64 protein-coding genes (2 of these 64 cut by a window edge) are annotated in these 57671 nt (G+C 46.6%); 9 read left to right on the top strand and 55 right to left on the bottom strand.

Features of this window, described 5'->3' with window-relative positions; translation table 11 throughout:
* From spoIIAB to AC6CIF_RS04860, 10 genes are all read right to left on the bottom strand, one after another.
* A protein-coding gene (gene spoIIAB / locus AC6CIF_RS04815) for an anti-sigma F factor (RefSeq protein ID WP_036672324.1) crosses the window boundary here: on the bottom strand, nucleotides 1–398 show its 5' portion. Its footprint begins 58 nt before the window's first position; only the first 398 of its 456 coding nucleotides appear in the window; it begins with the start codon at nucleotides 396–398; the stop codon falls past the left edge of the window.
* The gene (gene spoIIAA, locus AC6CIF_RS04820) at nucleotides 395–748 is read right to left on the bottom strand and encodes an anti-sigma F factor antagonist (protein ID WP_017687636.1); all 354 of its coding nucleotides are present in this window, start codon (nucleotides 746–748) and stop codon (nucleotides 395–397) included. The genes spoIIAB and spoIIAA overlap by 4 nt, the downstream gene beginning before the upstream one ends.
* A gap of 144 nt (nucleotides 749–892) precedes the next feature.
* Nucleotides 893–2068, bottom strand: a complete 1176-nt coding sequence (locus AC6CIF_RS04825; RefSeq protein ID WP_498198285.1) for a D-alanyl-D-alanine carboxypeptidase family protein — start codon at nucleotides 2066–2068, stop codon at nucleotides 893–895.
* A 250-nt stretch (nucleotides 2069–2318) separates the two neighbouring features.
* Complete coding sequence (locus AC6CIF_RS04830) at nucleotides 2319–3143, bottom strand: purine-nucleoside phosphorylase (RefSeq protein WP_036607861.1); 825 nt, start codon at nucleotides 3141–3143, stop codon at nucleotides 2319–2321.
* A 129-nt stretch (nucleotides 3144–3272) separates the two neighbouring features.
* Entirely contained in the window at nucleotides 3273–4163 is an 891-nt protein-coding gene (locus tag AC6CIF_RS04835; RefSeq protein WP_105599514.1) for a tyrosine recombinase, read from the bottom strand.
* 75 nt (nucleotides 4164–4238) lie between these two features.
* Nucleotides 4239–4481 (bottom strand): DUF4227 family protein, encoded by a 243-nt coding sequence (locus AC6CIF_RS04840; protein ID WP_076215836.1) that lies wholly within the window; start codon nucleotides 4479–4481, stop codon nucleotides 4239–4241.
* 158 nt (nucleotides 4482–4639) lie between these two features.
* Nucleotides 4640–5107 carry a ferric iron uptake transcriptional regulator gene (gene fur, locus AC6CIF_RS04845; RefSeq protein WP_036607866.1) on the bottom strand — a complete coding sequence of 156 codons (468 nt, stop codon included), beginning with the start codon at nucleotides 5105–5107 and terminating at the stop codon, nucleotides 4640–4642.
* 107 nt (nucleotides 5108–5214) lie between these two features.
* Nucleotides 5215–5844, bottom strand: a complete 630-nt coding sequence (gene spoIIM / locus AC6CIF_RS04850) for a stage II sporulation protein M (protein ID WP_498198288.1) — start codon at nucleotides 5842–5844, stop codon at nucleotides 5215–5217.
* Nucleotides 5845–6176: 332 nt separating this feature from the next.
* Nucleotides 6177–7379 carry an endonuclease Q family protein gene (locus tag AC6CIF_RS04855; RefSeq protein WP_498198290.1) on the bottom strand — a complete coding sequence of 401 codons (1203 nt, stop codon included), beginning with the start codon at nucleotides 7377–7379 and terminating at the stop codon, nucleotides 6177–6179.
* A 2-nt stretch (nucleotides 7380–7381) separates the two neighbouring features.
* Nucleotides 7382–7975, bottom strand: a complete 594-nt coding sequence (locus tag AC6CIF_RS04860; RefSeq protein ID WP_051447058.1) for an NUDIX domain-containing protein — start codon at nucleotides 7973–7975, stop codon at nucleotides 7382–7384.
* A 350-nt stretch (nucleotides 7976–8325) separates the two neighbouring features.
* On the opposite strand from AC6CIF_RS04860, the gene AC6CIF_RS04865 reads away from it, so the two are divergent.
* Entirely contained in the window at nucleotides 8326–8460 is a 135-nt protein-coding gene (locus tag AC6CIF_RS04865) for a Z-ring formation inhibitor MciZ (RefSeq protein WP_091028853.1), read from the top strand.
* A 161-nt stretch (nucleotides 8461–8621) separates the two neighbouring features.
* Here AC6CIF_RS04865 and AC6CIF_RS04870 read toward each other — a convergent pair whose 3' ends face one another.
* Nucleotides 8622–9755, bottom strand: a complete 1134-nt coding sequence (locus AC6CIF_RS04870; RefSeq protein ID WP_498198293.1) for a M20/M25/M40 family metallo-hydrolase — start codon at nucleotides 9753–9755, stop codon at nucleotides 8622–8624.
* Between the two features lie 264 nt (nucleotides 9756–10019).
* On the opposite strand from AC6CIF_RS04870, the gene prli42 reads away from it, so the two are divergent.
* Nucleotides 10020–10121 carry a stressosome-associated protein Prli42 gene (prli42, locus tag AC6CIF_RS04875; RefSeq protein ID WP_017687624.1) on the top strand — a complete coding sequence of 34 codons (102 nt, stop codon included), beginning with the start codon at nucleotides 10020–10022 and terminating at the stop codon, nucleotides 10119–10121.
* Between the two features lie 26 nt (nucleotides 10122–10147).
* Here the strand turns inward: prli42 and lipB are convergent, their stop codons facing one another.
* The 5 genes from lipB to lpdA all read right to left on the bottom strand — a co-directional run bounded on the left by lipB (nucleotide 10148) and on the right by lpdA (nucleotide 16042).
* Entirely contained in the window at nucleotides 10148–10855 is a 708-nt protein-coding gene (gene lipB / locus AC6CIF_RS04880) for a lipoyl(octanoyl) transferase LipB (protein ID WP_498198294.1), read from the bottom strand.
* Between the two features lie 112 nt (nucleotides 10856–10967).
* Complete coding sequence (locus AC6CIF_RS04885) at nucleotides 10968–12413, bottom strand: dihydrolipoamide acetyltransferase family protein (protein ID WP_498198296.1); 1446 nt, start codon at nucleotides 12411–12413, stop codon at nucleotides 10968–10970.
* A 47-nt stretch (nucleotides 12414–12460) separates the two neighbouring features.
* The gene (locus tag AC6CIF_RS04890) at nucleotides 12461–13447 is read right to left on the bottom strand and encodes an alpha-ketoacid dehydrogenase subunit beta (protein ID WP_017687621.1); all 987 of its coding nucleotides are present in this window, start codon (nucleotides 13445–13447) and stop codon (nucleotides 12461–12463) included.
* Between the two features lie 2 nt (nucleotides 13448–13449).
* Complete coding sequence (locus AC6CIF_RS04895) at nucleotides 13450–14478, bottom strand: thiamine pyrophosphate-dependent dehydrogenase E1 component subunit alpha (protein ID WP_017687620.1); 1029 nt, start codon at nucleotides 14476–14478, stop codon at nucleotides 13450–13452.
* A gap of 139 nt (nucleotides 14479–14617) precedes the next feature.
* Nucleotides 14618–16042: a dihydrolipoyl dehydrogenase gene (gene lpdA, locus AC6CIF_RS04900; protein WP_498198299.1), complete on the bottom strand. Its 1425-nt coding sequence runs from the start codon at nucleotides 16040–16042 to the stop codon at nucleotides 14618–14620.
* Nucleotides 16043–16266: 224 nt separating this feature from the next.
* Between lpdA and AC6CIF_RS04905 the strand changes: the two genes are divergently transcribed.
* Entirely contained in the window at nucleotides 16267–16584 is a 318-nt protein-coding gene (locus tag AC6CIF_RS04905) for a DUF2627 domain-containing protein (protein WP_017687618.1), read from the top strand.
* 63 nt (nucleotides 16585–16647) lie between these two features.
* Nucleotides 16648–16995 carry a potassium channel family protein gene (locus AC6CIF_RS04910; protein WP_498198301.1) on the top strand — a complete coding sequence of 116 codons (348 nt, stop codon included), beginning with the start codon at nucleotides 16648–16650 and terminating at the stop codon, nucleotides 16993–16995.
* 8 nt (nucleotides 16996–17003) lie between these two features.
* Here AC6CIF_RS04910 and AC6CIF_RS04915 read toward each other — a convergent pair whose 3' ends face one another.
* Nucleotides 17004–17216, bottom strand: a complete 213-nt coding sequence (locus tag AC6CIF_RS04915; RefSeq protein WP_498198303.1) for a hypothetical protein — start codon at nucleotides 17214–17216, stop codon at nucleotides 17004–17006.
* Between the two features lie 176 nt (nucleotides 17217–17392).
* Between AC6CIF_RS04915 and AC6CIF_RS04920 the strand changes: the two genes are divergently transcribed.
* Nucleotides 17393–17992, top strand: a complete 600-nt coding sequence (locus AC6CIF_RS04920; RefSeq protein WP_062835251.1) for a thymidine kinase — start codon at nucleotides 17393–17395, stop codon at nucleotides 17990–17992.
* 120 nt (nucleotides 17993–18112) lie between these two features.
* Here the strand turns inward: AC6CIF_RS04920 and AC6CIF_RS04925 are convergent, their stop codons facing one another.
* The 5 genes from AC6CIF_RS04925 to AC6CIF_RS04945 all read right to left on the bottom strand — a co-directional run bounded on the left by AC6CIF_RS04925 (nucleotide 18113) and on the right by AC6CIF_RS04945 (nucleotide 23772).
* On the bottom strand, nucleotides 18113–18589 hold the full coding sequence (locus AC6CIF_RS04925; protein ID WP_017687614.1) for a hypothetical protein: 477 nt from the start codon (nucleotides 18587–18589) through the stop codon (nucleotides 18113–18115).
* A gap of 534 nt (nucleotides 18590–19123) precedes the next feature.
* Nucleotides 19124–19774, bottom strand: coding sequence for a hypothetical protein (locus AC6CIF_RS04930; protein WP_237174561.1), 651 nt, complete (start codon nucleotides 19772–19774; stop codon nucleotides 19124–19126).
* A 396-nt stretch (nucleotides 19775–20170) separates the two neighbouring features.
* Nucleotides 20171–21208, bottom strand: a complete 1038-nt coding sequence (locus AC6CIF_RS04935; protein ID WP_498198306.1) for an NAD(P)/FAD-dependent oxidoreductase — start codon at nucleotides 21206–21208, stop codon at nucleotides 20171–20173.
* 159 nt (nucleotides 21209–21367) lie between these two features.
* Entirely contained in the window at nucleotides 21368–23341 is a 1974-nt protein-coding gene (locus AC6CIF_RS04940; RefSeq protein ID WP_498198307.1) for an AraC family transcriptional regulator, read from the bottom strand.
* Between the two features lie 266 nt (nucleotides 23342–23607).
* Complete coding sequence (locus tag AC6CIF_RS04945; protein ID WP_498198309.1) at nucleotides 23608–23772, bottom strand: hypothetical protein; 165 nt, start codon at nucleotides 23770–23772, stop codon at nucleotides 23608–23610.
* A 127-nt stretch (nucleotides 23773–23899) separates the two neighbouring features.
* Between AC6CIF_RS04945 and AC6CIF_RS04950 the strand changes: the two genes are divergently transcribed.
* Nucleotides 23900–24712 carry a hypothetical protein gene (locus tag AC6CIF_RS04950; RefSeq protein WP_498198310.1) on the top strand — a complete coding sequence of 271 codons (813 nt, stop codon included), beginning with the start codon at nucleotides 23900–23902 and terminating at the stop codon, nucleotides 24710–24712.
* Between the two features lie 186 nt (nucleotides 24713–24898).
* Here AC6CIF_RS04950 and AC6CIF_RS04955 read toward each other — a convergent pair whose 3' ends face one another.
* From AC6CIF_RS04955 to spoIIIAA, 26 genes are all read right to left on the bottom strand, one after another.
* Nucleotides 24899–25855, bottom strand: coding sequence for a GGDEF domain-containing protein (locus AC6CIF_RS04955; protein WP_498198311.1), 957 nt, complete (start codon nucleotides 25853–25855; stop codon nucleotides 24899–24901).
* 415 nt (nucleotides 25856–26270) lie between these two features.
* Nucleotides 26271–27077 (bottom strand): sporulation transcription factor Spo0A, encoded by an 807-nt coding sequence (gene spo0A / locus AC6CIF_RS04960; RefSeq protein ID WP_017687607.1) that lies wholly within the window; start codon nucleotides 27075–27077, stop codon nucleotides 26271–26273.
* A 195-nt stretch (nucleotides 27078–27272) separates the two neighbouring features.
* On the bottom strand, nucleotides 27273–28601 hold the full coding sequence (spoIVB, locus tag AC6CIF_RS04965; protein ID WP_498198313.1) for a SpoIVB peptidase: 1329 nt from the start codon (nucleotides 28599–28601) through the stop codon (nucleotides 27273–27275).
* Between the two features lie 120 nt (nucleotides 28602–28721).
* Nucleotides 28722–30440 carry a DNA repair protein RecN gene (gene recN, locus AC6CIF_RS04970; protein ID WP_076215806.1) on the bottom strand — a complete coding sequence of 573 codons (1719 nt, stop codon included), beginning with the start codon at nucleotides 30438–30440 and terminating at the stop codon, nucleotides 28722–28724.
* 241 nt (nucleotides 30441–30681) lie between these two features.
* Nucleotides 30682–31131 carry a transcriptional regulator AhrC/ArgR gene (gene ahrC / locus AC6CIF_RS04975; RefSeq protein WP_017687604.1) on the bottom strand — a complete coding sequence of 150 codons (450 nt, stop codon included), beginning with the start codon at nucleotides 31129–31131 and terminating at the stop codon, nucleotides 30682–30684.
* 84 nt (nucleotides 31132–31215) lie between these two features.
* Nucleotides 31216–31701 (bottom strand): hypothetical protein, encoded by a 486-nt coding sequence (locus AC6CIF_RS04980; protein WP_076215803.1) that lies wholly within the window; start codon nucleotides 31699–31701, stop codon nucleotides 31216–31218.
* An 84-nt stretch (nucleotides 31702–31785) separates the two neighbouring features.
* The gene (locus AC6CIF_RS04985) at nucleotides 31786–32631 is read right to left on the bottom strand and encodes a TlyA family RNA methyltransferase (protein ID WP_498198316.1); all 846 of its coding nucleotides are present in this window, start codon (nucleotides 32629–32631) and stop codon (nucleotides 31786–31788) included.
* Nucleotides 32632–32653: 22 nt separating this feature from the next.
* Nucleotides 32654–34561 (bottom strand): 1-deoxy-D-xylulose-5-phosphate synthase, encoded by a 1908-nt coding sequence (gene dxs / locus AC6CIF_RS04990; RefSeq protein WP_498198318.1) that lies wholly within the window; start codon nucleotides 34559–34561, stop codon nucleotides 32654–32656.
* 282 nt (nucleotides 34562–34843) lie between these two features.
* Complete coding sequence (locus AC6CIF_RS04995; protein WP_498198711.1) at nucleotides 34844–35749, bottom strand: polyprenyl synthetase family protein; 906 nt, start codon at nucleotides 35747–35749, stop codon at nucleotides 34844–34846.
* Nucleotides 35742–35999 carry an exodeoxyribonuclease VII small subunit gene (gene xseB / locus AC6CIF_RS05000; RefSeq protein ID WP_498198319.1) on the bottom strand — a complete coding sequence of 86 codons (258 nt, stop codon included), beginning with the start codon at nucleotides 35997–35999 and terminating at the stop codon, nucleotides 35742–35744. The genes AC6CIF_RS04995 and xseB overlap by 8 nt, the downstream gene beginning before the upstream one ends.
* Nucleotides 35989–37353 carry an exodeoxyribonuclease VII large subunit gene (gene xseA, locus AC6CIF_RS05005; RefSeq protein ID WP_498198321.1) on the bottom strand — a complete coding sequence of 455 codons (1365 nt, stop codon included), beginning with the start codon at nucleotides 37351–37353 and terminating at the stop codon, nucleotides 35989–35991. The genes xseB and xseA overlap by 11 nt, the downstream gene beginning before the upstream one ends.
* A gap of 10 nt (nucleotides 37354–37363) precedes the next feature.
* Nucleotides 37364–38221: a bifunctional methylenetetrahydrofolate dehydrogenase/methenyltetrahydrofolate cyclohydrolase FolD gene (gene folD, locus AC6CIF_RS05010; RefSeq protein WP_017687597.1), complete on the bottom strand. Its 858-nt coding sequence runs from the start codon at nucleotides 38219–38221 to the stop codon at nucleotides 37364–37366.
* Nucleotides 38222–38338: 117 nt separating this feature from the next.
* Nucleotides 38339–38791 (bottom strand): transcription antitermination factor NusB, encoded by a 453-nt coding sequence (gene nusB, locus AC6CIF_RS05015; RefSeq protein WP_017687596.1) that lies wholly within the window; start codon nucleotides 38789–38791, stop codon nucleotides 38339–38341.
* Nucleotides 38792–39013: 222 nt separating this feature from the next.
* Entirely contained in the window at nucleotides 39014–39247 is a 234-nt protein-coding gene (locus AC6CIF_RS05020; protein WP_017687595.1) for a DUF2273 domain-containing protein, read from the bottom strand.
* A 14-nt stretch (nucleotides 39248–39261) separates the two neighbouring features.
* Nucleotides 39262–39801 carry an alkaline shock response membrane anchor protein AmaP gene (gene amaP / locus AC6CIF_RS05025; RefSeq protein ID WP_017687594.1) on the bottom strand — a complete coding sequence of 180 codons (540 nt, stop codon included), beginning with the start codon at nucleotides 39799–39801 and terminating at the stop codon, nucleotides 39262–39264.
* 146 nt (nucleotides 39802–39947) lie between these two features.
* Nucleotides 39948–40358: an Asp23/Gls24 family envelope stress response protein gene (locus tag AC6CIF_RS05030; protein ID WP_017687593.1), complete on the bottom strand. Its 411-nt coding sequence runs from the start codon at nucleotides 40356–40358 to the stop codon at nucleotides 39948–39950.
* Between the two features lie 217 nt (nucleotides 40359–40575).
* The gene (accC, locus tag AC6CIF_RS05035) at nucleotides 40576–41919 is read right to left on the bottom strand and encodes an acetyl-CoA carboxylase biotin carboxylase subunit (RefSeq protein ID WP_036614375.1); all 1344 of its coding nucleotides are present in this window, start codon (nucleotides 41917–41919) and stop codon (nucleotides 40576–40578) included.
* 55 nt (nucleotides 41920–41974) lie between these two features.
* The gene (gene accB, locus AC6CIF_RS05040; protein ID WP_036614903.1) at nucleotides 41975–42439 is read right to left on the bottom strand and encodes an acetyl-CoA carboxylase biotin carboxyl carrier protein; all 465 of its coding nucleotides are present in this window, start codon (nucleotides 42437–42439) and stop codon (nucleotides 41975–41977) included.
* A 139-nt stretch (nucleotides 42440–42578) separates the two neighbouring features.
* Nucleotides 42579–43409, bottom strand: coding sequence for a SpoIIIAH-like family protein (locus AC6CIF_RS05045; RefSeq protein WP_498198325.1), 831 nt, complete (start codon nucleotides 43407–43409; stop codon nucleotides 42579–42581).
* Between the two features lie 66 nt (nucleotides 43410–43475).
* Entirely contained in the window at nucleotides 43476–44114 is a 639-nt protein-coding gene (spoIIIAG, locus tag AC6CIF_RS05050; protein WP_036614381.1) for a stage III sporulation protein AG, read from the bottom strand.
* Nucleotides 44115–44129: 15 nt separating this feature from the next.
* Entirely contained in the window at nucleotides 44130–44960 is an 831-nt protein-coding gene (spoIIIAF, locus tag AC6CIF_RS05055) for a stage III sporulation protein AF (RefSeq protein WP_498198327.1), read from the bottom strand.
* 31 nt (nucleotides 44961–44991) lie between these two features.
* The gene (gene spoIIIAE / locus AC6CIF_RS05060; protein WP_498198713.1) at nucleotides 44992–46134 is read right to left on the bottom strand and encodes a stage III sporulation protein AE; all 1143 of its coding nucleotides are present in this window, start codon (nucleotides 46132–46134) and stop codon (nucleotides 44992–44994) included.
* A 68-nt stretch (nucleotides 46135–46202) separates the two neighbouring features.
* The gene (gene spoIIIAD, locus AC6CIF_RS05065) at nucleotides 46203–46592 is read right to left on the bottom strand and encodes a stage III sporulation protein AD (protein WP_017687586.1); all 390 of its coding nucleotides are present in this window, start codon (nucleotides 46590–46592) and stop codon (nucleotides 46203–46205) included.
* A 32-nt stretch (nucleotides 46593–46624) separates the two neighbouring features.
* The gene (gene spoIIIAC / locus AC6CIF_RS05070; RefSeq protein WP_017687585.1) at nucleotides 46625–46828 is read right to left on the bottom strand and encodes a stage III sporulation protein AC; all 204 of its coding nucleotides are present in this window, start codon (nucleotides 46826–46828) and stop codon (nucleotides 46625–46627) included.
* A 29-nt stretch (nucleotides 46829–46857) separates the two neighbouring features.
* Nucleotides 46858–47376 carry a stage III sporulation protein SpoIIIAB gene (gene spoIIIAB / locus AC6CIF_RS05075; protein ID WP_036614389.1) on the bottom strand — a complete coding sequence of 173 codons (519 nt, stop codon included), beginning with the start codon at nucleotides 47374–47376 and terminating at the stop codon, nucleotides 46858–46860.
* Nucleotides 47369–48373: a stage III sporulation protein AA gene (gene spoIIIAA, locus AC6CIF_RS05080; RefSeq protein ID WP_498198330.1), complete on the bottom strand. Its 1005-nt coding sequence runs from the start codon at nucleotides 48371–48373 to the stop codon at nucleotides 47369–47371. Before spoIIIAA ends, spoIIIAB begins: the two co-directional genes overlap by 8 nt.
* A 263-nt stretch (nucleotides 48374–48636) precedes the next feature.
* Here spoIIIAA and AC6CIF_RS05085 point away from each other — a divergent pair, with 263 nt between their 5' ends.
* Nucleotides 48637–49386: a 2-phosphosulfolactate phosphatase gene (locus tag AC6CIF_RS05085; RefSeq protein ID WP_498198331.1), complete on the top strand. Its 750-nt coding sequence runs from the start codon at nucleotides 48637–48639 to the stop codon at nucleotides 49384–49386.
* Nucleotides 49387–49472: 86 nt separating this feature from the next.
* Here AC6CIF_RS05085 and AC6CIF_RS05090 read toward each other — a convergent pair whose 3' ends face one another.
* The 5 genes from AC6CIF_RS05090 to AC6CIF_RS05110 all read right to left on the bottom strand — a co-directional run bounded on the left by AC6CIF_RS05090 (nucleotide 49473) and on the right by AC6CIF_RS05110 (nucleotide 53998).
* Complete coding sequence (locus tag AC6CIF_RS05090; RefSeq protein WP_498198333.1) at nucleotides 49473–50726, bottom strand: aspartate kinase; 1254 nt, start codon at nucleotides 50724–50726, stop codon at nucleotides 49473–49475.
* 190 nt (nucleotides 50727–50916) lie between these two features.
* Nucleotides 50917–51474 (bottom strand): elongation factor P, encoded by a 558-nt coding sequence (gene efp, locus AC6CIF_RS05095; protein WP_017687580.1) that lies wholly within the window; start codon nucleotides 51472–51474, stop codon nucleotides 50917–50919.
* A 312-nt stretch (nucleotides 51475–51786) separates the two neighbouring features.
* Nucleotides 51787–52860 (bottom strand): M24 family metallopeptidase, encoded by a 1074-nt coding sequence (locus AC6CIF_RS05100; RefSeq protein WP_036674988.1) that lies wholly within the window; start codon nucleotides 52858–52860, stop codon nucleotides 51787–51789.
* 39 nt (nucleotides 52861–52899) lie between these two features.
* Nucleotides 52900–53343: a type II 3-dehydroquinate dehydratase gene (gene aroQ / locus AC6CIF_RS05105; RefSeq protein ID WP_036614400.1), complete on the bottom strand. Its 444-nt coding sequence runs from the start codon at nucleotides 53341–53343 to the stop codon at nucleotides 52900–52902.
* A gap of 76 nt (nucleotides 53344–53419) precedes the next feature.
* Nucleotides 53420–53998, bottom strand: coding sequence for a YqhR family membrane protein (locus AC6CIF_RS05110; RefSeq protein WP_237174540.1), 579 nt, complete (start codon nucleotides 53996–53998; stop codon nucleotides 53420–53422).
* Nucleotides 53999–54211: 213 nt separating this feature from the next.
* Between AC6CIF_RS05110 and AC6CIF_RS05115 the strand changes: the two genes are divergently transcribed.
* The gene (locus tag AC6CIF_RS05115; protein WP_498198334.1) at nucleotides 54212–55204 is read left to right on the top strand and encodes a DUF1385 domain-containing protein; all 993 of its coding nucleotides are present in this window, start codon (nucleotides 54212–54214) and stop codon (nucleotides 55202–55204) included.
* 5 nt (nucleotides 55205–55209) lie between these two features.
* Complete coding sequence (locus AC6CIF_RS05120; RefSeq protein WP_036614407.1) at nucleotides 55210–55542, top strand: hypothetical protein; 333 nt, start codon at nucleotides 55210–55212, stop codon at nucleotides 55540–55542.
* 67 nt (nucleotides 55543–55609) lie between these two features.
* On the opposite strand, the gene AC6CIF_RS05125 is transcribed toward AC6CIF_RS05120, so the two are convergent.
* Both AC6CIF_RS05125 and AC6CIF_RS05130 read right to left on the bottom strand, forming a co-directional pair.
* The gene (locus tag AC6CIF_RS05125) at nucleotides 55610–56611 is read right to left on the bottom strand and encodes a patatin-like phospholipase family protein (protein WP_076215750.1); all 1002 of its coding nucleotides are present in this window, start codon (nucleotides 56609–56611) and stop codon (nucleotides 55610–55612) included.
* Nucleotides 56612–56700: 89 nt separating this feature from the next.
* Nucleotides 56701–57671, bottom strand: the 3' portion of a protein-coding gene (locus AC6CIF_RS05130; protein WP_498198336.1) for a family 10 glycosylhydrolase. The gene runs 640 nt beyond the window's last position; only the last 971 of its 1611 coding nucleotides appear in the window; the start codon falls outside the window, past its right edge; the stop codon is at nucleotides 56701–56703.

Raw genomic sequence — 57671 nt, forward strand, 5'->3', positions numbered from 1 at the left:
CTGCCGGGCTCACTGCTGACTTCGAATTCATCCATAAAGTTTTCCATAATGGTGAAGCCCATGCCCGACCGCTCAAGTTCGGGTTTGGACGTATATAGCGGCTGCTTGGCCAGTTCAAGATCTTCGATTCCTTCACCGCGGTCTTCCACGATGATTGTAATCATGTCTTCCCGAATCTCGGCCTGGATGGACACAACACCCTCGGAGTTATTGTTGTATCCGTGGATGATGCTGTTGGTCACGGCTTCCGAAATGACCGTCTTCAGGTCACTGAGCTCGTCCATCGTTGGATCAAGCTGGGAGATAAACGCAGCAACGGTAACCCGTGCAAACGACTCATTCTCTGACTTGGCCGCGAATTGCAGATTCATGAAATTTGTCCCTGTTCCTTCATTCATGAGACGACCTCCAGACCTGAGAGAGCAGTTCCCTCATTTTCGTATATCGGCATAATCTTGAACAGACCCGACATTTCCAACAAACGGTACACTGGCGAATTGACGTCACAGACCACCATTTTGCCACCTTTATTCTTAATGAGCTTGTATCTTCCCAAAATGACACCCAGACCCGAACTGTCCATAAATTGCAGATCTTTCAGGCTGAGTACGAGATGCTCGCTTTGTCTCCGCTGGATGGCTTCATCCATTTGCATCCGTACCATGTCAGCTGTATGGTGATCCAGCTCCCCGGATAATCGTACAATCAGAATCCCGCGATGGTGTTCCATTTCCACATGCAAGTTCACGTTTGCTCACTCTCCTCCCTGTCTTAGAACAAGGATTTCTACGCTTCCGAAGGCTTTTCCTGCCCCCCGACAAAACTAGAAGAAAACCCCTATTTAACTACAAAATATGTTCGAAGGATACGTGCAACTCGCAGAAATCGCCGTTTAGTCAAACAGGTTAGACGTTGTACGTTTGAACAGCTTCCACCAGCCCGCCTTATTCACATCCTGCGGAGCCTGAATGTCGAACTCCTTAATGACGTCGTTGCCCTGGTAAACAACCAGTTTACCTATACTTTGCCCAGCCTTGATCGGAGCTTTCAATTCTTTGGCAACCAGCAATTCATGCCGGATGTCATTGGATTTAGCTCCTTTGCGCATCAGCACACTATAATTTTGCGTGGCATTCAGAGGCAACTCGGCAACTTCGCCTTTTTCGATCTTCAGACTGCCCAGCAGATCCCCTGCCTTGTAGAGAGCCTTCATCGTATATTGACTAAACGCATAGTCAAACATCGAAGACACCTCACTGTTCCGTGTTTTGGTATTTGGTTCACCGAGTACCACGGAAACGACACGCAGTCCATCCTTGGACGCTGTTGCGGACAAGCAGAATTTCGCTTCGGATGTGTAACCTGTTTTCAAACCATCTGCCCCTTGATAAAAACGAACCAACTTGTTTGTGTTCACCAGCCAGAATGGCTTTTCCGTATCTTTGCGAAGGTAATCCTGATATGCACCGGTGTACTTCGTAATCCCGGAATGCTTCAACAGCTCACGGCTCATGACGGCAATGTCATGGGCGGAAGAATAATGATTATCAACCGGCAGACCGTTACAGTTGGCAAAATGAGTATCCTTCATGCCAAGCTCCTTCGCACGCTCATTCATCAGCTGCACAAAGGCTTCTTCCGAGCCAGCGATCTTCTCAGCAATCGCTACCGAGGCATCATTGCCCGAAGCCATCGCGATCCCTTTTAACATATCGTCGACCGTCATTTCTTCCCCAGGCTCCAGGAAGATCTGCGAACCGCCCATGGAAGCAGCATATTCGCTCGTTCTTACTTTGTCCGTCAGCTTCAGCTTGCCTGAGTCGATCGCTTCGATCGTAAGCAGCATGGTCATAATTTTTGTAATGCTCGCCGGAGGCAGCTGATCATGACTGTTTTTCTCATAAATGACCGTTCCCGTGTCTGCATCCATTAAGATCGCAGAGCGCGCCGACGGGGCCAGATCAGTTCCTCCCGCTGCCTTCGGTGTTTCTTCAGCTAATGCCGTTGATGCCAAAAGGGACAGCAGGATACAAAGGGTCATGAACGATGCCATTATTCTTTTCTTCACAAGGTTACCTCCTCAAATGACTTGCTTACTGCATGTTCCATGCATGTACTGCTAATCATTGTCGGCCCGTTTCCAGTAAATTATTCCATGTAAAGCATGATTTCCCGAACTTTTATTGAAAATGTGGTCAAAGCCAAAAAAACGCACTGCACTCAACGAATGAGTAAGCGTACGTTCAACACAACAAAAAAAGGTTACCCCCCCGATGATTTCTCATCCAAAGAGGTAACCTTCTCTACTCAAATCTTGCTTACATTTGTGGAATAACTGCCACTACCAGCGCCAGGAACGACTCACGCACACGTTCCGTCGTCTCCATAACCTCATCATGTGACAACGGCTGGTCCAGAATTCCGGCAGCCATGTTGCTGATACAGGAAATACCGAGTACTTCCAGGCCCGCGTGGCGTGCCACAATCACTTCAGATACAGTGGACATGCCCACTGCGTCTGCGCCCAGTGTACGCAGCATTCTGATCTCTGCCGGTGTCTCATAGTTCGGACCGAGCATACCTGCGTATACCCCTTCACGTACGTTAAAACCTTGTGATGCGGCCGTATCCTTCGCCAGCGCACGCAAACGGCGGCTATATGCTTCGGACAGATCAGGGAAACGCACGCCCAGTGCAGCGTCATTTGGTCCGATCAGTGGATTTTTGCCTGTGAGATTTAAGTGATCAGAGATCAGCATCAAGTCTCCAGCTTCATACGACGTATTCACACCGCCCGCAGCATTGGTTACAAGCAGGCTACTTACACCCAGTTCTTTCATAACCCGTACCGGGAAAGCTGTCAATTCCGGACCATACCCTTCGTACATGTGGAAACGGCCTTTCATCATCACGACTGGACGACCTTTAATGGTTCCGACCAATAGTTCACCTTCATGTCCTTCTACTGTGGACACTGGAAAATGCGGAATATCCTGATAAGCGATACTTACGCCATCTTCAATCAGTTCTGCCAGTACGCCAAGACCTGAACCCAAAATCAAACCGACTTCCGGCTTGATGGAGCTTTTGCTTTGAATATAAGATGCTGCTTCCGAAATCATTTGTTGGTTTAATGCTGTCATGCGATGTATGTTCCTCCTTGAGTTGAAACGATCCGTCTTATGTATAACGGCGTTTGGATGTATTCAATTTATTTTATCCTAAATCGGCCCAATGTTCCGCATTTATTTGTGAATGCCATGCGTCAAAATCTATCTTGCCCTCGGATGATGGGTTTCATAGATTTCTTTCATGGTTTTGCGACCATGATTGCCATATTGTTGTCCAGGCTGCTCCACGTGACCCAGCATGTCTTGAACCGCACGTGTATCGGCCCCATTGGCAATCAGGTGTGCTGCAAAGGAGTGACGCAGCGTATGCGGCGTAATTTCTTCCGAGATTCCTGCGTCCACCGCCGCTTTTTTGAGCAGCTTCCAGAAGCCCTGCCGGGTTAAACGCCTACCAGATACATTCACGAATAGTGCCTGCTCGTCCGAATCGGTTTTGAGCAACTTATTGCGGAATTCCTCCACATATACACTTGCCCAATGTGCTGCTGGTGCACCAATGGGAAGGATGCGTTCCTTGCCCGCCCCACCGCATCGTATAAAACGCATGCCTGGCTGTACATCCCTAATGTCAAGGGCAATCAGTTCCGAGACCCTAATGCCTGTAGCATATAATAGTTCAAGCATCGCTCGATCTCTCACACCCTGCGGTGAACGAATATCAGGCGCTGTCAGCAGTTGTTCGATCTCTTGGATACTTAACACCTGTGGTGGCGTCTTGTCCGCCTTGGGAGCTTCCACATCAAACGTAGGGTCCTGTATAATATCACCCCGCCGCATCAAAAAATGAAAGTAGGAGCGCAGAGATACGATGCTGCGGGCAATGGTTGCATTGGCACGTCCTGCCTGTTTGAGCTGACCTGCAAACAGGACGACATGTGTGCGTCTGACCTGATCGGCTTCGCGTATGCCATATTCCTTATCAGCAAATTCAATGAACTTGTCCACGTCTCGGAGATACGATTCAAGCGTGCTGCTCGACATCCCTTTATCATCTTCCAAGTATAAGGCATAGGCGTGTATCGTCTGTTTCATGTACAACGCTCCTCAACTGACAGATCTGCCGCTCTGGCAGACTGCTCCCGTATTTGCATCCCTGGCTGTTCGAAGCTACTCCCCGTACCAATAGAACAAACGGAGACGCTCTGCCATCGTAGGACGTCCTTCTCCATTACCCGGCCAATCCGTTTCCTGAAATACTTTGATTGCATTGCCAGTTGGCATCTGATACTGATCCACAGGTGAGATCCAGCCATTAAACAGATCCAGAACATGATAGAACAGATAAACTAATGCGGCAAAAACTATGATAAATCGAATAAAACGGAGCCCTCTCCGCACTGATATAATCATGGGCGTGTCCCCTCCTGATTCGAATCCGGTATTGTCCTTGAATCAGGATATGTCCATAAACACAGGTTTATGCCATTCGGGCGAAACTCCAGATCATGTCCGGTGCCAAAAAAGCTCTCCCGTCAAAACCGCCGGTGAGAGCTTGAAGATATGCTATGTTATTCTTCATCTTTGGGTTTCTGTTCATTTTTAGCTTTGCAACGATAACAAATTCCATGAAAGTCCAGTCGGTGATCTACTACCGAAAAGTTGAATTCCCGCTCCAAACGCTCTTCAAGCGGTCCAAGCCAGTCTTCACGTATTTCATCCATACTTCCGCATTGAACACAGATTAAGTGATGATGGTGATGCTTGGATGTATCTCCGCGCAGATCATAACGCGCTACACCGTCGCCGAAGTTGATTTTCTCTACAACATGCAGCTCACTCAGCAGTTCGAGGGTACGGTACACGGTTGCCAGACCGATTTCGGGAGCCTTTTCTTTAACGAGCATGAATACATCTTCTGCGCTCAGATGATCTTCTTCATTCTCAAGAAGTACTCTTAAGGTGGCTTCCCGCTGGGGCGTTAATTTATATCCTTGGGACTGTAGTTGCTGCTTAATTTTATCAATCCGAGCTTCCATTTTCTCCCTCCCCCTAGGAAATCACTGCACACTGCAACTTAACCCACTCTTTTCATTATAGGGGGAGTGCGTAATTAAAGTCAACATTTTACACTATACGGTACACGTTAGGCCGGTAGTAACATTGGCGTGACCCAACGCATCATCGCAGGTGTAACCCATGTTTCAAAAGACGCTACGCCGAGCAGCAGTGCAGCCATAACCAAAGTTAACACTATATATGAAGCAAAAGGCCTTTGTCGACCCGGTGTTCGCTGCATCAAAACACGATTGCGAATGATGTATAACGAGAACGTCATCGCCGCTACACTGCAGATCAGGAGGATCGGAATGACAAATAGATTATGCGGTGCCACGGACACCAGTGCAAACAGCAGCCCTTTCCAGGAATACTGTCCAACAAGGTACCCCACTGTGAATCCAATGAGCACACCTTTCAAAAAATCCAGAACCAGTATACCGGGTAATCCAACAACGGATAAACCCAGAATAAAGATCAGACCCACCCATTTCAGATGGAGCATGGCAATGTCCCAATATGCCCCGGTCTCAGTCACTTGTGCACTGTGCTGCACGGTCATGAAGAAATTGCCGAGATAACCCTCCAGATCCTGACGTTGCTCAAGAGATAATGCGTTCACCATGAGCGCGCCAAAAATGACGCCGACCAGAAACAAGACAGCCACGAATACATATAACGAAGTCTGACCTTTAAATGTTAAGTAGGAAGAGCGCATACAGGTACGAGTCCCCTTTCCGGTATCATGCTGCAAGGATTCTCAGTTACATCCTCATAGTCATTCTTATGAACCGGAATGCACCTGTATGACTTCTTGTCCAGATTGGCTCTACGTGAAGAGAAGCTTTATCAGTCGAACCTAGGAGTATTTACACGGGTCACTACGATGACAGAACAACCTTTCGATCGCTGTTATCCCCAGATTTTTTTCATTCCTTTTTAAAGGGGAAATCCGGGGATAAAGGCGAACGCTCCGCTTCTTCAGGTTCTTTCTGTCACCTCCGTTATGTGTAAATGTTTAATTCAATTTATCTAATCTGAAGATTTCACCTAAACAGTAACCTTTCCGTACGTGCCTCCACCCCCGGAGGATAGCTCCAGCTGCCCGTTCCGTGCGGCCACGATCAGGCCTGATAACACAGGTCCAACAACCGCAGCAAGCTCTTCCTCACGCGTGCGATGAAGTACATTCATTTCCGTACCAAAATGGTCCAGTAGCTGGCGCAGTTTGGCTTTGCCAAGACCGGGGATGAACTCCAGTGGTACCTGATAATGATAAGCCGGTCTATTTGCAGGAACATGAGGACTCTCTCGATCAGAGATCGCCAGGATGCGATCCAGCACCCCCTGCACCAGCTTCAGACTGCCACAGTGCGGACAACGCTCTGCTGACATCGCTTGCTCATCCATAATGCTGCCACATGCTGCACAGTAGGTACGATGATATTTGCCCAGCCTTGGATTAAGTCCATAATTGGCCGCAATTTTCCTGCCGGCTTCTCCTTGGAGTGCCATACGGAACTCATCAAAAGAAGGTGCAGCCACTTGCAGTTCATTATACTCCCGTCCAATCTTACCGAGCGAATGAGCATCCGAATTGGTTAGAAACGGTACATGGTCCAACTCCCGAATATAACTGGCCATGGATGAGTCCGAGCTTAACCCCAACTCTACCGCATCCACGAGACTAGTATCCAATACATCGCCCATACGGGGCGCCGTACTGCCATAGATGCCTTTATGCGGTGTAAACACATGTGCAGGTACAATAAGCCCACCACGTGCCTTAATCTCGGCCTGCATCTCTAGAGCGGGCACGTAGACACGCTGAGAACTGAGATTCACATTTTTCATATAACGTTTCATCCAGTCCGTGAAGGACTTCATCGTTTTCAGATCACGGAAATACGCCAGCATATGGAACTCACGCATTTCAGGCTCGCGCAACTCAATCTCTGTACCCAGCAGAATGGTGGTGTCCTGATAGGCAATGCCGCCGCCCTCAATCTCGGACATGGTACCACTCTCCAGCAATTGTTCAATATCCAGCTGTACAACCGGAGAATGACAATCAATAACACCAAGCAAATGAATTCCTTTGCGATCCGATGCTTCCCGAGCAATATTCTCAAATGTCAGATCGCGACTGCCGCTGATTTTAACGGCCTCACCGCGAGAGGTTCGTCCGATGTGAATATGCAGGTCTGTATAACAGGGCTCCCACGTCGTGGACATTTCCAGTTGGTCTTGCATGCCTAGAACCGTCCTGTCGTTCTGTAGAGGTCCCACGCGTATACAGCCATCATCGTTTTGGCATCACTAATCCGATTCTCATCCATGAGAGCGTAGGCTTCCTCCAGAGTTATTTCGGCAACTTCAAGGAATTCATCTTCGTCCAGCGCCATGTCCCCTGCTTCCAACTCTTCAGCGATGTATAGATGAATGATCTCATCTGCGAACCCCGGTGACGTGTAGAACGAACGCAAATGACGCAACGACTTGGCCACATATCCCGTCTCTTCTCGCAATTCACGTGCTGCGGCCACCTCCGGCTCTTCTCCCGGGTCCAGTTTCCCCGCAGGAATCTCCACTTCGGTGCGTCCCATTGCCTGACGATACTGATCCACAACAAGCATGCGATCCCCGTTTAGTGCAAGTACAGCTACAGCACCAGGATGCCGGATAATCTCACGTGTAGCCGTTTGTCCGTTTGGTAGCTTTACCGTATCGACCTGAAGTGAAATCACTTTTCCCTCGAAGATCGGCTTGGTGGATACGGTCACTTCATCCAGCTTTGGATTGGCAGGTTGCGCTGCGTGGATGGATTGGGCAGATTGGTTTGGTTTCATTGGTTCTTCAACTCCATATCGTAGGATTATATATAAATGGACTAAAAATATTTACACTAACCACTCCAATGACAGAACAACCCTTCGATCGCTGTTATCCCCAGATTTTTTTTGATTTGTTTCTCTAATAGATAAAATTTGGTGATAGCTTATGCTTACGATGCAGCTTTCTTTCAGAAAGCTTTTAGGCGAACGCTCCGCTTCTCTTGGTTATTTCTGTCCTCTCCGTTCTTGTATAAAGGGATTAGCTCAATTTATACATTCGATTAATGTATAAATCTCTGATTTTGGGCATATGGTGAGCGTATAGAATTCTCACAGCAAATATAAACGAAACAGGGGGACTTTCGATGAACAGTTATATGACGCCTCAATCCGTACACGTGGTAGGACAAGCCCGGCAAGTACAGCTCATACTCAAACAATGGTTGCGCGAGTGGGGCCCGGATGCCAAGTTAGTCGATCTGCTCGCTGGACGCAAATGAATGGGTCATCGATCCATTCATCCATTGATTCAATTTGACCCTAAATTAACGAGTTTTCTCCCTTGAAATATAACATGAATTCACAAAAAGTCCGAATCCGATACAGATAGACCGGGTTCGGACTTTTGTCTAACAACATGTGAGGTAACATGTGCTCTATATTATTTCTTGTCAGCTGCCGTTTCCTGAATAATAGCCACGACCACCTGGGACAACTTCACAATATCTTCAGCACGAATGCGTTCTTTGGTTGTATGAATATCCTCATACCCTACCGCCAAGTTCACTGTTGGAAGGTTGAATCCGTTAAAGATATTGGCATCACTGCCACCACCGGAAGCAAACGTACTTGTCTCCAGCCCAATACTGCGGATGGCACGCTGTGCAAGCTGCACAACTTCGTGTTCATCATGGAAACCAAATGCAGGGTAAAGGATCTCACTTCTGAATTCAGCTGTTGCACCGTATTTGCGACATGTCGTTTCCAACGCGTCACGCATCTGTGCAACCTGCAATTCAACTTTCTCCTGCACAATACTGCGAGCTTCCGCTTCAAGCTGTACAAAGTCACATACCACGTTGAGTGCTGATCCACCCTGGAATTTGCCAATGTTTGCTGTTGTCTCATCATCAATTCTGCCCAGTGTCATCGCTGCAATTGCTTTTGCGGCAACCTGAATGGCGCTGATCCCGTCTTCCGGATTCACACCCGCATGGGCAGACTTACCATAGATACTCATTTGAATTTCAGCTCTCGCTGGTGCAGCAACACAGATCGTACCTACAGCTCCATTAGAATCCAGCGCATAACCGAACTTGGCATCGATATCCTTTGGATTCATCGCACGTGCGCCCACCAAGCCAGACTCTTCGCCGACCGTAATGACAAATTGAATTTTGCCATGCGGAATGTTGTTTTCCTGGATCACACGAATCGCTTCGAACAATGCCGCAATCCCAGCCTTGTCATCTGCTCCCAGGATCGTTGTTCCATCACTGCGGATCCAGCCATCTTCACCCAGTTCAGGCTTGATTCCCTGTCCGGGCGTCACGGTGTCCATATGACATGTGAAAAAGATCGGTGCAACCCCTTCTGTTCCTTCGGCTTCCCAGGTAATGACGAGGTTTCCGGCGCCATGCCCGGTTTGCTCCATGGTATCATCCTCATAGACATGAAGACCGAGATCTGTAAACTGTTCTTTTAACACCTTCGAGATGTTCTGTTCATTTTTCGTTTCACTATCAATCTGCACCAGTTCCATGAACAGATCGATAACACGTTGTTGTTTAATCATAGGACTTTCCTCCCTCTCGTGGATACGGTACAATACAATTACTATGGCTTGTTTACTTTATGAGGTTGTTAAAAAGTCTGCTTTTGATTACGAAGGATGCCTGGCGGCATCCTCAGCATCGAATATGGAATTCAGCCGAAATGTCCGTTGCTCACGTAGTTTTCCTACGCTCCGCTACTCCATTTCTAGCTTCATCCCATCTTCTTGGTACTGAAAACCAGTCTTTTTGAACACACACTTTATGTTGAAAGGAGTTCTCTCATCATGCAAAAAAAGAAATGGTTCAAAATCATCATCTATCTCATGCTGATCGCCATGATCGGGTCCACCCTTTTCATAGCTCTCGAACCGTTGTTGTTCGGATAGCAACCCAAAGCCTTTCGACGATCTGTTTACAGACGTTGAAGGGCTTCTTTTTCCGTGACCCAATTAATCTGATATGGAAAAATACGATTAAAGTACGGAACAATTTCCTGCGCTACCTGCTCCACTGCATAGGACTTACCCGTTATATCCTCCAGTGAGGTAACGCCATACTGCTCAATCCCACAAGGAACAATCCCCTGAAAACCTGCATGTTGAATGCCTGAGCTGATGTTAAAAGCAAACCCGTGACTGGTCACAAAACCGCGGCGGTGTTTGCAACGATTAAACTTGATGCCAATTGCAGCAATCTTCATATCGCCAACCCACACACCCGTGTAACCCTCTTTGCGTCCGGCTTCGATGCCCTGGTCTGCGAGATAATCCATAAGTACCTGCTCAAGTTTCCGTAAATAGCCGTGCAGATCCAGGTCTTCATCCCGACCAAGAATCAATAACGGGTAACCCACCAACTGGCCCGGGCCATGATAAGTAATATCACCGCCGCGGTCAATTTGAAACAAAGAAATCCCTTGCTCACGCAACTCTTCCGGACTGAGAAGCAGATGCTCCGGATGATTTTGTGAGCCGATCGTATACGTTGGTGGATGCTGTAAAAGCAGCATCTGCTCCGCTCCCTCGCCCTCGTCCAATCGCTGCACAATCGCTTTCTGGCGGTTCCAAGCCTCTTCATAATCAAGCATTGGTATGTATGCAACATCCAGCGGCTTGCTCATGATTCCCCACACCCTTCTGCTTCAGGTTCAGTGTACAATTGAGCACCTGTCCGTAGACAGCAGGAAAAGTGCACGGCCTCCGGCACATACACTTTCCCAACAACAATTTTACTTAATACACCTTGCTCTCCATGGTGTATCCTTCAAGGTTTTCTTTGACACGTTGCAAGAAACGTCCGCTGATTACGCCATCCAGGATTCGGTGATCCAGGGACAGACACAGGTTAGCCATCGAGCGAACAGCGATCATATCATTAATAACCACTGGTTTCTTGACAATCGACTCGAATGTAAGAATGGCTGCCTGCGGATAGTTAATGATCGGCTGGGACAGGATCGAACCAAATGAACCGGTGTTGTTCACCGTGAACGTACCACCTTGCATATGGTCCAGCTTTAACGTACCTTCACGTGTTTTGCGAGCCAGTTCATCCACTTCACGGGCCAGACCTGCGATATTTCGCTGATCAGCATGTTTGATTACGGGTGTAAGTACAGAATCTTCGGTTCCTACCGCCATGGACAAGTTAATGTCTCGTTTGACGATAATTTTGTCCACTGCCCATACCGAGTTCATGATTGGGTAGTCTTTAATCGCGTTAACGACTCCCTTCATCATGAAGGACAGATATGTCAGATTGATGCCTTCCTTACGCTTGAACTCATCCTTGAGTTTATTGCGCAGCATCACAAGGTTTGTTACGTCCACTTCGATCATCGTCCATGCATGCGGGATTTCCGATACGCTCTGACGCATGTTCCGCGCAATGGCATTACGCACAGGGGTAACATCGATGAAATACTCCGATCTTCCCTGGCCGCCCCCTTCCACTTCGATCTGTGGAATTTTCGGGCTTTCGGTCAGATGGATGCCAGAATGTCTCACAGGAACACCTGCATCGGATGCTGAGATCGCTTCTCCGGCCGTTAAACCCATTTCGCCATTTCCACGATTCACTCCGCTGAATGGAGAAGCAGACGGTACGCCAGAAGGCGCATGCTGTACTGCTGCAGATGATGCTTGTGCAGACGATCCAGCCGCGTTACCTCCTTGTGCAACAAATGTCAGCACATCTTTGCGGGTAATGCGACCACCGGCCCCAGTACCTTGGATGCTTTGCAAGTTCAAGCCATGCTCTGCTGCCAAGGATTGCACTGCCGGGGAATACCGATTACGCATCGGCTGGTTAGGATCATGTCCTGCTGTATTTGACGCGGCAAGAGGAGTGTGGCTCGCATGTTGCTGCACTTGCTCCTGTTGCTGCGATACTTGTGTTACTTGCTCGGCCGCTTCTTCATCGGTAGCAGCGACCTGCATGCGGCAGATTGCTTCACCAACCGCAATCGTTGTGCCTTCTTCCACCAAAAGGTCACCCATAATTCCATCCACAGTGGATGGAATCTCGGCATTGACTTTATCGGTGATTACTTCACAGATCGGCTCGTACTGTTCCACGCGGTCGCCCGGTTTTTTCAACCATTTGCCTATGGTAGCCGAGACCAGCGATTCCGCCAATTGCGGCATAATGACCTCGATCCATTTCATACGTTCAGCCATTTGATTATCACTCCAAACTTTACTTTTAAACGATCCAAAAAACGAAATTAAAACTCGGCCAGTGTACGCATTGCTGCTTTGGCTTTGTCCTTGCTCAGCATGTAGAATTTCTCCAATGTTGGGCTAATTGGCATGGCCGGCACGTCAGGTCCGCAGAGACGCTGAATCGGTGCATCCAGTTCAAACAGACATTCCTCACTAATAATAGCGGCAACCTCGGCACCTACACCACCGGTTTTGTTATCTTCGTGTACGATCAGCACCTTGCCTGTCAGACGAGCGGAAGCAATAATGGCTTCGCGATCCAACGGTTGCAATGTGCGCAGGTCCAGAACGTGGGCTGTAATGCCCTCTTCCCGTTCGAGTTCCTCAGCAGCCTGCATCACAAAATGCAATGGCTGGCTGTAGCCGATCACGGTAATATCGGCACCTTCACGAAGTACGTTGGCTTTGCCAATCGGAACGATGTAATCATCTTCAGGCACATCTTCCTTGATAAGCTTGTAGCATTTTTTATTCTCAAAAAAGAGTACCGGGTCCGGGTCGCGAATGGCCGCTTTGAGCAATCCCTTGGCATCGTATGCCGAGTAGGGAGCTATAATTTTCAGACCAGGCGTACCAAAGAAGATCGATTCCGGACATTGGGAGTGGTACAACCCACCGAAGATCCCGCCACCTATCGGCGCGCGGATGACAATCGGACAACTCCAGTCATTGTTGGAACGATAGCGAATTTTCGCTGCTTCACTAATGATCTGGTTCGTTGCTGGCAGCATAAAGTCCGAATATTGCATTTCGGCAATCGGCTTCATGCCATACATCGCAGCACCAATGGCTACACCTGCAATAGCGGATTCAGACAACGGTGTGTCCATCACCCGCATTTCGCCAAATTGATCTTGCAACCCTTTGGTTGTGGTAAACACACCACCTTTGAGACCTACGTCTTCACCAAGGATAAAAACATTCTCATCCCGTTCCATCTCTTCTTTCATCGCGAGACGGATTGCATCAATATATTCCATCACTGCCATCCTTACCGTCCCCCTTCTTCGCTGTCCGCATAAACGTGCGTCAGAGTGTCCTCAGGTTTCGGATATGGCGCGTTGTCTGCATATTCAGTTGCTTCTTTCATTTCCAACGCAAGCTGGGAAGCCAGATCCGCATCCCGGGCTTCATCCCAGATGCCGCAATCGATCAAGTAGTTTTTCATGCGAGGAACGCCATCTTTCTTCCAGTTCTCCTCCACTTCCTCTTTGGTCCGGTAAGCCAGATCATTGTCGGAGGTGGAATGAGGAGACAACCGATACATCATCGCTTCAATAAGTGTCGGGCCTTCTCCAGCAATGGCACGGCGACGTGCTTCCTTCACTGCAGCGTATACTTCCAATGCATCGTTACCATCTACACGCAGTCCGGGGAACCCGTATCCTTGTGCTCGATCGGATATTTTGCCGCTCAGCTGTTTGTGAATCGGTACCGAAATTGCATACTGATTGTTCTCACACATAATTATGACAGGCAATTTATGCACACCTGCAAAGTTGGCTCCCTCATGGAAGTCACCCTGATTGCTTGATCCTTCGCCAAAGGTAACAAAAGAAACAAATTCTTGCTTCTTCATTTTGGCAGCCAGTGCAAATCCAACAGCATGCGGAACCTGTGTTGTAACCGGGCTGGAACCCGTCACAATCCGTAGCTTTTTGTGACCGAAGTGACCCGGCATTTGCCGACCGCCACTATTCGGATCTTCTGCCTTCGCAAAAGCAGACAACATCAACTCACGCGGAGTCATGCCTACCGCCAGTACAAAACCGTAATCGCGGTAATAAGGTAAATAATAATCGTGATCCCGATCCAGACCAAAAGCAGCGCCTACTTGCGCAGCTTCCTGCCCTACACCGGATACGTGAAAGTTAATTTTGCCAGCCCGTTGCAAGAGCAAGCAACGCTCGTCAAACTTGCGCGCGAGCAGCATGTATTTGTACATATCCAATACTTCACCATCGCTAAGTCCCAGCTGTTGATGCCGGTGGACCGCGTCTGCAGTACCTTGTGAACTCATATGAGGTACCTCCTTTTAATCAGAGCCTGTGCCACTCTTACTACCCGATCTTATAACCTGGTACTAAGACTTGGCTTAACCTTATTATAATCCCTTTTACCCAAAAAAGGAAAGGACCTTTCTCATAAGCTTGTTTGGCTTACATTCCAATGGCCTTTCCATCGACCGCCAACATGGCTTCACCCATAATTTCCGACAGAGAAGGGTGCGGATGAATGGTTTGTCCGACTTCCCAAGGTGTGGCATCCAGCATCTGAGCCAGAGAAGCCTCAGCGATTAATTCCGTCACATGGGTGCCAATCATATGTACCCCCAATATATCATTCGTCTTGGCATCTGCGATCACCTTCACGAATCCATCCCGACTTCCGTGAATAAGCGATTTGCCAATGGCCGAAAATGGGAACTTCCCTGTTTTAATATCATAGCCACGTTCTTTGGCTTCTCGCTCGGTGAATCCGATGCTTGCTGCTTCCGGACGTGTATACACACAGCGCGGGATACGGTGGGATTCTACGGCATGTACCGTTTCGCCCGCCAGATGATCCACAGCGAGAATGCCTTCATGACTTGCGGCATGTGCAAGCTGTAAACCGCCGATGCAGTCACCAATGGCGTAGATGTGACCTTCGCCGGTCTGTAACTGTTTGTTCACAGCGATGAACCCACGCTCCAGTTTGATATCTGTATTTTCGAGTCCGATATTTTCGACATTAGCCTGACGTCCAACCGACACGAGCATTTTCTCCGCTCTTAGCGTTTCCTGCTTATCTTCACCAAGCTGCACATCAATCTGGATGCCCTCTTGATCCGTGTTATATGTTTCCGTTAGAACAGTGGCGCCTGTCAGGAAACGAACACCTCGTTTGCCGAGCAATCGCTGCATTTCTCTGGCAACATCCTCATCCTCGGCAGGCAACACGTGAGCAGCTGCTTCTACTACTGTGATCTCTACGCCAAAGTCATTCAACATGGATGCCCACTCCAGTCCAATCACACCCCCACCGACAATGATGAGTGATGCAGGAAGTTCATCCATACGCAGGGCTTCGTCGCTGCTCATAATAAACTTGCCGTCCGGTTCCAGGCCCGGCAGCACACGAGGACGCGAACCAGTAGCAATGATGAGATTGGTTGGTACAACCGTATCCATCTCGCCATCTTCGAACTCTACAGCGACTGCTCCGCTCTGCGGTGAGAAGATGGAAGGTCCGATGACGCGACCTTTCGCGTGTACAACCTGGATCTTATTTTTTTTCATCAAATATTGAACGCCTTGATGGAGCTGTTCGACAATTGCATCCTTGCGCGCCTGTACTTTGGGAAATACAAGTGTGGCTCCAGCGGTCTCGATACCATACGTCTCGCTCTCCTGGATCTCGGCGTATACTTCCGCACTTTTCAGCAAAGCTTTACTCGGAATACAGCCACGATGCAGACAGGTTCCGCCAAGCTTGTCCTTCTCAATGATAACGACCTGTTTTCCCAGCTGTGCAGCCCGGATCGCGGCTACATATCCACCGGTTCCTCCTCCAAGAATTGCAACATCACATGTAATTGGCATCTCTCATGCTCTCCTCTATGAATCAAATTTCAATATAATTTATGATGGCTTAAATCATGGTTTAGCTTATACCCTCTATATGCCATTGTACTCTCCTTGAGCTGTCAACTCAAAGTTTGAAGCAATCACACATGGACAGCCTATGCATTCCAAGCTATGATGGAATCAGGTATGATCTGTAAGCGTAACCTTTATTTAATGTCGACTTTGGCAGAAAGGGTATAATGCTCATGAATACAAGATTGGTCTTTGCGCGATTTTTAGCAATTGTTGTTCTGGTCATCCCCGGGTTAATGGCAATGAAGGGTTTTCTGATGATGAAAGATGCCCTGTTCCTATATTATGCCGAGCACGGGAACGAACTGATTTCACCAGGGTTCCAGTGGCTTTCCTTTGGCGGTGGACTTGTCCTTTTTGCCGCAGGTATGAGTTTTCTGGGAGGCTGGATCCTGTTCCGTGACCGCAAGCGTAATTATGTAGGTCCCCGTTTCCGGTCCAAAAGTGTACCCGAAAAAGCAGAGACGCCCGGAAGGACTCCATGAGTCCGGGCTTTTTGTGTGTTTATACAACACACCGCCTACTTTACATAGACAGGATGGATCATCATGGTATCATTTCTAATCACGTTACAACGATTGCTCAAAGGCATTTTCCATGCGTTCAAAGACCCTAAGTTTCTGGCTCTGTTCGCGTTAACGGCAGCAACGTTGCTGTCAGGCACTTTATTTTACATTCGTGTTGAAGGTCTGCACTGGATCGATGCGCTATACTTCTGTGCGGTTACCCTGACTACGGTGGGACATCCTGAATTTGTGCCATCCACCGGATTCGGCAAAGCCTTTACCGTAATCTACATGTTTGCAGGCATTGGGCTTACCTTTGCCATGATTGCCAGAATTACAGCAGGTATTCTATTCCCTCGCAAATTAAAGACAGAAGAGGACCCGGAGTAATCTCCGGGTCATTCGTATAAGGCATCCCGCAGTTTTGTAGACATACGTGATTCTTTGGAAGAAGACTTCAAGATCGTTCTACGCAAGGTAAGGTTACTTGCCTGCAGTCTCTCCGCTTCTGCGAACAGTTCTGCAAATAACACCTGCGCCGCTTCACCCAGAGATCCCTGTTCTTTCAGGCTTTCATATCGCTCTTGAAGTGATGTTAATGCTTCACTCATACTAAACACCTCTTTTCACAACTCCTGTTAACTAGCTGCCGTAACCAATACCTTAACAATCCATATAGTAACACAAAGCTGCGCAGATTAGTTCTGGCTCTTTCCAAAGATTTTGTGGTACTCTGTAAAGGTCGCTTTTTTTGTTGAATCCCGTATGTGAGAGGAGTAGCAGCACCGTGCAAACAGGACGTATTACCGTAATTACTGGACCCATGTTCAGTGAAAAATCCGGTGAACTCATTCGCCGTTGTCAGAAATTAATACAATTTGGCCGTAAAAAGGTTGTGGCCTACAAACCAGCCGAGGATGATCGGTTTGCCCAGGACGAGATCGTAAGCCGAATTGGTTACCGACTCCCTGCCCATTCCATTCCCCGGCAATTAACCCCGGAATCCGTAGAAATGATCTTGAACCAAACCATAGATGCTGATGTTGTTGCATTTGATGAAGTACAATTTTTCAGCAGTGCCATTATGGAACTTGTCTCGGAGTTAGCGTATTGTGGCAAACATGTCATTGTGGACGGACTTAATATGGATTACCGTGGTAAGGAATTTGGATATGTCGGTGGTTTGCTTGCCATGGCAGACGACATTGAGAAACTCTCGGCTTTCTGTGCGGTATGTGGCAGCCCGGATGCAGCCTTTACGCAACGTATCGTCAATGGGGAGCCTGTTACCTTGGGTCCGGTTGTCATGATTGGCGATTCAGAAGCTTACGAGCCACGCTGTCGTTGCTGCTTCATTCCTCCTCACAAAGTTGAATGCTCATCATAATTCCTAAAAGATCGATCTAGATATCTTCCAAAAAGGCCCCTTGGGGCTTTTTTTGTTATAGAGCAAACATTCGCACAAAAAAGCACCGCTTCGCAGCGATGCTTCCAGAGTCACTTCCCGCTAGTCCCGGGAAACAAAATATTTGTTGGTCATGTAGTAAGCGTCACCACGCGACGTTTCCACCATTCCTTTTTTGGCATCCAAAAATACAATTTCTTTACACTTTGTACAGTACCATTTTGTGCGCTTGTATGGGGATTCCGTCACATAAGCCGTGCCACATTTACAATCAATCTTCATTAATAACTCGGTTGATTTATAAGCACTGGACAAGCGTTCCAGGTTATCCTGCTGCTGTGTAGGCATAATGGTCTGCTGATAATCCGATAAATGATTTTGAACTTTAAAGTCTGCTACCAATCCTGCATTCAATCCAAAAAACTCCTTGCCAATTTCGGTCACGAAGCGCTTCTCATTTCTGTAGCAATCCAGCCACTCAATAATCTGCTTATTAGACAGTGGAACCGTACCCTTGATACCGCTGTTTAAGGTGTAGGTCATGATGTATAAAGTATCGTCTTGTCTACCTGAGTACATTAGAATCCTCCTTCGAATACATTTGCTAATGTACTACAAAAACGCGCATAAATCAAAAAATTCTTATTTCCTGAGCGCATCTCTTCTTATTAAATGGGAAACATTCCACGTTCATCCGCCAAAGACTTACAAGAACTGCATACACCTGAAACATTTCCCTGTGGCGCCGCATAATGCACGACCGATTTAACGTTTTTCTTGCATATGGAACAGTAGTGCCTCCTTTCCTTTTTTGGGATATATTCCGATAGCTTAACCACGTTTTTGTTCGGTCGGAATCGTTGTAAGAAGCCCGGCCATTTCATCTCGCTTCACTCTTTCTTGTTCGTCTACTTCGTAGTCATTTTTTTACTCTGGGCTAAAAATCATCTCGTCTTTTTTTATGTATACGATTCCAAGTTGTGCGTGCCTATCTCATAATCTATTCGACGTTTTGAGCGTTTTTCCTGTTTTTAATCTCTACACATATAAAAAAAACCGACAGAACCTGCTCTCCTTTTTTTCGGAAGAACAGTATTTTAGTCGGTTCCATCCTTATTTATAAAAAGTTCCCAGAACGTCCAGCTCTGATGAGCGCTCAATTCGAAATGGATAGATATACCCCTGATTCATTCGGGTAAATTTGCGGCTCCACAGATCCAGTCCCGATGTGAACTGATAGGCCTGATATATAAACTTAGAGCAGTAATTGCGCTCAATACTGCGCAGATTGGTCTGCAAACGGTAGAATTTGACCTGCTTGTAATGGTCATGTACCCACCCGGCTGCTTTCATGCCTGCCTCATTCAGTCTGGAACGGAATACAATGAAACGATCTCCTTCATAAAATCGCGTGAGATACCACTCTAATGAATCAGCAAATACAGGCCCATAAGGGTGCACATGATACACCTTGCCATCGAGACCGATAATGCCCATATGCCCGGCGTAATAAGTCGATTCCGAGCTTGGCGTGTACACAATATCCCCTGGCTCTAGCTTCATTTCGCCCAACACGTTAATAGGCAAGTCCTGATGCAGCCGTTTGGCTGCTGAACGTTCACGCCGCCCTTCCACCAACAAGCGATGAAGCGCACCAGCAAGTGCGAGATATATTTCAGACCATTTGATCTTTTTTTTATCAGATCGTTTGAACCACCGCTGGATGAAGGCGAAACCTCGTTGTGGCTGTGATCCCTTTTTCATACGCTGCACTCCACTCTGATCTAGTTATTGTATCTATATAAGTTGAAATAAAGTTTATTTACACTGACACTACGATGACAGAACAATCTTCCAATCGCTGTTATCCCCAGATTTTTTTCGATTCCCTTTTTCTTAAGGGAAAATCCGGTGATAAAGGCGACCGCTTCGCTTTTTCAGATTTTTTCTGTCCTCTCCGTTATCGTGTAAATTATTATTTCAATTTATATAGTTGTTATTCTACTGTTTCTCAGGCTTATTATAGACATTTGGTAGTGTATATTCAATTCGGCAACCATTGTATCTGTTGAAATTATGCCTTCTTATTACCCATTTTATGCAAAAAAGATGACTTCGGAATGAACCCGAAGTCATCTTAATATAACCGATCGAAGACCTTTATTCTTCTACAACCCCAAGGGCTTTATTTTTCTCCTTAAAGCGACTGTTATGGGAAGAAACATAAGCCACTTTTTCCGCTTCAGGGTCCATATAAAGCTTCGCACTGTTCACCGCTAGGGCTGCATCAGTGAAAGTTCCAGCAATCAGATACAGTTTGCTACCATAATCTACAAAATCACCTGCGGCAAATACGCCAGGAATATTGGTTTGTAATCTCTCCGTTGTAGTGACATGCCATTCGCCAAGATCAAGTCCCCAATCCTGGATTGGACCAAAGTCACTCTTCATGCCGTGGTTTACAATGACAGCATCGACTTCAAGCAGTTCAGTTTCACCTGTGTCCACGTGTGAGATGGTTACCTGTTCAATCACATCACCACTCATACTATGTAGTGTCTCTACCGCGTAAGGTGTACGGACATCTACAGAGGATTCTCTCATACGCAGTACATTACGCTCCAACCCGCCAAAGCGGTCACGACGATGCACAACCGTAACTTGCTCTGCCAGGGCTTCCAGTTCATTCGCCCAATCCACAGCAGAGTCGCCTCCACCAGAGATCAGCACGCGTTTACCGCGGAATGGCTCCAGTTCTTGCACGGTATAGTGGAGATTGCTAACCTCGTAACGGTCTGCACCTTCAAGCTCCAGCTTGGCCATTTTATATATACCATATCCGATTGCCATAATGACGGTACGTGTCCAGTGTTGCTCACCTGTTGCAGAAGTTAACAGAATTGTGCCATCAGGTTGACGCTCGAATCCTTCGATCTGTTGTTCAAATACGAGGGTTGGCTCAAAAGTCCTTGCCTGTTCTTCCAATTGTTTGATCAGATCTTCACACAGAATTGGCGTCACACCCCCGACATCCCAGATCATTTTCTCCGGATAAAAGAGCATGCGACCTCCCAATCTGTCACGTGCCTCAATCAACTTGGTCTTCATATCCCGCATGCCGCTATAAAAGGCAGAGTACATGCCCGCAGGGCCACCGCCGATAATGGTTACATCATAAAGTTCCAACTGCTGATTCATATTAAAAATACCTCCGTTAATTCGATCCAGAACATCGAGTATTTGATATCGATTCTCATTATCACTTAAATCCTAGTGTAATGGTAATCTTATCAAAATACAATGGCTAAAAAACAAACATTTCTTGTACAAAAATTCTACGAACACATCTGCTCTTTACTATTGCGCTCTTGGAGCCGCCAACAGCTTTTCAACGACAAAATCAAGTTGTTTATTAATTGAATAGATATCCGAATAATAGAAGAAATCGAAATCAATCTCAATTAGGCGACCTTCTTTAACAGCCGGGATGCTACTCCATATTGGATCATCCTTAAGGTTATCTGCCCCTTCATAAACCGAACGAAACACGTAGTCCCCGATATACTCAGGCAGTACTTCCATGGATAAATTGGTGCCTCCAGCTTCCGAAACTACATCAATTTTCTTTTGTACCTCTTCAGGTGCTTTCATCCCCAAGTATTCATATAGTGCCTGAGATCCTCGGCCATATTGCTTGCTCTCTACAACTACCATACCTTTCAAACCGCCCTCTACAATGGAAACCGTTTTGTCCAATATGCCTGCATCTGCTAGTGTTTGCTTACTCTCTTCGACTTTGCTATTGAGATTATTGATTAATGTCTCAGCTTCCTGTTCTTTGCCAAAAATACTCGCTATACTCTGGAGTCTTTCTTCTGTTGTCATTTTCTCGTATGGAATATATACCGTTGGTGCGATATCCTTTAACAACGTATACGTCTCTTCTGAAGGAACAATAATTAGATCCGGATCAAGGTCAATGACAGCTTCAGGATTCGGTTCGAACCAGGTGCCTAGTGAATTTACACCTTCAAGCTCACTCTTGTAGGCAGCCCCGTTAAATACTTCAGATGTAGCAATTGGCTTAATCCCAAGCGCAACGACGTCTCCCTGGAGATACAACACAACAACCCGTTTCGGATTCGCTGGAACAACTACGTCGCCCTTAACCGTTGAGACCGTGCGTGTTTCATTGTCTTTATTCGTCTGGCTTCCTGTGTCTGATGATACTGCCGTACTGCTGTTATTGGAACTGGCACCCGTTCCTTCGCCAGCTGCTGGTGTTGTTTCTGTACCTGAAGAGCAGGCTGCGAGGAGCATCGTTATGCTCAATAATGCAACCATAATCATACTGGAACTTGTTTTTCTTCTTTTCATTGGTGTAGACCCTCCGTCTATATATTGATAATGATTCTCATAATCAATATATCCCGACTTCCATCTTCGGCCAATGGACGATTCAGAGATTACCAATGGACGATCCTCTGCTCTCGCTTCTTCTCTTATCTTTCGTTGATACTGAATCGGAGAGATCCCCACATGTTTTTTGAAGATACGACTAAAATAATACACATCCGAATAACCCACTTCTGCTGCAATTTCACTCAGCGTTGCATCAGATCGTACAAGCAGATTCCGAGCCTTGGAGATTCGAGTCTGAATTAAATAATCAATGGGACTGTAACCCGTCTTTCGTTTGAATTGCATGGATAAATGTCGGGAGCTGTAGTTGAACTGTTCAGCCAGGAAATCAAGCGTCACCTGTTCCCTATAATGGTTCTGTATATAACGAAGTGTTTGTTTCACCGGGTCAGCAAGCTCTGTTTTGATCTCCTGCTCTGCCAACTGAACCATCATTTCATGAATGAATTGGTAAAATAAACTTTTGGTATGAAGCAGATCCAGACTGCCAGATTGAATCCATGCACCCTCAAGCTCATCAAGGTAACGTAACAACCCCAGCGGACTACTTGGCGTAAATCCATATTGCAATGAGAACGGTGCAACCTCTGGCTGTGCCAATAACCACTTTTTACGATAACTAGGAAAGGCAAGGAATGCTCTGTAATAGAGCAGAATATATTCGAAATCTTCGTTGGTTTGGATATCCAGTGAAGATCCTTTCGCCCCATGAAGCATGTAAAATCGCTCTGCCTTGTATGCTCTTCCATCCAATTGGAGGTCAGCCGACCCTCGAATCGTATATATAAAACCATTTGCCGGAAGTGTGTAGGAACTCAGTTGTGCCCCTGCCTCCATAACGATTCGGCGTATATCCAGAACCTTAACAGCGGCATGATTCCAGCATTTCATCTGTTCGTCTAATTGCATCAAATACTCTCCAATCCCAACCTCCACCCGGAACAAAGGCCTCACAAGGTCATCATTCTGCCACACATCCGATAACATATGCGTAGCAGAGGTTCACTAATATACCTTTATTATAAATGATAATAATTTTCATTATCAACTGTAATTTTAGGCTGGAATTGCATTTCTTCTTATCATACAGTACTCGTTACTTTATTGTTGTTCAGAGGCCTTTGTAAACCACGCGGCCAATTCCTCCGTCTGATCTTAACGGCATCCAGTGAACTCTAGACCAGTTTGGAGTTCAAATCTTTCAGCGTCAGATTATCATAGAACTGCATGACCGACACTTCTGCTTCTGGAACGATAACCATACTGACCCGTTTCTTGGCATCTGCAATTCTGGGGTCATAATCGGCTAACCATGTCTCAGATTCTTTTTCTTTATTCAACGCTTCACCGAAATAGGCCTACATAAATGAATCCATTCTAACGAAGCAATTGATCTTCAATTACTTCTCTTAACATCCGATATATGTAAATAGAACCATGATAAAGAGTAGAAGGAGAACAGAGGATATGAATTCAATCTCATCTGCAACCAAAAGCAGTTTCACCCCCGGGAATCAAGTCTCGAATCGGGATAAAGAAATTCAGGGACTCATGCAGCAGAAGATCCGGCTCAATGAAGAAATGCAAGGTGTAAAAACCAATGACGAGTTGGATACTAAAACCAAAGCTCAGCGAATTAAATCCTTAACAAGCTCCATATCCCAGATCGACAGCCAGATTGCCCAAATTAAAGCTGAAGAATTGCAAGAAAAGAACAAATTAAGACAGCCCGAAAAAACTCAACAGCAACAACCCAAACCAACCGACGAGGCACAAGCCCCTTCACTCGATCACCTGATCAAGCATAGTCAGACTTATGATCAATTGGGTAAGTTGGTCGGTTTGCGGGATCGCATGCAGGGCTCCATTCAGACCACGGAAGGAGAAAGCCGCTTCGACCGACTTGTCCTGGAGATTAATCCTCCTACAAATGATCTCGATCCCGGCAAATCAATGATGTTGGAAAACTCAGAGCGCACCGTCTTTCAGGCAAAACGAGAGGTTGTTCAGGACATCAATTCTCAGCTCAACAAGGTCAATCAGAAGATTGGGGAACTGGTGGAAGAGATCCATCAGCCCGCACCTAAAAAGGGAGTACAACCACCTATCTCTACAACATCTGGAGAAGAAGAGCAGGAAGTAAATGAAGGAAAGAAAACGGGAAGTAAGGAGCACCCATCAGATGGCAGTTCCACAGATCAGGAATCCGGAAACGGCCCGCAAACTACGGCTTCTACATCTCCTGCTGCTTCATATCCATCCGTCGATATTCGAGTCTGAGTACGCATTGATCAAACATATTAATATGTATACATAAATGAGGTTGAAGTGTTTTCGCAACACAGCACTTGAATCACATCACATAATAGATAAACCGCTATTACAGGTGAATAACTCCTGATAAATAGCGGTTTTTCTTGTATCTTTAACGTTTGTAGCTGTAGCTACTATGAGTATTTCTTATCTCTAGCACGGAGTACCAGCGGTATCATTTGCACAGATGATACTGCCAGCAATCGCTTTACAGCCTTTTTTGATGCGTGTGGCCTCATCAATTATCTGATCTATGTTTTCATATTTTCCCTTGCTGTTGGTTACAACGGCGATGGATACCGACACGAGAGGAATGGGCCGATTTAGCCCGGAACGTCCTTCCCCCAGAACATATTGTTGATGCCAATCATGTTCGTTGTAGAATGTCTTTTTCATGTCCTCAAAACCTGAGATGACTTCCTCACTAATATATTTGTAATCATGGTGATTCAGGATTGTAATAAAATCATCACCACCGATATGTCCAAGAAAAGCTTCAGGGGGAACAAATAACTTGCGAAGCAAGTTAGCTGTCGCCTGAATAAGCTGATCCCCCATTTTGAAGCCGTAGCTATCATTGTAGGATTTGAATTGATCCAGATCAACGTACAGTACGCTAAATTGGTCCATCTGAAGAGCCTGAGACAGCCTTTCATCTATGATATGATTACCTGGAAGACCAGTCAGCGGGTTCATAAAAATTGCCATTTCAGCCCGTACATCAGCAACAGCGAGTAGCAAACGTCGAATACTCACAGCTCCAAAGAAACTTTCCCCTGACGTGACCAACACAAGATCATATATTTCTCCTTCATCTCGGTCCATGGCTAGAACACTGACATCTGTAATCTGTTCCGAATAGTCCACGACCAGTGCCTGCGTGTTCATCACCAGTTCTACAGGACGTCCCATATACAGATTATAGCCATACTGGGTGCCAATCTGCTGAAAGAATTGGGGCCTCATCATTAATGACACACCCTTCTCCCCCATAACAGCTATACCTTCGAGACTGGGATTGGACTTGAAAAGATGATAGACGATATCACATTTTGTATCAGATTGTACTACAGGAATTGGTTCAGCAATCTGGCCTATTTGCGTAAACATACTATTCTACTCCTCTGTTCGTAGCATCTAATCCAACTTTTTAAATATATATATAGGTCTTTGTCAATGGTCACATCGTACCACTTTCTACTTGAAAAAGCGTTAACTGAGGGTAAAAGTTTATGAATTGTTTCCTTTTCTGAATTTTGCTATAGGGAGATTTCTTTAATGCAGAAACTTTAAATTCAATGCAAAACTAAATTACATCATCATGTTCTGTGTTATTTCGTTATGCAAAAATACCGTCAATTATTGGATATCTTGAATCCAATAATTGACGGTATTCGTTGGCATATATTACAGAAGTTTATCGGTATGAAATGAACGAGTTCAGATATAGGCCGCCAAAATTCATTTGGCTAGAACATATAAAGAAATCAAACTATTACTTGCCTACTCACTACTCCTGACCCTTTCAGCTTACCTTGTGCTCAATTCTCAGCTTGTCAGCAACCATCGCGATGAACTCGCTATTTGTTGGCTTCGACTTGCTGATGTTGATCGTATAACCAAACAAGTGGCTGATGCTGTCGATGTTACCGCGAGTCCATGCCACTTCAATGGCATGACGGATGGCACGTTCGACGCGGGATGGCGTGGTTTTGAATTTTTCGGCAATCGCCGGATACAGTGTTTTGGTGATGGCTCCCAAAATTTCGATATTGTTATACACCATCGTAATCGCTTCGCGCAAATACTGATATCCTTTAATATGCGCAGGAACGCCGATTTCATGTATGATGGACGTAATATTTGCATCCAGATTTTTGTGTTTGCCCATTGGCACAACATTGGATTTCATGAACATGGATGATCCGCTGCTTGTGGACATCGCTGTCTGTGTTCCCACCAGTTGACGCACACGATTCGCAAGCACTTCCATGTCAAACGGCTTGAGAATATAATAAGAAGCTCCGAGTTGCACGGCACGCTGTGTGATATTCTCTTGTCCGAATGCCGTAAGCATAATGACTTTAGGCTGTGGAGACAGGTTCAGGTCGCGCAAGCGCTCAAGCACACCCAGTCCGTCCAGGTGAGGCATGATAATATCCAGAATCAATACATCCGGCACATCCCGAGTTTGCTCCAGCAATTGCAGTACTTCTTCTCCATTGTATGCAATACCGGTTACTTCCATATCTTCCTGTTCAGATATATATTCGGCAAGCAAATTCGTAAATTCACGATTATCATCGGCCAGCAATACCTCAATTTTTTGCAAAACGGTATCCTCCTTTAAATTAAACATCGTTTCGTACATTTCCTTACACGTTTAATTTTCGACACAGCGAGTTAAATTCCTCCTGTCGAAAATTATTTTTCTTTATTTTTTTTTCTTGTTCCTATATAATAAATAATTTATTTCATTATCCGATATATTATGTTTGCTTTCGACAAAAAAGAACCTCAGGGCTGTTTAACCAGCCTTGAGGTTCTTATCGTTTTCCTTTTTCATCAAAACGCCAGCATCTTGTAACATCCATTCAATGAAGCAACCGTAACCCGATTTTGGATCATTCACGAATACATGAGTAACTGCACCAATCAACTTACCATTTTGTACAATGGGGCTGCCACTCATCCCTTGAACAATGCCTCCGGTCTTATCCAGCAGTTTCGGGTCCGTGATTCGAAGTACCAGACCTTTTGTTGCTGGTTCGGTTTGATCTGCCACATGAACAATGTCAATGGAGAAGCGTTCAACTTGTTGACCGTCAACCACTGTAAGTATTTCGGCCGGTCCTTCTTTGACTTCATGAGAAAAAGCGACGGGAATACCTTTCGAATACAAACTGTGCTCAGGATTTCCGGACATTTTACCAAAGATGCCAAAAGCCGTATTACGTTCAATATTGCCCAAAATTTTGCTTTCCTTGAGGAAATGAGCACGTTTTTCACCCGGATCACCGGTCTCACTTTTAGAAATGGACGTCACATTGGACTGAACAATCTGACCACTACCCACAACAATAGATGTTTGTGTGTTCATATCTGTAATCACATGGCCCAGTGCGCCGTATACGCCCTGATCTGGAGCATAGAAGGTAAGTGTGCCAACACCGGCTGCAGAATCACGAATATACAATCCAAGCCTCCACGCTTGATCCTCGGAGTCATACGCCGGAGTTAATCGTGTCTTCACCGTTTCCTTACCACGTTTTAACACAACATCAATACCTTTTTTACTTTTACCTGCAAGTTCAACGGCTTCAGAGACACCTGCCACGCCATCAAGACGTTTACCATCCATATGCGTAATCAGATCTCCGAGCTTAATGCCAGCCGTTTCTCCTGGCGATACACGCTCATCCTGCCCAGAATGTACCAGATGATGACCTACCACCAGAATGCCTGCCGATTTAACTTTGACGCCAATCGTTTGACCCCCGGGTACAACACGCAAATCCGGTATCACATTCACATGGACTGTTTTGACCGGAATTTTACCCCACAACTTCAACGTTAATTTGGCATGTCCCGTCTGTTGGGGGTGAAGATGCAAAGGTTGTTGCCTGGTAACATGCATCGCTGCCTGATCATCCAAACCAACGATATCAGGACGATCTACAACGGCGCTTGAAGCAGCAGGTACAGCGAGCCGGACATCCGCTTGCCTGCCAGCAAACACCTGCAATTCATCCGGCAGTGAAGCATAACTTTGCACAGGCTGAATGGCCTGGCTAATCACACAAAGAAAGAAGGCAAATAAAAGACCTAGCAATTTCTTCCTGAGGGGGGAATTCAATGGCTGTCACACTCCCTTTGCTTCTTTCGCTTGACGAAAGGTGGTCGCCAATTGCGTACCTTTAAGATAACCTCGCCCCCAGGCTTTTATTACTGTCAATCATTACGCCAGCCGTCCGTTTCACCCTTTTTTGGCTTCCGCCAAATTCAGCATTTCCTGTGCGTGATGCAGTGTTTTTTCTGTAATTTCCACGCCGCCCAACATACGTGCCAATTCCTTCACTCTGCCTTCGTCTGACAGCGATTCCACCTGCGTCATCGTCCGTCCATCGTAGACATGTTTCTCAATGAGATACTGATGATCTGCCATACAAGCCACTTGTGGTAAGTGCGTTATTGAGAAAACCTGACAAGTCGAAGACAAGCGGAACAGTTTTTCCGCAATGGATTGAGCTGCTCTACCGCTAACTCCGGTATCAACTTCATCAAAAATCAACACAGGTATCCGGTCATGTCGCGCAAAGATACTCTTCATCGCCAGCATCATTCTCGACAACTCACCACCTGAAGCAATCTTGCCAAGTGGTCGTAATGGCTCGCCCGGGTTCGGTGAAATCAGGAATTCCGCATTGTCCGCGCCCTGACGATTCAGACGAATACGACGTCCATTCCATTCAATGCCCTTAGGATCTTCGAAAGGAGTAATCTGAACACGCAGTGTAGTCCGCTCCATTTGCAGATCCTTGAGCTCGCTTTCCACCTGTGCAGCAAGTTCCTCGGCGCATTGTTTGCGAACCTTGCTGAGTTCTTCAGCAGACTCCATCACAAGGTTAAGCATTTTGTCACGTTCAGCTCGCAATTTCTCCAGCCGTTCGTCCTTGTTCTCCAGTTGGTCGGTTTCATGGCTAATCTGCTCATAATAACTCAGAATAACTTCAACACTGTCCCCGTATTTCCGTCTGAGGCCAGAAATCAGATTCAGCCTTTGCTCCACTTCTTCCAGCCTTGCCGGATTAAATTCAATCTTCTCCCGGTAATCCCTTAACTGAAATGTCGCATCTTCCAATTGATAAAATGCGGATTGCAGCTGTTCTACGATTGGTTGCAGTCCTTTGTTATCATATCCAGAAATGTCTTCAATTCTTGAAAGAGCAATGCTCACTGCTTCAAGCCCGCGTTGACCACTGAGCAGATCATATGCACCAGCAACACTGTCCATCATTTTCTCACTATGGGATAGTTTGACCCGTTCTTCCCCGAGTAATTCATCCTCGCCTCGTGTAAGGCTTGCCGCTGCGATCTCCTCAAGCTGAAAGCGATACATGTCCAAGAGTTGATATGCCCGCTGACTGGACTCCTGAAGCGCACGCAGTTCCTTTTCCGCCGTGATAAACTTGCTGTAACGCTCTTGATACGTCGCTTTGACAGGTCCGATGACTTCGGAGCCATAAGTATCGAGAAGCCCCAGATGGCTCTCTGCACGAAGCAAACTCTGATGTTCATGTTGTCCATGAATATTGATCAGCTTCTCGCCTACTTCCCGCAGCATGGTCAGATTGACCAATTGTCCATTAATGCGGGACGTACTCTTCCCCTGGGTGTTCAGTTCACGTCGAATGACCAGATGCTCTTCAGGCTCACAATGGATACCCAGCTTCTCTAATGTCTGCCATACCGGGTGACTCTGCTCCATCTCGAACAAGGCTTCCATCTCTGCCTTATCACAACCGTACCGGATCAGATCCGCTGAACTTCGTCCACCAGCAATTAAGCCAAGTGCATCTATAATAATCGACTTACCTGCACCCGTTTCCCCTGAAAGTACATGGAATCCCGGGTGGAATACAACATCCACTTCTTCCACCACAGCCAGATTACGAATCGATAACGTAACTAACATCTGCAAAAACACCTCCGGATGACTAACTCAGAAATTATGTTTTTGAACCATTGATTTTAAGAGGTTGTTCAAAAAAGTCCGCTTTTGATTACGAAGGATGCCTGGTGGCATCATCAGCATCGAATATGGAATTTAGCCGAAATGTCCGTTGCTCACGTAGTTTTCTCTACGCTCCGCTACTCCATTTCTAGCTTCATCCCATCTTCTCGGTACTGAAAACCGATCTTTTTGAACACGCACTTTAAGCAATATAACCCATGATCCGCTCAATAACGGTCACACTGTTACCTTCAGTCCGGCAGATAATCAGAATGGTATCATCTCCACAGATCGTCCCCATGACTTCATTCCACTCAATATTATCAAGCAAAGCTGCAATGGAGTTGGCTGTTCCTGGCAAACATTTCATCACAACCAGATTGTTTGTGTGATCAATGTGCAAGAAGTTGTCAACGAGTGCACGCTTCAACTTTTGAATCGGATTATATCGTTGATCTGTTGGCAAAGAGTATTTGTATCTTCCGTCATCCATCGGAATCTTGATTAACAGAAGTTCCTTGATATCCCGGGATACCGTCGCCTGAGTCACCTGAAAACCTGATTTGCGTAGTGCTTCAACCAGATCATCCTGGGTCTCAATTTCATTTTGACTAATGATTTCACGAATCTTGATGTGCCTTTGTCCTTTCATACATGCCTCCAGTTAAATGTATTGCAATAAAGCAGCATTTGTAATTCGCCGCAGACTTTGCCCTGCAATGTTCATTCTTTTATATTAGTCCAGATCATCCCCATCATACACATCTTCCTGATAGTCCATGAGCCTGATTAACTTAATATCGGAATCCTCCACGTCAACATACAGCAATCCTTCACAGCCAGGATATAACAACAGATAATTGAGGAAGCGATCCCTTAGCGCAGGGCCGGTCATTTCAATTGGCTGTCTGCGACGGGACGTTTTCACCAAGTATCTGAGATCCTCACGTTCTGCAACATAATCAATGAATAATCTGCTGTAATAAACGGATTCATTGGCCTCAAAAGCCAGAGGGACTTTCATTTTGCCACCGATGACTTCGTAACCCTGTGCTTCAAGCAAATCCAATGCCGGGGAATCCTGAATCTTCACGTTCAGTTGCATTCCAGACAAGCTTACCGGCATCGGTCGGTTTACCCAATTACGTAAGCCAAAGAACAACCACAAGATCAAACAGACAGCAAGTACACCTATAACGATTGTGTCATATTGACCATCCATTATCGCTCACCTCGAAGACATATTCGAGGTTCAGTAACGATTTCCCTTTACATCAATCACCTTTCCAGCGAAAAGAAACCCATCTTATGATGAGTTTCCCTTAAATGTATGAGCTGCTTCCTTTGCAACTTGCTCTGCAAGTGCGTCAAGTGAAGCTGGATCGATCTCTGGTTGTGTTGCCTCTGGTGCTTCCAGACGCCAATGTGCGAGAAATTCGATATTACCTTCTCCACCGGTTATCGGTGAAAAAGTTAAACTCTGCAGATGCAAACCAAGTTGACTGGAAAAATGAAGCATTGTCTGCAATACATCCTTGTGTACCTTCGTATCACGTACCACACCGGACTTGCCTACTTTTTCACGCCCTGCCTCAAATTGAGGTTTAATCAATGCAACGATATCTGCAGGTTGTTTCAAAAGAGCCAGAAGTGGCGGCAATATGATTCGCAGTGAAATGAACGACACATCAATGCTCGCAAAGTTCGGCACGGGTCCCGTCAGATCTTCAGGAGTCACATAGCGGAAATTAGTTCGTTCCATAACAGTAACCCGCTCATCATTACGCAAAGACCAGTCGAGCTGATTATACCCCACATCAATAGCGTAGACGTGAGACGCGCCATGCTGAAGTGCACAATCCGTAAATCCACCGGTGGATGAACCAATGTCGAGCATGACAAGTCCATTCATATCAAGGCCGAAATGACGGATCGCTTTTTCGAGCTTCAATCCGCCTCTGCCGACATAGGGATGTACCGAGCCTTTAACTTTCAGCTCGGCTTCCCTTGGAATTTTCATGCCCGCCTTTTCGATCGGCTCATTATTGGCATATACCAGTCCAGCCATGATTGCAGCTTTTGCTTTCTCACGACTTTCATAATAGCCCTGCTCAACCAGCAGAACATCAATTCGTTCTTTCGGGAGTGACATGTCTGTCTCCTATCATGTAAATTTACGAAGGAAAACGTGTTTTGGGTATGCCGTAAGATGATTGGACAGCCATCTTGCGCAGTTCAGCACATACATTTTCAACGGTAAGACCCACTTCCTCACGTTGTTCCTTAATACTGCCATGCTCGATGAAGCGATCGGGAATTCCCATCAATTGTACATGAACATCATGTAGTCCCTGTTCTGCATAAAACTCCAGCACTGCACTACCCATGCTACCTGCTTGGGATGTTTCTTCAAGTACAATCAATTTGGTGCCTCGAACAGCTAAATCACGCAACATTTGCTCGTCAAGAGGTTTCAGGAAGCGAGCGTTGATTACGCCTGCTGTAATCCCTTCCCGTTTCACCATCTCTGCTGCTTCTTCTGCAAGTTGCACCATCGATCCTGAAGCGATGACAGCATATCCCTCCGATGGACGCAGTTGCTCCCATGATCCGATCGGAATCGGAACAAGTACATCATCCAGAGGTACACCAACCACATTGTTTCGCGGATAACGGTAAGCAATCGGACCTTCATTATAATCAAGCGCCGTTTTCATCATGTGACGCAATTCATTTTCGTCTTTTGGCATCATCAGAACGATATTTGGAATATGGCGCATAAATGCCACATCATATACCCCTTGATGTGTTTCCCCATCCGGACCAACAAACCCGGCACGGTCAATAGCAAACATCACGTTAGCGTTATGTCGGCAAATATCATGTACAATCTGATCATATGCACGCTGCATAAACGTAGAATACACGGCAAAAACCGGCTTCAAGCCTTCCATAGCCAGTGCAGCACACATGGTTGCCGCATGCTGTTCTGCGATCCCTACGTCAATCATGCGGTCAGGAAATTCCTTACTAAAAGGAATGAGACCTGATCCTGTGGGCATTGCTGGCGTTACAGCTACGATCCGCTTATCCTGCTTCGCAAGATCAATTAGCGTTTGACCAAACACTTCCGTGTACATCGGTTTTCCGACTGCCTTCAGCACTTGCCCAGATTCAATTTTGTACGGAGAAATCCCGTGCCACTTGTGCGAATCGGCTTCTGCTGGCTGATAACCTTTGCCTTTGGTCGTGAGCACGTGAACGAGCACAGGACCATCAACGTTATCTGCCTGTTTGAAGGTTTCAATCAATTTGGGAATATCGTGCCCATCAATCGGTCCCAAATATGTGAAGCCCAGTTCTTCGAAAAGAACACCTGGTACCATCATATATTTGACACTATCTTTGATCCAGCTTGCCGATTTGGCCAAACGGTCCCCAATAGCTGGAATTTTTTTAAGCATGCCCTCGACATCATCTTTCGCTTTCAGATAATGACGATCCGAGCGAATCTTGCTCAAATATTTATGCATGGCTCCAACGTTTGGAGCTATGGACATTTCATTATCATTCAGAATAACCATCAGTTTTCTCTGCTCATGACCAATATGATTGAGGGCCTCAAAAGCCATACCACCTGTAAGCGCTCCATCACCTATCATCGCGATGACTTGATTGTTCTCACCCTTCAGATCACGTGCAAGGGCCATCCCCATCGCAGCGGACAATGAAGTACTGCTGTGTCCAGCTTCCCATACATCATGTTCGCTTTCGTTGCGTTTGACAAACCCGCACAGGCCATTATGTTGACGCAATGTATCAAAACGATCCATACGCCCTGTCAGGACTTTATGCACATAAGCCTGATGCCCTACATCAAAAATCATTTTGTCTGCTGGACTGTTATAGCAGTAATGCAGGGCTACCGTGAGCTCAACCACGCCTAAGTTGGGTGCGAGATGCCCACCTGTAACAGACAGCTTCTCAATCAGAAACTGCCGGATCTCTGCCGACAAAAGGGCAAGATCATCCTGAGACATCGACTTTAGATCACTGGGTTGTTTAATTTGTGGAAGCAGCACGAGAATCTCCCCGCTTTCCTAGATTGTTTAGTTATTGTTGTAAATCGATATATACATTATGAATCAAATGACATTAAATCATTATAACATAAAAGAACAAGAATCATAATTTACTGCACTATACTCCCGATAACGAGCATTCTCGCCAGCAAGTTATTTAAAATTCTTCTCCATATGTATTCACGCATCCACTCGGAACAGCTCTTTCCATCTACTCGGAAAAAGGACATTACATTCATTACACGGTTACATAGATTTTGAAACAGACCGCTCCGTCAGAATCTAATGGTCACGACTCATCAGATAATCTGCAATTTCCAGCAATCTGGATGAATCAGGTAACTCGGCTCTTTCAAGTGCATCCTTGGCAGATTGGGTAAGGGATTTCACTTCATCTACAGAAGCCTCCATGCCAATAAAATAAGGATACGTTACCTTCTGCTGATTCACATCGCTCTGTGTTTTCTTGCCCATCTTTTGCTCGTCGCCCGTCAGATCGAGAATATCATCCTGAATCTGGAACGCCAGCCCCAGATCACGTCCAAACACACGCAGTGCTTCCAATTGTCCTTCCGTTGCTCCACCGATTCGTGCTCCTGCAATGAGGGAGAAAACAATCAGGTCGCCCGTTTTGTGCAAATGAATATATTGGAGCTGTGCAAGATCAGTCATGCCTTGCTCGCCTTCCATATCCGCAACTTGACCGCCGACCATACCTCTTGCTCCAGCAAGTTCGGACATGTCCTCTACGATGGACAGCAACGCATCTGCCGCCACACCACTGCGGCGTCCAGCTTGAACAATGCTATAAAAAGCATGCGTTAACAGCGCATCGCCTGCCAATATGGCTGTTGCTTCACCATATACCTTATGATTCGTTAATTTTCCTCTACGGTAATCATCATTATCCATAGCAGGCAGGTCGTCGTGGATCAGTGAATACGTATGAACCATCTCCACGGCGCAGGCTACCGGCATTGCAGCTGTACGCTGTGCACCGAAGGCTTCCGCCGCAGCAACGACCAGAAGAGGACGAAGGCGTTTGCCTCCGGCCATGAGTGAGTACTGCATCGCATCCGTCAGCGATTGGGGTACATCCCAGTGATCGGGAAGCGTATGTTTCAACGCTTCTGTCACCTCAGCTGTGACCTCTTCGAGGTATGCTTGAAACGAAGGACGATTACTCATGGACTTCACCGCTCTCATCGTCAGCACTTCCGAAAGGCTTCTTGCGAAGCTCTCCATCTTCTTCTACGATCATCTCGATCTTGCGTTCCACTTGTTCCAGCTTCAGACTGCAAAGTTGCGAAAGTTTCATCCCGCGTTGAAACAGATCGATGGCCTGTTCCAACGGAACATCACCATGTTCCAGCTGACCTACGATGTCTTCCAATGCCGCCATTGCCTCTTCAAAATTCAATTCCGGTTCATTCGCCATGGGTATTGTCGTCCTCCTTCATTCCCCAAACCTGACAGTCCAGCTGTCCGTCTGTTAATTTAATCTTAATTGAATCTCCAGGCTGTACATCTTTCGTTGACTTGATCAATCGCTGTTCTTGCTCATCATAGACAAGGCTGTATCCCCGTGACATGACTTTAAGCGGGCTAAGCGCATCCAGATGCCGCACAGATGATTTCCACTGTTGCTGCTTCGACCTGGTTATAGACCTGATCGCAAGTTCCAGTTGTCTGCGTGCTGCCGCATTCTCACGGCGTGCTGCATTAACCTGCTCACGAGGATTGAATCGTTGCAGTGCTGCCCGCAGACGCTCCTGCTTCTCTCCTGTCCATTTCATACGTGTATCCACTGTTCTCACAAGCCGTTGGTGCATCATATCCAGTCGTTCCGTATGCTGCATCAAGGTACGTCTTGGATGCACCAGCACTGGCGAACGCTGTAATCTTGCAAGCCGTTCACGATTATGTACAGCACGCTGACGTAAGCTGTGCTGTAACTGACGCTGCCGTTGTCCGATCTGATCAAGCAACTCAGCTCGATTAGGTACAGCTAATTCAGCAGCTGCTGTAGGTGTAGCCGCACGCAAATCGGCTGCAAAATCTGCAATAGTGAAGTCCGTTTCGTGCCCAACCGCAGAAATGACAGGAATATCCGAAGCAACTATTGCTCTTGCCACAATCTCCTCATTAAAGGCCCACAACTCCTCCAGTGAACCGCCTCCGCGTCCAACGATAAGAACGTCTGCTTCTCCCATCCGGTTCAAGTTGGCAATCGCTTTGACGATGGAAGGTGCTGCACCTTTGCCTTGAACCAGAACAGGATACAAAACAACTTTGGCAGAAGGGTATCTGCGCTGGAGTGTGATCATAATGTCTCGCACCGCCGCTCCCGTCGGTGAAGTTACAACCCCGATGGTCTGTGGATAACGAGGGACCTGTCTTTTTCGCGAAGGTGAAAATAACCCTTCATCCTCAAGCTTTTTCTTCAGCTGTTCGTAAGCCAGATACAGACTTCCAATTCCGTCCGGCTGCATATGGGTAGCGTAGAATTGATACTGCCCATCCCGTTCATACACCGAGACATTACCACGGGCAATAACCCTTGCACCCTCCTTCGGTACAAAGGGTAATCGCTGGTTATGGGACGCAAACATAATTGACTTGATTCGGCTGTCCTTGTCCTTCAATGTAAAATACATATGGCCGCTGGAGTGATGTGTGAAATTCGAAATCTCCCCGCGCAGCCAGACGTCCGACAGGACCTGATCCGATTCCAGTTTCATCCGGATGTATCGGTTCAGGTCTTTGATGGAGTAGATCTTTTGATCTGCCACAGACAAAACCCTAGGCCAATCCGTGAGCGCGCTTGGCAGCGATCAATGTATTTTGCATCAGCATTGTGATTGTCATCGGACCAACACCACCAGGAACGGGTGTAATTGGACCAGAAACTTCTTTCACACTCTCGAAATCAACATCTCCTGCCAGTTTGCCATTCTCCAAACGGTTCATGCCGACATCAATAACAACAGCACCTGGTTTCACAAAATCAGCATCCACAAAATTAGCACGACCGATGGCTACAACCAAAATATCCGCCTGACGTGTAATTTCTTTCATGTTGGCTGTGCGGGAATGACACATCGTTACCGTTGCATTCTCACGTTGCAGTAACAGCGATACCGGTTTACCAACGATGTTACTTCTTCCGATGACCACCGCATGTTTACCGGACATTTCCAGTCCAGTACGTTTGATCAGCTCAATTACACCCGCCGGGGTACATGGGAGCAGACTATCGTCTCCAATAACAAGATTACCAACATTGACTGGATGGAATCCGTCTACGTCTTTATCCACGGCAATTGCATCAATGACCGCTTTCTCTTCGATATGTTTCGGTAATGGGAGTTGAACCAAAATTCCGTTAATGGATTGTTGATTGTTCAGCTTGTCCACCAGCGCAAGCAGATCTTCTTGGGACGTATCTGCATCCAAACGATGCACTTCAGAGTAGAAACCGAGGTCGTGACATGCTTTTTCTTTATTACGCACATAGACTTGGGATGCCGGATCTTCCCCGACGAGCACAACAGCCAGACCAGGTACTACCCCCTGTTCGCTAAGCTGTTTTACTTCTGTTGTCATGCTTGCGCGGATCTCTTGGGATACTTCTTTACCGTTAATAATAGATGCTGTCATTGTACTCTCTCTCCCTTATGTGAATATAAATTTAGAGGTTGTTCAAAAAGCCCGCTTTTGATTACGAAGGATACTAAAAACCGGTCTTTTTGAACACACACTATAATTAATCATAACTTAAGATAATTTTGCTTTAATAGCGTCAACTTCCTGAATCATGCGTCCAAGTACACCATTGACGAACTTGCCGGATTCTTCTGTACCAAAATATTTGGACAGTTCAATCGCTTCATTGACCGATACCTTTGCCGGGATGTCATCACGGAATACCATTTCATACGTTGACAGTCGTAGAATCTGGCGATCTACACGTGACAGACGGCTGATCTGCCAACCTTTCAAATAATCCACAAGCAAACCGTCAATGGCTTCCTTATTGTTCCAGGCTCCTTGTACAATCTCAGTAACATAAGTACGCATTACATCTGCATCGCGGATAACTACTTCGGTTTCATTATCTTCAGCAGCTTCATTGATTAACATGTTTACAGCTTCTGCTGCACCTACCTCATTCATTTCCATCTGATACAGACTTTGTACTGCAATTTCCCTTGCCAAACGTCTTTTCATGTCCTGCCTCCTGCAGCGCTCCGTCTGGAGCGTCATCATGCTTATTTTATAATCCATGCATCCATCTCATCAAATCCTGTATCGGTTAGATCGATGGCTTACACGGTATTGTTATTGTTATCCCTTTTCACAAAAAAACCTGCAATACGTTTCCTCCAAAAAACGGGCAACCTAAACTACAGCTCTATTTTCGGAAGAAACATATTGCAGGGTTCAGGTAGGTCACTTAAACGGACGCCAGCGATCGCCAAGCCATTGTCCCCACTCCCTCCAGGGAATGGACGAACCCAGCTTCGAATCGCTTCGTCTGCCTAACGTATAACCGATGAACACCAAGAGTGCAAAGAACAACATATCCCAAAAACCGATCCATACATAAAGAAATCCAAAAAAGATGCCGCCGATAATCCCGGTAATTCGGCCTCTGTGACTATCCCAAATCTCTTTCCACAGCATCAGTGAAACTCACCTCATTCCACTCGACTCTTGTAGTTAGGCGACTGGGTTACATTAGCGATATACACCGTGACAAAAGAAACCGGGATGCCCGTAATCTCTTGTACATGATCATGAATCGCCTTTTGCAGATCAGAAGTCAGCGCAGGAATAGGTGTCTCACCATCCACTACCGCACGGATCATAATCTCCAGTCCTGACTCAACCACACGTATGCGTGCCTTGACATCACGTACTCCCCGGAAACGGGAAGTTGCCTTCAAACAGAGATTCTCAATCGTCTCCATCGAAATCTGTACATCACCAAACTCAGTACGTTGATCTACAGACGGCAACGATGCACGCTCACGCCGAACCGAGATGTAGAAAAATCGCAAACTCAGGATAAACAAAATCGCTGCTGCAATAACCGACGCAACAATAACGTTTTGTTCCTGCTGGTAATTCAATTCGTAAGGCAGCACACCGCTAATCAGAAGAATGACGGCTGCCGATATTGCTCCAACGCTTATGCTGTATATAAACAACAGAAGCCGATCCAGTATTTTAGCCACGAACTGCACAGCCTCCCTTGCTCACTAACATTACTTAACCAGTTCACTAGCAAAAAATCAGATCCTCATCTAGCTTTCGCTATAATGAAGACCTGTCCAAGACGGGATAACCCCCGGCAGATGATGCCGGGGGAATCTGTCTTCTTTTATTTTACGCGCTGACTGTTCAGGTCGATCTCTTCCACTTTCTCGGTGCTCTTGAACTGAACGTCATGAATGTGCACATTCACTTCATTCACATTCAATCCTGTCATGTTCTCGATGGAACGTTTCACGTTCTGTTGAATCTCCGTAGCTACTTGTGGCAGACGGTATCCGTACTCGATAATTACGGAAACATCAACTGCAGCTTCACGTTGGCCCACTTCAACTTTAACGCCTTTGGAAAGGTTTTTGCGACCAAGCAATTCAGCAAATCCGCCAGCGAATCCGCCACTCATGCCTGCAACACCTTTCACTTCAAGGGTCGCCAATCCAGCAATCACTTCAATAACTTCAGGTGCGATCTGGATTTCACCGATATCCGTTCGTTCAAATTCAGTCGGTAGTGTACTCATAACTGTTCAACACACCTTTCGCGAGATAAGTTTGCGGCCATCCGTCAGGGCGCTGGACTCAGGTTAATCAACCTTCAGAACCCTTCCGGTCCGGCTTTACCGGAACTCCTGCAAACATCCGCGAGGTGCGGGCTTATCCTTTGCAGGAGACATGCGCTCTTATTATTCATACTATATCATTTGGGCTACATTATGACAAACAAGCCCAATATACCTTTTAAATCTCGTTTTCCTCAAGAAATTTGATATCAAAGTCACCACGAATGAACGTTGGGTGCTCCAGCAATTTCTGATGGAAAGGAATAGTTGTAGATATGCCTTCAATCGCAAATTCCCCAAGCGCACGTTTCATCTTGGCAATCGCCTCTTCACGATTCGCTCCCCACACGATCAATTTTGCGATCATGGAGTCATAGAAAGGTGAAATGGTATAACCCGGATAAGCAGCACTATCTACACGAACGCCAGGTCCTCCCGGTGCAAGGTAGAATCCGATTTTGCCTGGTGATGGCATAAAGTTACGGTCCGGATCTTCTGCATTGATACGACATTCAATGGACCAGCCATTGATAACCACGTCTTCCTGACGGAATGAAAGTGGGTTGCCTTCAGCTACCGAGATCATCTCACGGATCAGATCCACGCCAGTAACCATCTCAGTTACAGGGTGCTCTACCTGAATACGTGTATTCATTTCCATAAAATAGAACTCGCCATTCGGACTGAGCAGGAACTCCAATGTACCCGCTCCCGAGTAATCCACAGCAAGGGCAGCCCGTACCGCAGCTTCACCCATCAGTGTACGCACATCTTCGGAGAGAATCGGACACGGCGCTTCCTCTACCAATTTCTGGCGACGACGCTGAACCGAGCAATCACGCTCTCCCAAATGTGCTGCATTTCCGTGTTTATCAGCAATGATCTGAATTTCCACGTGTTTCATACCTGTCAGGAATTTCTCCAGATATACACCTGCATTGCCAAATGCCTTTTGTGCTTCCTGCTGAGCAGCGGTAATCTGCTTAATCAGCGTTTCTTCATCTTCGGCAATACGAATTCCCTTACCTCCGCCACCAGCAGTAGCTTTGATAATGATAGGATATCCGATATCTCTAGCAATCATGATGGCTTCATCCATATTTTCAACAAGGCCGTCTGATCCAGGAATAACAGGTACTCCTGCATCTTTCATCGTCTGTTTAGCAACAGCCTTGTCACCCATTTTGGTGATGGCTTCAGGAGAAGGTCCAATAAACGTAATATTGCAAGACTCACAAATTTCCGCAAAATCAGCATTCTCCGCCAAAAAACCGTATCCAGGGTGGATTGCATCACATTCCGTCAGCGTAGCTACACTCATCAGGTTTGTGAAGTTGAGGTAACTGTCCTTAGACAGTGTCGGTCCGATACAATAAGCCTCATCTGCAAGACGAACATGCAGAGAATCCTTGTCCGCTTCCGAATAGACGGCTACCGTTGAGATGCCGATTTCACGGCAGGCACGAATAATACGTACCGCAATCTCTCCACGGTTCGCAATCAGTATTTTTTGAAATTTCATTTCGTTTTGTCCTCCTTCGAAGCTCATGCGGTTAGCTGTTAACCAGCTATAACGGTTATTCCGGTTTCACCAGGAAAAGGGGCTGCCCATACTCGACCAGCTGTCCGTTCTCAACCAGCACTTCAACGATTTCTCCCTTGATGTCCGCATCAAGCTCGTTCATCAGCTTCATAGCTTCGATGATACATACCGTTGTTTTCTCAACAACTTTATCACCAGCGCTCACAAAAGGACCCGCTTCCGGCGAGGAAGCTCTGTAAAAAGTACCTACCATCGGAGATACAATTTTATGTAAATGACTTGTAGTATCGACCTGCGGTGCAGCTTCACTTACCACTGCTGCCGGCTGTACTTGCGGAGCAGCAATCATTTGCGGTTGCACAGCAGCTGCTTGAACATACTCCGTTTTGCCCGGTTTGCGGATTGATAACCGTGATCCTTCATTTTCAATTTCCAACTCTTGAACGGAACTTTCATCTACCAGTTTAATCAGTTCTTTGATTTCACTCAATTTAAACATTTCCATTATTCACTCCTTCGGCATCATGCCAGTCTCACTAGGACGGTCATATGGCTTTATGTATTATATCATAATCATTAAAAATGGAAAGAGCCCGAGAGTACAACCAGCTCCCGGGACTTCATTTCCATCATTTGGATTACTGTTCTGTGACGTATTGCACGCTGATTTTGTTCTGTGAAACCGCTAATTCTTTCATGACCAGATCTACAATGGATACCGCCTGTTTTACATCCAGTTTGTCACTGAGGACCACAACTTTATACTTGTCGGCATCTTCTTCAACGATCGCATTAGCGAACTGTTGAGAGAGCGTCTCCTCAATGCCAGTGATTTTAGCTTCTTTTTCTTCCAGTGTACGGAGTTGCTCCGTTGCTTTGGCATTCTCCTCTGGTGTTTTGCTCAGATCACCTGCCACGGTCATCAGTTCCTCATACTTGCGATTGTTGCTTTCCTCACGTTGCCACTGGTAGTTCTGGAACTGGCTGCTTGCAGATGCTGTCGTATTCTGCTCTTCCATTTCCTTGAGGACTTCCTCATCTGTCTTGGTTGCGGTGCCGCCTGCCTGACCGTCTGTCTCCGGTGTAGTTGTTGCCCCTTTGTCGGTCTCTTTGTTGGTTTCTTTGCCTGCCTCACCCTTATTCTCGTCTGGTTCGACAGCAGGTGTTTTCTCTGTATTTCCAGCTTCTTTACCTTCCGTAGCCGCCGGTTCTTCCACAGCGCCAGCCGCACTTGGATCACTTTCAACTTCACCGTTATTCACCACTTCATTCACAACCAAACCTTCTGTAGGATCAAGAATGCCTGCCGTCTCCTTGGCTTCCCCTTGCTTGATTCCATCCACTTGCTGACTGTCTGCCACCGGCGCGTTGACTGGACCGGAATCCTCAGTGAACAGATAATACGCGGACAAAATGACCATCAGACTCAGCATGGAAACGAGCCATACCGTTTGACGTTTGTTATTCATTAGAACTTCCTCCTCAAATTGGCTTCAATCTTATGAGAATTGAATCTTGTGATTCAACACATCAGATTAGTCTTGTTTGCGCGGTACAACCGAGATCCGGTAGGCTGCCACATTCAGTCCTTTTTCCACAGCATCGGTTATCAGGTCCTTCACAACCTTGTTCTCTGCACCCCTCGCAACCACAAGCACCCCACGGATCTGCGGCTTGAGCTTTTTGGTCACTATAGGTGTCTGATCCCCTGCTATTTCGTAAGTAATAATCTCGCCATCACGGGTATATTGCGTCATATGTCGTTTGCCCCCGCTAGCATCCGTTTCTTCGGTAAGTTGCTGAGAATCCTTCACATTCCGCTGAACGACCAATTCTTCTGTGGAATCCACGGTAACCATCACATCAACCGTTCCCACACCAACAATGTTTTCCAGCACACCTTTGATCTTGTCTTCAAATGCAATTTCGATCGCCTGAAAAGGATTCTGTTCTGACGGATCACTCTGTATGGATGCCATGGATGTTGCCGGGTCCGGTGGTTCCCGACCGATATTTTCGGAATCAATTTTTTTGACATTGACAAAGGAATTGAACAGCATGATTCCCACCCCGATCAAACCCAGGATAATCAGCCAGCGGAAGGTTTGACTTCGCCTTGCCCCACCCTCTCCGCCACCCATCCAGGTTTCCATCTTTTTGAACCATTGTTTCATCGGACACCCTCCTTCTCAGAGCACTTCAGCACTTTTTGGTTCTGTCACTTGAACGTTGTTCGCATCAATATCCCACTTTTCAGTCAACAATGTAATAATCTGCACCGCATGTTCGGACCTTGTGGATGTCTCACCTTGCTGTTTGTACTCATCTGCCTGATCACGTATAACAGGCTCGGAAGACGCTTCATTTCCATTATGTTGACTTTTACTCACATCAATCTGTACATCAGGCACTTCAATCTGACCGATCTGGATGGGCTGCTGTATTTGATGTGTTTCATCCTTCTCGGATTCTGTGTTTGTACCAAATATGGGTTGTGTATTTGCAGCGATTTCTTGCTGCCCTGCCTTCACTTCTCCTTCTACACCCTCTCCGGCCATCTCGACCAACACACGCTGGATCACAGGCAGTTCGACTGATGAGGCAGCTTCCATCTCCGTTTCATATTTACTCATGGTCAGCTGTACCTCTACGGACCGCACCTTGGCTCCTGTTGTTTCTTCAATCTGACCTTTCATGACATTAGCCAGTTCTTTGGCTGTCCATTGTAAGGATTGTTCCTGTTCATTGGATTGTAGCCGTTTGCCCTGAGCTAATATCTGTTCGAGTGTCGCATTCCCATTCGATGGAGCATCCATTGCAGACATTGCCCGTTTCAGTTCGCCAACCGGATCACTTTTGAGCAGCTTGGTTATGGGTGATAAGAGGGTCAGCAGGATGAGAAGGCTCAGCACAAGCTTGACATAACGTTCCATGGATCGATTGGGCAACAACATATCCACAAAAGTCGCCAGCAGAACGATCATAATCAATTCCTGGAGCCAGTTGCTCAGCCACCCCATCCTTTCCACCCCCTTTCTTGCCAACATACATTCAGCGCATCATGACAGTCAGATTGCCCGCGGTCAGCAAGATGGTAATGGCCAGGAAAAACATCAGTCCGACGGCTGCGAGCGCCGCAAATACGTAGATCATGCTCTTGCCGATGGCCTGGAGGCATCCTACAATCGGGGTGTCTCCTAGTGGTTGCATAATGGCACCAGTTACGTTGTATATCAAGGCAAGAGCCAGGATCTTAAGTGCCGGAAAGGCACATAGAAACAAAATGATGATCACTCCGGTGAGTCCAATTGCATTTTTGACAAGTAAAGAAGCTGTAATTACCGTATCCGTCGCATCCGCAAATGTTCTGCCCACGACAGGGACAAAGTTGCCTGCGATGTATTTGGCGGCCTTCAGGCTGACTCCATCCGCTACCGATCCCGATGCTCCCTGAACCGAGATTACACCCAAAAACATCGTCAGCAGGATACCCAGCAGTGCCACACTAATATTGCGCAGGAGGTCTGCCAGCTGTGTCAGCTTGTACTTGTCAGACAATGAACTGACGAGATGCAGAACAGCTGAGAAGAAGAGTAACGGGAATACCAGCAAGTGAATCAACGTACTCACCAGATGAATCATGAAAATGATGAGTGGATGTGTCACCGAGACGGTGATGACATTACCCATGGACGCAAGCAGTGTGAATAACAAGGGAACCATGGCCATCATGAAGTTGATCATGCCGGTTATGGCATCCTTGGCGTATCCAATCGCCACACTGAAGCTGTTGATTGCAATAATGATGATGACCATATAACAGATGGAATAGGCGATTTTGCTAATATTATTTTTCTCAAATGCGGTCTGAAGTGTCTCCAGAATCATGCTGAGTACACTTAACATCACAATCGTGACCAGAAGTTTGCCATTATATAAAATTTCATGCAGCATGAAGGTTCCTATCGCCACAAACACCGATTTCAGGCTGAATCCTTCATTGCCGGGGATTAACATATCCATGAAGGAAGGGGTCTTCCCCTCCGGGAAGAAACCACCGTATTGTTGCATCAGTTGATCCCAGTATTTCTCCACCTGATCCTTGGGAAGCTGATCGGTCTGCTGCTCCATCCACTCACCGGAAGGCGAGGTTGCAGTAACCTGTCCCAGGATACCAAACAGAAAACAGAGCATCAGCACAACCGTAAGGCGCCACTGCGGCTTATGATGCATTGATTTCATATGAAGTCCGCACGCCCTTTCTACACCGGCATCAGCTTCATGACGGTTTCGATAATAATGCTGATGATCGGTATAGCAAGTACAAGGATCAGTACCTTACCAGCCAGTTCGATCTTGGACGCAATGCTTTCCTGGCCTGCATCCCTGACAATCTGCGCGCCAAATTCAGCGATGTACGCTATGCCAATAATTTTCAGCACTGTTTTCAGATAAATGCTTTCCATGCCTGAATTCTCGGCAAGTCGCTTCAACACTTCGATGACTGCACCGATTTTGCCAATCAACAACATGAAGATAACAATGCCGGTCGCGGCAGCAATCAGAAAGGCAAACATCGGTTTCTGTTCCTTAATGACCAGAATGAGCACGGTTGCGATGAGCGCCAAACCTACAACTTGGATAATTTCCACAGGTCACCACCATCCGGCTTCATGACCGTTTTTCATTGAAAAAGAAATATCGATTTGATCTCTTGTAGCAGGCTGTCCAGCATACGGACCACCATGAACAATACAACGACAAATCCGATTACGGTCACCCAGTGAGCCATATCTTCCTTTCCCATTTGTTTCAGTACCGTGTGAATCATGGCAATGATGATTCCGATACCCGCAATTTGAAAGATTGCGTTCACTTCTAGATTCATGACCTTGGCACCTCACTATCCCGGCTATTTCAGAAGATCAGAATGACGATTAACGCTCCGACAAGCATCCCGAGGCTTCGGCTCATTCGTTCATATTTCATTTGATCGGCCTGGGCGCGGGATTCCTCATGCATTAGTTGTTGAATGGCTAACGATATATGTTTGGTCTGATCCTGACGGTCACTTGTGCCAAGGCTGAAACTTAATTGCAGCATCACTTCCTTCTCGTCAGCCTTCATGGCCGATCTTCCCCACGCCAGATCCACGCCCGATTGCAGACTTTCCCGGGCAGTGAGTCCATGAGGAGGTTCCATCTGTGTAGCTGCATGAAGAAACAGCGTCTTTACAGGTTCTTTGGTCTGTGCTCCCATCTTGCCCATGGCATCGGGAAGTGGAGTGAGCCCATAGTTAATCTCCGTCATTAGTCGCTGGAGGGCTGCAATGAGTTCTCGCAACTGTCTCGGTCTTAATGCGTACTGTCTGGCCTTGTAAAATCCGGCGAGGGTGCTGGCTAACAGAATAATTACCGCACCAAACATGTTAACCAAAGGCTTCACCTCCTGCCCCGGTCTGCTGCAACCCACGCATTTTGCCATCAGCCAGCCGAAAGGTCATGCCCCGGCTCGTCCGTTGCAGCTGGACATAACGTTGAAACATCTGCTCCGTAATTAAGGTTCTGAGGGCGGGTCTGGCCGACAGTTCCGATAGGTCACGGCCATGCGCAGTCGCAATCACTGAGACTCCTGCATGCAGGGCTTCCATCACCGCCTCGGCATCCTCCGGACGACCGATCTCGTCCACAATCAGGACATCGGGTGACATGGAGCGAAGCATCATCATCATGCCCTCAGCCTTCGGACAACCGTCCATCACATCTGTTCGTGGACCTACGTCGAAGCCAGGTACTCCTTTGTAGCTACCAGCGATTTCGGACCTTTCATCCACAATGCCCACTTTCAGCCGCGGACGTATTCCCTGAACCAGTTCAGTTCCCCCTTTAAGCTTTGTACCACTGCTAATTTGTCTCGCCAGATCGCGCAGTAACGTCGTTTTCCCTTGTTGTGGTGGTGATAAGATCAACGTGTGCAGGACCTGTCCGCTCTTCATATCGAGAAGATAAGGAAGAATACGATCAGCCACTCCATGTACCTCACGGGCTACCCGAACGTTAAACCCGTTAATGTCACGCAGGTATTCGACACGCCCACCGCTTAGCACCGTTCGTCCAGCAAGCCCGATTCGATGTCCCCCAGGTATGGTGATGAACCCTTTACGCAGTTCCTCTTCCAATGTATAAAGTGAATGGTTACTGATCAGGTCCAGCAACCTGTGCGTCACTTCTTTCTGAGGAACATACGCTTCTTCAGGATTCCCGGTCGGACAACCTTGAGGTGTCAGGAAGTGGTATGTGTTGCCTGCATTAATCTCCAGGGGTCTGCCTTCACGAATACGTACTTCCTCCACTTGTTCCAATAGAGCGGGTGGCATTCTTCCAAGAATGGTTCGGATCGGTTCCGGAAAAAGTTCCCTCCAGTTCACCTTCATGAGTAGGCTCCTCCAACCTTGAGATCATTTGGTTCACACTTCTGGCGCTTGTTCATATCTCAAGTTTATGCCTGTACATTTAATTTATGACGCTGAAATCTATCAATTCTTCAGAATACGGTTGAGAGTTGAAACCATAGATGCACCTTCTGTTCTAGGCACCCGTCTAGATGTGCATGCATATAGTAATTGCAGATAGGTAAGTTCCATTTCGGTTCAAAACAGAACTACTGATCCCCAGATACAGAAAGGAGTTGTGGGGAGTGCGAGTTGATGTCGTTGGCAATGTGAATGAAGTACGTACTATTGATATTGCAGGGCGAAGTGCAGTTGTCATTGATGTATTGTGTACGACCAGTACAATTGTTACGGCTCTGGCGTATGACGCTTCGGCTGTGATTGCCGTAGAGACCGTTCCACAAGCCAAACAAATGGAAGTGAAAGATTGCATTCGAGGCGGGGAGCGTTTTGACAAAAAAATCACCGGATTCGAGGTGGGTAACTCCCCCTATGAATATATGACTGAGGACATTGTAGATAAAACGATCATACTGACCACAACCGATGGAACCCGCGCCTTGATTAAAGCTTCCAGGGCGAAACATGTACTAGCTGGATCATTTCTCAATGTCAGGGCTGTCGCAGCAGTGCTCTGCCAACTTCAACGAGATGTACTGCTGTTATGTGCGGGGAATCAGGATGAATTTGCACTGGAGGACGCCTTGTGTGCTGGATGTATCATCGAGGAACTGCACCGTCAATCCTGTTCTCCCCTCCAGCTTAACGATCTCGGCATAGTACTTCATCAGGCGGTATCCCAATGTCAGGAGAGCATCCCGGAGCTGGTGCAGGGATCTGTTAGCGGGCGTAGGCTTGAAAAGCTAGGCAGGGTTCATGACATTTCATATTGTTCTCAATTAAACCTGCTGGATTGTGTTCCCGAGATGGGGGAGGGGAACCTCATGCAGCCTTATAGAGGCATACGCGGGGGAAAGATGTTCAAGTTGATGTGAGAATTGCCATGAGAAAAACAAAAAAAGGTGTACTGCTGCCCGTTGGCAACAGTACACCTTTGCTAATTTACATACATAGCAAATACTTATCTGCGATCTTGAGGTCCACCGATAACGGCTTGCTCGGCAGTGTCGAGATCATATGCTGTATGCAATGCCTTAATGACGTCATGCAGCTTATCTCCGTCAATAACACAAGATACTTTGATCTCGGAAGTGCTCACCATCTTGATACTCACGCCTTCAGCGGAAATGACTTTGAACATCTTGGCAGCTACACCTGGGTGACTGACCATGCCTGCGCCAACAATGGAGATTTTAACGAGGTTCTCTTCAGATGTGACTTCACGGTAAGGCAAGCGGCTGTGAAGGCCTTCAATGACATGTAATGCGTTCTCACGATCAGACAGCGCCACAGAGAATGAGAAGTCCGCTTTGCCATCCATCACACCGCTCTGAACGATAATGTCCACATCCAGCTGATTGGATGCAAGCGCACCAAATACTTCGGCCAGAACTCCTGGTACATCCGGCACACCCAGAATACTGATGCGAGCCACGTTTTTGTCATAGGCAATACCACTAACCACTACGCCTTGTTCCATTGCTGCTTCCTCCTTCACAACCGTTCCTTCATTATGGTTAAAGCTGGATCTTACGATTAAAGGTACACCGGAATGCTTCGCGTACTCTACTGCACGCGGATGCAACACCGCTGCTCCCAAATTAGCGAGCTCCAGCATTTCGTCATACGATATTTCCTTCAGCTTGCGCGCAACCTTAACGATCCGCGGGTCCGTAGAATATATTCCGTCTACATCCGTATAGATCTCACACGCATCAGCCTTAATGGCTGCCGCCAGCGCTACAGCTGTTGTATCCGAACCACCACGACCAAGCGTTGTGATCTCGCCGTCTTCCGTCATGCCCTGGAAGCCTGCAACAATAACAATGTTGCCCTCGGCAAGTGCTGCATTCACTCGGTCAGGTTGAATATCATGAATACGTGCTTTTCCGTGAACCGGCTCTGTGCGGAATCCCGCCTGCCAGCCTGTAAACGATACTGCCTTACGTCCGAGCGCTTGAATAGCCATGGATAACAAAGAGATCGAAATCTGTTCTCCTGTCGTTAAGAGCATATCCATCTCACGAGCAGGCAGATCACTATTCAGTTGTTTTGCCTGATCAATCAAATCATCTGTTGTATCCCCCATGGCCGAAACCACAACTACACACCGATGTCCTTCATCAGCTTTTTCTACAACACGTCCGGCTACACGCTTCATGCGTTCTGTATCTCCGACCGAGCTGCCCCCAAATTTCATGACGTACAATGACAACGCAAATCCACTCCCTACCTTGTGCAGTATGCATAATTAATGTCCATCGTCATTATTCTCTACGAGAAATGACTTTAACCCAGTATATTACGAAAGCGCCTGATAGGCTAATCTTTTTTCGAAAAAACCCTCTGCCAAAGGAATGGCAAAGGGTTGTTAATAACCTTTTTTAGCTTACAAGCTGTGAAAGTTACGCACGGGAAGAGTATTTACCTTCACGTGTGTCAATCAGGAGAACGTCACCTTCGTTAATGAACAAAGGAACCTGTACGTTCAAGCCTGTTTCCACTTTTGCATTTTTGGTAGCGCCTTGTGCAGTGTTACCTTTAACACTTGGCTCAGTCTCGATGACTTTCAACTCAACGCTTGTTGGCAAGTCAATTCCGAGGATTTCACCTTGGTAGCTAACAATCTTAACGACCATGTTTTCTTTCAGGAAGTTCAATTCCCATTCCAGTTGATCACTAGTCAATGTGAACTGATCATAGGTTTCGTTATCCATGAACGTGTGCTCTGTACCGCTTGCATACAGGTAGGATACGCCACGGTTTTCGATGATGGCACGACCAATCGTTTCGCCTGCACGGAATGTTTTTTCAACGGTGTTACCGTTACGCAGGTTTTTCAATTTGGAACGTACGAAGGCAGCGCCTTTACCTGGTTTAACGTGTTGGAAATCAAGCACGGTATAGATATCGTTATCTACTTGCACGGTCAAGCCTGTTTTAAAATCGTTTACTGAAATCACAAAAAATCCCTCCTGATATGGTTAAAAAGTAGGTGATATAAGACGATGGGTTAATGTAAAGGTGGGTTTATTCTGAATTGATGACCTTGTGCGACGTGACCGTTACGGGTTCGGATCGTTCCTCCGATCGCTGTTGTCTCCTCATTTTCCCGACTAGATTTTAATAAGGTTTAAAATGAGGAGACAAAGGCGAGCGCTTCGCTTCTTCAGAATCGATTCCGCTCCCTTCACTACTTTTGCAATGGTCCATAACAATCAGCAATAACCTGTACCTTTATATTAAAAATCGTCTTATATCCCTGTGGCTGTAATTTAGCCGATTACGGTGAACTTCTTGTCCGACTTCGTGAGAATATGAATACCCGTCTCGGTAATCACTACGTCATCCTCGATACGCACGCCGCCAAGCCCGTCAATATATATACCCGGTTCAACGGTAACAACCATACCCGGTTTCAATACATCGTCGCTAAGCTTGGACAAGCGAGGAGCTTCGTGAACTTCCATACCCAGACCGTGGCCTGTGCTGTGTCCGAATTGATCTCCATATCCGTGACCTGCAATGATATCACGAGCCAATGCATCTGCTTCCCGTCCGGTCATGCCCGGTTTCAGGTTCTCCAGCGTATGTAACTGAGCTTCCAGTACAATGTCATAAATTTTGCGCAGTTCAGGTACAGGTGTACCCGTTGCAATGGTACGTGTCAGATCTGAACAGTATCCGTCCAAAAGTGCACCAAAGTCAAATGTAATTAACTCATTTTGTCCGATGACCTTGCTGCTCGCTACACCGTGAGGCATAGCAGAACGTTCACCCGAAGCAACAATGGTGTCAAACGAAGAGGACGTTGCTCCATGTTTGCGCATAAAAAACTCCATCTCCAGATCCACTTCACGCTCCGTCATGCCTGGTTTTGCAAACTGCAAAACGTGGCTGAACGTGGCATCCGCCAGATCTGCTGCTCTCTGCATGACCGCGATCTCATCTTCATCCTTGAACATACGAAGTTGTTCCACGATCCCGGATACAGCTTTCAGTTCAATAGACTGCAGTGCTTCAGCATAAGCGGAGTGCGTGCCAAATGTAACACTATCCTGCTCGAAGCCCACTTCTTTGATGTTTGCGGATGTCAGCAATTCGCGCACCGTATCCATCGGTTTAGCTCCATGCTCAACAACGGTGAATCCTTTGGCTTGCTGAGGCGCTTGAGACATATAACGGAAATCAGTCAGCAAATAGGCATCCTGTTCCGTAATCAGCACATATCCCGCCGAGCCTGTAAAGCCCGTCATATAACGACGGTTAATCGGGTTTGTAATCAGCATTGCTGTGAGTTCATGCTCACGCATGGCTTCACGCAACTTATTTACTCGTTTGTTTTCCATCGGTAACCCTTCTTTCTCTCACATTCCCGGGTTCCCGGCTCAGGTTTGTTTGTCCAGATGACGCACAAGAGCCAGCAATCCCAGTTCATAGCTTACTTCGCCAAATCCGGCAATCTGCCCGATTGTTTCCGCTGCAATCACTGAATGATGTCTGAACGCTTCGCGTGCATGAATGTTGGATAGATGTACTTCAACCGTAGGGACTTTTACAGCATTGATTGCATCACGGATAGCATAGCTATAATGGGTAAATGCTCCGGCATTCAGTATTATTCCGTCTGCCTCACCCATCGCTGCATGAATGCGGTCAATGATGTCCCCTTCATGGTTCGATTGATAAAAAGCGATGGAGACGCCAATTTCATCAGCCTGTCTGCGAATTTTGTCCTCAATATCCTTCAGACTAAGCGTTCCATAGATGCCCGGTTCGCGTACACCAAGCATGTTCAGGTTCGGACCATTGATCACAATAATTCGTTTCATCGCTGCTCCACCCTCTCTGCAAATAACCATCTGCTATTTTAACACAGCCATTGCCGGATTGAGAAGCTTTTTTGCGCTATGCCCCCGCTTGCTCCGGCTCGCGTTTGCGTTCATCCGTGTACTCCATGGCTACCGTGTAACCAATGAACAGCCCCCATAGCAAAAAGAAACAGAGTTCCGTGATGATCGAATCCCACGTTAAACCGTTCAAAGGTTTCATCATCCCGAGTTTCGGTCCTACCAGTATAAAGAGAATCAGCCACCAGACAATTCCATACACCATGCCGGGTACCGGTCCTTTTAATTTTCTAATCGTGAACGTGTAGAGCAAGGAAGCCAGGATGGAAAAAACGATAAAAAACAACCAGCCTGTCAAATGTCCAGCTGCGGTATATATATATTCATGTTTGAAAAAAGGCTCGGCCAGAAATCCGACAGGTACAATCGTAAAATGCAGCAGATAGAATAGCCAATGCAGCCCGCCCCAGATAAAACCGGCAAAGAAGCCAAGCTCTAACGCAAAGGGAAATGGCTTGGTGTAGTAGTGAGCTTGACCTTGCCTCTGGGTAGGGCGCCTGCCTCTGTCTTTTTGCTGCCGTTCTTTAGGACGTTGGCCTTCATCTCGCGATGTATCTTCATGCGTACGCTCTGTCATCGATATTCTCCTTCATTCAGTTGATAATCCCGCATTATGCCTCTAATTTCCGCTCCGATTCTACGAGGTAGTATGTTCAAAACAGGACAATCTTAACAACATCCTTCAAGGTTTGACTCACAAACTAGAAATTGCGCTTAAAATTCGATACAATAGGGTTATTAAACTGCCTTTGATCGCGAAGGCCTAGAACAGAATAGGAAGGTGAATAATTTGCCTCAACAATCCAAGCCTGTCAGCTATGGGGGGCAAGCTGTCATTGAAGGCGTAATGTTCGGTGGGAAACATGTCAACGTTACAGCTGTTCGTAGAAAAGACGGCGAAATTACGTATCTGGAAGTTCCCAAGCAAGACAAGTCCTGGGTCACGAAATTGCGGCGGATTCCTTTATTACGCGGAATTGTCAGCATTATAGATTCAAGTGTTAAAGGTAGCAGACATCTTAATTATTCTGCTGACGCTTATGCTGATGATGAACTGGAACCGGAAGAGAAAGCCAAGCAAAAAGAGAAAGAAGGTTCGGGCTGGAGCCTTAGCATGATTATTGGTGTGACCGCCGTCGCCATCCTTTCATTCCTTTTTGGTAAAGTTGTGCTCACATTGCTTCCTGTTGTTATCGAGAATTTTCTATTCAAAAATGCATTCGACAATCAGTTTTTGCATAATTTACTGGAAGGCGGCATTAAGCTGATCCTGTTACTCGCCTATCTGTGGTTAATCTCACAGACGCCGATGATTAAACGTCTCTTCCAGTATCATGGAGCGGAACACAAAGTAATCAGCGCACATGAAGCTGGTGAAGAACTGACACCGGAGAACGTGCAAAAGTACAGCCGACTGCACTACCGCTGCGGAAGCAGTTTCATTATGTTGACTGTCATCATTGGAGTGTTTCTATACTCCCTTTTCACGTACGATAACCTCTGGGAACGGATGGGTCAGCGTCTATTGTTATTGCCAGTTGTGCTAGGCATTTCTTTTGAACTGTTAAAGCTCACGAATTCGGTACGTGATATTCCTGTACTGCGTTATCTCGGATACCCGGGATTGTGGCTGCAATTGCTGACAACAAAAGAACCGACCAACGAACAGGTAGAAGTATCCATTGCTTCGTTTAACCGCATGCGTGAGTTGGATGCCAAGCTTGCCAATGTCTCTTCTACGTCAGAAGTACCTGTTGCAACACTCGATCCTGTGAAAGGGTGAATGATATGAACAAGCAGGCAATCTTATTTTGGACGTTCATCGCACTAGCTGCTGTTGGAGTCTTGACTTGGCTGGGGAACGCTAGTCCATCCAGGATCATTATTCCTCTGGTCGTGTTCGGAGCCGTATTCCTGCTGTACAAATATCCGCCTCGTCGCTGGGCAAGCAAAACCAAATCACCGAAGATTAAACCATCGGCACGAACCATGGCAAAAGTTAATGCACAGTCCAGTGCCAGAAAGAGCAGCGGCTCTTCAAAGAAACGTAAGGATTATCCTTTCCAAGTGATTCAAGGACAAAAAGGGAAAAGCGATGAAGATATACCGAAATTTCACTAAAAGCTACTGAACAACCAAAAAAGCAGTTCTCCCAACTTGCGGAGAATTGCTTTTTTACGTTTATCGTTTATACAGGAATCAGAGGTGGAGCTTCTGCCTGTTTCTTGCGCAATTCTTTTCTTTGTTTGTCCAGCTGTTCACCATACATTTTCATATTCCATCCGTTGAAAAATTCGCTCCCTGCGGTAGCGCCTGATCGATATAAGGCTGTGCTGTCCTGTAACGATAAATGAAATTGCGTTGGTTTAATGCCTAGCGTTGGTATCTTCACTGTACGAAACCGGTTAATCTGTTCGATGTAGCGTTCATCATGTGCTGTGAGCATCGTCTCCACAAGGGCCTGAAGCATGCTTAGCGGTCCTTTAATCCGGGCGGGTTCTACTTCCGTCTTCCCCACCATTTTGAATCCGACAACCGGAATAACGTCTCCTCCTCGTTCCGAGCGATCACCATCGAAGAGCCACAACGGAAAATTGCTAAGCAATCCACCATCCACGACATAAACGAACTGATCTTGAAAAGGAAGCCCTTTGGAGAATACTGGCGATTTGCGTATGACTACCGGATCGAAAAAATACGGGATACTGCAACTCATACGTACCGCCTTTGCAACATCCAGCTTCGCAGGGTCAATGCCGAACCGCCGAATATCGTCTGGCAACACCAGAATGGTCCCATTGGAAATATCGGATGCGGTAATAAGCAACTTGCCTTGTGGCAAGTCAGCGAATGTGCGAATCCCTTTCTGCTCCAGCATCTTGCGAATCCATGATTCCAGTGCTTCTCCCGAATACAAACCTTTCTTCAAGAACAGCCTCGCGGCGGGTCCGATCCATCGGGTATTAAATATGGGGGAACGACGCAGCAATGAAGCAAACGGCGTATTCTCAATAATGACTTTCATCTCTTCGGCCCTGTAACCAGCCGCTAGCAGAGCAGCTACAATAGAACCCGATGACGTTCCAGCCACCCGATTAAACTGAATGCCGCAGTCTTGAGCACCCTGCACAGCTCCCGCAAGCGAGATTCCCTTCACGCCTCCACCTTCAAACACTGCGTTAATTAACACAACAAAACCCCCGTTCTCCAGGCAGCCACGTTTCTACTGCCACTCTATGAGAACAAGGGTTTGTCTTATAACCGTATTGTTAAATTGTTTTAGAGACCATAATAAGCTTTTAATTTGGCAATTAGGCCGAGAGGGTTTTTCGTCAGGTACTGTGAACTAAAGAATATATCCCCTTTAACCGAAGAATACTTCTTGTTGTAGTTCAGCTGATCGATGATCTCCTGTGATGTCTGCCAGCCAATCTCTGGCGTACCTAACTTATAAGGTGAGTGACCGATATACAATTTTACATTTGTGTTAGCCACTTCATTCGCCCACCAGTCAACGACTTTGTCGTAACGGGCTACGTTCAGTGTCATACTCCAATACACCTGCGGAGCGACATAGTCGATCCACTCCTGGTTAATCCATGTCCGCACATCTGCATTCATGCTGTCATACGCTGTTACTCCTGCTTTGGTATCAGAACCTGTCAGATCAACGGATTTGTTACGCCATACACCAAATGGACTAATTCCATATTCAACGTTAGCTTTCACGTTGTGAATACTCTGCCCGAGCTGCTTAACGAACTGATTGATATTGTCCCGACGCCATTCAGCACGGTCTTTGGTATTCAATGTGTTATAGGTTTTGAAGGCTGCATCATCATTAAAAGTCACATTGGACGGATAGAAATAATCATCCAGATGTACGCCATCAATATCATACTGATTGACCACTTCCATGATCGTATCGATAATATGTTGTCTGGCTTCCGGGATACCCGGGTTAATGTACAATTTGCCCGATGCATTCACAATCCAGTCGGGATGAAGCTTCGAGATGTGGTTTGCTGCCAAGTTTGATGTACTCGCTGAGTTCGTTGCTCTAAACGGATTAAACCAAGCGTGGAACTCCAGGCCCCGTTTGTGTGCTTCCTCAACCATAAACGCGAGGGGATCATAACCTGGATCTTTACCTTGTGTTCCTGTCAATACGCTGTTCCAAGGTACCAGACCTGAAGGATAGATGGCATCCCCATTTGCTCTCACTTGGACAAATACGGCATTAATGCCCA

Source organism: Paenibacillus sp. GQ49, assembly GCF_059759055.1.

Bases quoted from the DNA above. Each gene is read 5' to 3' on its own strand.
- accC (WP_036614375.1), bottom strand. From the start codon at position 41,919: ATGAAATTTCAAAAAATACTGATTGCGAACCGTGGAGAGATTGCGGTA.
- AC6CIF_RS04935 (WP_498198306.1), bottom strand. From the start codon at position 21,208: ATGAATCAGCAGTTGGAACTTTATGATGTAACCATTATCGGCGGTGGC.
- AC6CIF_RS05030 (WP_017687593.1), bottom strand. From the start codon at position 40,358: ATGAGTACACTACCGACTGAATTTGAACGAACGGATATCGGTGAAATC.
- AC6CIF_RS04925 (WP_017687614.1), bottom strand. From the start codon at position 18,589: ATGTACTCAGGTAGACAAGACGATACTTTATACATCATGACCTACACC.
- AC6CIF_RS04855 (WP_498198290.1), bottom strand. From the start codon at position 7,379: ATGCAAGACCAACTGGAAATGTCCACGACGTGGGAGCCCTGTTATACA.
- spoIIIAA (WP_498198330.1), bottom strand. From the start codon at position 48,373: ATGAAGGTGAACTGGAGGGAACTTTTTCCGGAACCGATCCGAACCATT.
- AC6CIF_RS04980 (WP_076215803.1), bottom strand. From the start codon at position 31,701: ATGGATGGTCAATATGACACAATCGTTATAGGTGTACTTGCTGTCTGT.
- fur (WP_036607866.1), bottom strand. From the start codon at position 5,107: ATGGAAGCTCGGATTGATAAAATTAAGCAGCAACTACAGTCCCAAGGA.
- AC6CIF_RS04865 (WP_091028853.1), top strand. From the start codon at position 8,326: ATGAACAGTTATATGACGCCTCAATCCGTACACGTGGTAGGACAAGCC.
- AC6CIF_RS04895 (WP_017687620.1), bottom strand. From the start codon at position 14,478: ATGAGTTCACAAGGTACTGCAGACGCGGTCCACCGGCATCAACAGCTG.
- AC6CIF_RS04885 (WP_498198296.1), bottom strand. From the start codon at position 12,413: ATGGCTGAACGTATGAAATGGATCGAGGTCATTATGCCGCAATTGGCG.
- AC6CIF_RS04835 (WP_105599514.1), bottom strand. From the start codon at position 4,163: ATGAAACAGACGATACACGCCTATGCCTTATACTTGGAAGATGATAAA.
- lpdA (WP_498198299.1), bottom strand. From the start codon at position 16,042: ATGCCAATTACATGTGATGTTGCAATTCTTGGAGGAGGAACCGGTGGA.
- spoIIIAG (WP_036614381.1), bottom strand. From the start codon at position 44,114: ATGAAACAATGGTTCAAAAAGATGGAAACCTGGATGGGTGGCGGAGAG.
- lipB (WP_498198294.1), bottom strand. From the start codon at position 10,855: ATGAGCAAGCCGCTGGATGTTGCATACATACCAATGCTTGATTATGAA.
- folD (WP_017687597.1), bottom strand. From the start codon at position 38,221: ATGACAGCATCTATTATTAACGGTAAAGAAGTATCCCAAGAGATCCGC.
- nusB (WP_017687596.1), bottom strand. From the start codon at position 38,791: ATGAAAAGACGTTTGGCAAGGGAAATTGCAGTACAAAGTCTGTATCAG.
- AC6CIF_RS05020 (WP_017687595.1), bottom strand. From the start codon at position 39,247: ATGCTGTGGAAAGAGATTTGGGATAGTCACAGAGGCCGAATTACCGGG.
- spoIIIAF (WP_498198327.1), bottom strand. From the start codon at position 44,960: ATGGGGTGGCTGAGCAACTGGCTCCAGGAATTGATTATGATCGTTCTG.
- spoIIIAC (WP_017687585.1), bottom strand. From the start codon at position 46,828: ATGAATCTAGAAGTGAACGCAATCTTTCAAATTGCGGGTATCGGAATC.
- prli42 (WP_017687624.1), top strand. From the start codon at position 10,020: ATGCAAAAAAAGAAATGGTTCAAAATCATCATCTATCTCATGCTGATC.
- AC6CIF_RS04995 (WP_498198711.1), bottom strand. From the start codon at position 35,749: ATGAGTAATCGTCCTTCGTTTCAAGCATACCTCGAAGAGGTCACAGCT.
- AC6CIF_RS04860 (WP_051447058.1), bottom strand. From the start codon at position 7,975: ATGAAACCAAACCAATCTGCCCAATCCATCCACGCAGCGCAACCTGCC.
- AC6CIF_RS04890 (WP_017687621.1), bottom strand. From the start codon at position 13,447: ATGGCAGTGATGGAATATATTGATGCAATCCGTCTCGCGATGAAAGAA.
- xseB (WP_498198319.1), bottom strand. From the start codon at position 35,999: ATGGCGAATGAACCGGAATTGAATTTTGAAGAGGCAATGGCGGCATTG.
- AC6CIF_RS05045 (WP_498198325.1), bottom strand. From the start codon at position 43,409: ATGAATAACAAACGTCAAACGGTATGGCTCGTTTCCATGCTGAGTCTG.
- AC6CIF_RS04930 (WP_237174561.1), bottom strand. From the start codon at position 19,774: ATGAAAAAGGGATCACAGCCACAACGAGGTTTCGCCTTCATCCAGCGG.
- accB (WP_036614903.1), bottom strand. From the start codon at position 42,439: ATGTTTAAATTGAGTGAAATCAAAGAACTGATTAAACTGGTAGATGAA.
- AC6CIF_RS05110 (WP_237174540.1), bottom strand. From the start codon at position 53,998: ATGACAGAGCGTACGCATGAAGATACATCGCGAGATGAAGGCCAACGT.
- AC6CIF_RS05100 (WP_036674988.1), bottom strand. From the start codon at position 52,860: ATGGAAAACAAACGAGTAAATAAGTTGCGTGAAGCCATGCGTGAGCAT.
- spoIIM (WP_498198288.1), bottom strand. From the start codon at position 5,844: ATGCGCTCTTCCTACTTAACATTTAAAGGTCAGACTTCGTTATATGTA.
- spoIIIAE (WP_498198713.1), bottom strand. From the start codon at position 46,134: ATGCTCTGTTTTCTGTTTGGTATCCTGGGACAGGTTACTGCAACCTCG.
- AC6CIF_RS04830 (WP_036607861.1), bottom strand. From the start codon at position 3,143: ATGACAGCATTAAACCAACAAATGATTTCGGAAGCAGCATCTTATATT.
- AC6CIF_RS04985 (WP_498198316.1), bottom strand. From the start codon at position 32,631: ATGTCACTCCCGAAAGAACGAATTGATGTTCTGCTGGTTGAGCAGGGC.
- AC6CIF_RS04910 (WP_498198301.1), top strand. From the start codon at position 16,648: ATGGTATCATTTCTAATCACGTTACAACGATTGCTCAAAGGCATTTTC.
- aroQ (WP_036614400.1), bottom strand. From the start codon at position 53,343: ATGAAACGAATTATTGTGATCAATGGTCCGAACCTGAACATGCTTGGT.
- ahrC (WP_017687604.1), bottom strand. From the start codon at position 31,131: ATGAAAGGACAAAGGCACATCAAGATTCGTGAAATCATTAGTCAAAAT.
- AC6CIF_RS04940 (WP_498198307.1), bottom strand. From the start codon at position 23,341: ATGCAATTAGACGAACAGATGAAATGCTGGAATCATGCCGCTGTTAAG.
- AC6CIF_RS04955 (WP_498198311.1), bottom strand. From the start codon at position 25,855: ATGTTTACGCAAATAGGCCAGATTGCTGAACCAATTCCTGTAGTACAA.
- AC6CIF_RS04915 (WP_498198303.1), bottom strand. From the start codon at position 17,216: ATGAGTGAAGCATTAACATCACTTCAAGAGCGATATGAAAGCCTGAAA.
- AC6CIF_RS05120 (WP_036614407.1), top strand. From the start codon at position 55,210: ATGAACAAGCAGGCAATCTTATTTTGGACGTTCATCGCACTAGCTGCT.
- AC6CIF_RS04950 (WP_498198310.1), top strand. From the start codon at position 23,900: ATGAATTCAATCTCATCTGCAACCAAAAGCAGTTTCACCCCCGGGAAT.
- recN (WP_076215806.1), bottom strand. From the start codon at position 30,440: ATGTTAGTTACGTTATCGATTCGTAATCTGGCTGTGGTGGAAGAAGTG.
- AC6CIF_RS04870 (WP_498198293.1), bottom strand. From the start codon at position 9,755: ATGATTAAACAACAACGTGTTATCGATCTGTTCATGGAACTGGTGCAG.
- AC6CIF_RS04905 (WP_017687618.1), top strand. From the start codon at position 16,267: ATGCTCATGAATACAAGATTGGTCTTTGCGCGATTTTTAGCAATTGTT.
- AC6CIF_RS04840 (WP_076215836.1), bottom strand. From the start codon at position 4,481: ATGATTATATCAGTGCGGAGAGGGCTCCGTTTTATTCGATTTATCATA.